This window comes from Rhodanobacter caeni, assembly GCF_039523575.1.
GTDB lineage: Bacteria > Pseudomonadota > Gammaproteobacteria > Xanthomonadales > Rhodanobacteraceae > Rhodanobacter > Rhodanobacter caeni.
The window spans coordinates 790,849-848,158 of sequence record NZ_BAAAFO010000003.1 but is presented as its reverse complement, the minus strand read 5'-3'; the positions used below and the strand labels follow the sequence as shown (position 1 = coordinate 848,158).

At 67.4% G+C, this 57,310-nt stretch carries 46 protein-coding genes and 1 pseudogene (2 of these 47 running past the window's edge); 30 read left to right on the top strand and 17 right to left on the bottom strand.

From position 1 onward, the window contains the following. Positions 1-2,029, top strand: the 3' portion of a protein-coding gene (gene prsT / locus ABD017_RS12465) for an XrtA/PEP-CTERM system TPR-repeat protein PrsT (RefSeq protein WP_343883071.1). It extends 785 nt beyond the left edge of the window; 2,029 of the gene's 2,814 nt are visible here — the last part of the coding sequence; its start codon lies beyond the left edge, outside the window; it ends in the stop codon at positions 2,027-2,029. Between the two features lie 135 nt (positions 2,030-2,164). Here the strand turns inward: prsT and ABD017_RS12460 are convergent, their stop codons facing one another. Further along, a complete protein-coding gene (locus tag ABD017_RS12460; protein WP_343883070.1) occupies positions 2,165-2,968 on the bottom strand; it encodes an N-acyl amino acid synthase FeeM domain-containing protein in 804 nt (267 codons plus the stop codon). A gap of 449 nt (positions 2,969-3,417) precedes the next feature. On the opposite strand from ABD017_RS12460, the gene ABD017_RS12455 reads away from it, so the two are divergent. The 4 genes from ABD017_RS12455 to ABD017_RS12440 all read left to right on the top strand — a co-directional run bounded on the left by ABD017_RS12455 (position 3,418) and on the right by ABD017_RS12440 (position 8,618). Next, positions 3,418-4,476 carry a nitroreductase family protein gene (locus ABD017_RS12455; protein WP_343883069.1) on the top strand — a complete coding sequence of 353 codons (1,059 nt, stop codon included), beginning with the start codon at positions 3,418-3,420 and terminating at the stop codon, positions 4,474-4,476. A gap of 616 nt (positions 4,477-5,092) precedes the next feature. Then, positions 5,093-5,845 carry a PEP-CTERM sorting domain-containing protein gene (locus tag ABD017_RS12450; protein WP_343883068.1) on the top strand — a complete coding sequence of 251 codons (753 nt, stop codon included), beginning with the start codon at positions 5,093-5,095 and terminating at the stop codon, positions 5,843-5,845. 171 nt (positions 5,846-6,016) lie between these two features. Beyond that, positions 6,017-6,898: a ThiF family adenylyltransferase gene (locus tag ABD017_RS12445; RefSeq protein WP_343883067.1), complete on the top strand. Its 882-nt coding sequence runs from the start codon at positions 6,017-6,019 to the stop codon at positions 6,896-6,898. A gap of 220 nt (positions 6,899-7,118) precedes the next feature. Beyond that, positions 7,119-8,618 carry a peptide MFS transporter gene (locus ABD017_RS12440; RefSeq protein ID WP_343883066.1) on the top strand — a complete coding sequence of 500 codons (1,500 nt, stop codon included), beginning with the start codon at positions 7,119-7,121 and terminating at the stop codon, positions 8,616-8,618. A 202-nt stretch (positions 8,619-8,820) separates the two neighbouring features. Here the strand turns inward: ABD017_RS12440 and ABD017_RS12435 are convergent, their stop codons facing one another. Beyond that, on the bottom strand, positions 8,821-9,282 hold the full coding sequence (locus ABD017_RS12435) for a MarR family winged helix-turn-helix transcriptional regulator (RefSeq protein ID WP_343883065.1): 462 nt from the start codon (positions 9,280-9,282) through the stop codon (positions 8,821-8,823). A gap of 151 nt (positions 9,283-9,433) precedes the next feature. Here ABD017_RS12435 and hppD point away from each other — a divergent pair, with 151 nt between their 5' ends. From hppD to ABD017_RS12405, 6 genes are all read left to right on the top strand, one after another. Then, positions 9,434-10,504 carry a 4-hydroxyphenylpyruvate dioxygenase gene (hppD, locus tag ABD017_RS12430; protein ID WP_343883112.1) on the top strand — a complete coding sequence of 357 codons (1,071 nt, stop codon included), beginning with the start codon at positions 9,434-9,436 and terminating at the stop codon, positions 10,502-10,504. 52 nt (positions 10,505-10,556) lie between these two features. After that, complete coding sequence (hmgA, locus tag ABD017_RS12425; protein WP_343883064.1) at positions 10,557-11,861, top strand: homogentisate 1,2-dioxygenase; 1,305 nt, start codon at positions 10,557-10,559, stop codon at positions 11,859-11,861. Continuing rightward, complete coding sequence (locus ABD017_RS12420) at positions 11,861-12,424, top strand: lectin (RefSeq protein WP_343883063.1); 564 nt, start codon at positions 11,861-11,863, stop codon at positions 12,422-12,424. The genes hmgA and ABD017_RS12420 overlap by 1 nt, the downstream gene beginning before the upstream one ends. 9 nt (positions 12,425-12,433) lie before the next feature. Then, positions 12,434-13,420 carry a fumarylacetoacetate hydrolase family protein gene (locus tag ABD017_RS12415; RefSeq protein WP_343883062.1) on the top strand — a complete coding sequence of 329 codons (987 nt, stop codon included), beginning with the start codon at positions 12,434-12,436 and terminating at the stop codon, positions 13,418-13,420. Between the two features lie 168 nt (positions 13,421-13,588). Further along, a complete protein-coding gene (hemN, locus tag ABD017_RS12410) occupies positions 13,589-14,989 on the top strand; it encodes an oxygen-independent coproporphyrinogen III oxidase (RefSeq protein ID WP_343883061.1) in 1,401 nt (466 codons plus the stop codon). A 30-nt stretch (positions 14,990-15,019) separates the two neighbouring features. After that, complete coding sequence (locus tag ABD017_RS12405; RefSeq protein WP_343883060.1) at positions 15,020-15,781, top strand: helix-turn-helix domain-containing protein; 762 nt, start codon at positions 15,020-15,022, stop codon at positions 15,779-15,781. 9 nt (positions 15,782-15,790) lie between these two features. On the opposite strand, the gene ABD017_RS12400 is transcribed toward ABD017_RS12405, so the two are convergent. Further along, positions 15,791-16,549 (bottom strand): cyclic nucleotide-binding domain-containing protein, encoded by a 759-nt coding sequence (locus ABD017_RS12400; protein ID WP_343883059.1) that lies wholly within the window; start codon positions 16,547-16,549, stop codon positions 15,791-15,793. A gap of 200 nt (positions 16,550-16,749) precedes the next feature. Between ABD017_RS12400 and ABD017_RS12395 the strand changes: the two genes are divergently transcribed. Further along, positions 16,750-17,316 (top strand): cytochrome b, encoded by a 567-nt coding sequence (locus tag ABD017_RS12395; protein WP_343883058.1) that lies wholly within the window; start codon positions 16,750-16,752, stop codon positions 17,314-17,316. An 8-nt stretch (positions 17,317-17,324) separates the two neighbouring features. Here the strand turns inward: ABD017_RS12395 and ABD017_RS12390 are convergent, their stop codons facing one another. Further along, entirely contained in the window at positions 17,325-18,716 is a 1,392-nt protein-coding gene (locus tag ABD017_RS12390) for an MBL fold metallo-hydrolase (protein ID WP_343883057.1), read from the bottom strand. A gap of 185 nt (positions 18,717-18,901) precedes the next feature. Here ABD017_RS12390 and ABD017_RS12385 point away from each other — a divergent pair, with 185 nt between their 5' ends. The 6 genes from ABD017_RS12385 to ABD017_RS12360 all read left to right on the top strand — a co-directional run bounded on the left by ABD017_RS12385 (position 18,902) and on the right by ABD017_RS12360 (position 25,066). Further along, positions 18,902-20,293 (top strand): GGDEF domain-containing protein, encoded by a 1,392-nt coding sequence (locus tag ABD017_RS12385; RefSeq protein ID WP_343883056.1) that lies wholly within the window; start codon positions 18,902-18,904, stop codon positions 20,291-20,293. Between the two features lie 66 nt (positions 20,294-20,359). Then, a complete protein-coding gene (locus tag ABD017_RS12380; RefSeq protein ID WP_343883055.1) occupies positions 20,360-20,632 on the top strand; it encodes a PepSY domain-containing protein in 273 nt (90 codons plus the stop codon). Between the two features lie 31 nt (positions 20,633-20,663). Beyond that, entirely contained in the window at positions 20,664-21,260 is a 597-nt protein-coding gene (locus ABD017_RS12375) for a cytochrome b/b6 domain-containing protein (RefSeq protein WP_343883054.1), read from the top strand. Between the two features lie 4 nt (positions 21,261-21,264). Further along, on the top strand, positions 21,265-21,939 hold the full coding sequence (locus ABD017_RS12370; RefSeq protein WP_343883053.1) for a winged helix-turn-helix domain-containing protein: 675 nt from the start codon (positions 21,265-21,267) through the stop codon (positions 21,937-21,939). Continuing rightward, on the top strand, positions 21,936-23,306 hold the full coding sequence (locus ABD017_RS12365; RefSeq protein WP_343883052.1) for an ATP-binding protein: 1,371 nt from the start codon (positions 21,936-21,938) through the stop codon (positions 23,304-23,306). The genes ABD017_RS12370 and ABD017_RS12365 overlap by 4 nt, the downstream gene beginning before the upstream one ends. A gap of 131 nt (positions 23,307-23,437) precedes the next feature. After that, on the top strand, positions 23,438-25,066 hold the full coding sequence (locus ABD017_RS12360; protein ID WP_343883051.1) for a L,D-transpeptidase family protein: 1,629 nt from the start codon (positions 23,438-23,440) through the stop codon (positions 25,064-25,066). 71 nt (positions 25,067-25,137) lie between these two features. Here ABD017_RS12360 and ABD017_RS12355 read toward each other — a convergent pair whose 3' ends face one another. Continuing rightward, positions 25,138-25,881 (bottom strand): SpoIIAA family protein, encoded by a 744-nt coding sequence (locus tag ABD017_RS12355; RefSeq protein ID WP_343883050.1) that lies wholly within the window; start codon positions 25,879-25,881, stop codon positions 25,138-25,140. A 110-nt stretch (positions 25,882-25,991) separates the two neighbouring features. Continuing rightward, positions 25,992-27,278 (bottom strand): NRAMP family divalent metal transporter, encoded by a 1,287-nt coding sequence (locus ABD017_RS12350; RefSeq protein WP_343883049.1) that lies wholly within the window; start codon positions 27,276-27,278, stop codon positions 25,992-25,994. A 124-nt stretch (positions 27,279-27,402) separates the two neighbouring features. On the opposite strand from ABD017_RS12350, the gene ABD017_RS12345 reads away from it, so the two are divergent. Further along, positions 27,403-29,802 (top strand): phosphoketolase family protein, encoded by a 2,400-nt coding sequence (locus ABD017_RS12345; RefSeq protein ID WP_343883048.1) that lies wholly within the window; start codon positions 27,403-27,405, stop codon positions 29,800-29,802. Here the strand turns inward: ABD017_RS12345 and ABD017_RS12340 are convergent. The 5 genes and pseudogenes from ABD017_RS12340 to ABD017_RS12320 form a co-directional block, all read right to left on the bottom strand. Then, positions 29,799-30,992 carry an acetate/propionate family kinase gene (locus tag ABD017_RS12340; RefSeq protein WP_343883047.1) on the bottom strand — a complete coding sequence of 398 codons (1,194 nt, stop codon included), beginning with the start codon at positions 30,990-30,992 and terminating at the stop codon, positions 29,799-29,801. The genes ABD017_RS12345 and ABD017_RS12340 overlap by 4 nt on opposite strands. Continuing rightward, positions 30,989-32,002 (bottom strand): bifunctional enoyl-CoA hydratase/phosphate acetyltransferase, encoded by a 1,014-nt coding sequence (locus tag ABD017_RS12335; protein ID WP_425543725.1) that lies wholly within the window; start codon positions 32,000-32,002, stop codon positions 30,989-30,991. The genes ABD017_RS12340 and ABD017_RS12335 overlap by 4 nt, the downstream gene beginning before the upstream one ends. A gap of 82 nt (positions 32,003-32,084) precedes the next feature. After that, positions 32,085-34,522 (bottom strand): annotated as a pseudogene (locus ABD017_RS12330) (cation-translocating P-type ATPase); the annotation flags it as partial. Between the two features lie 110 nt (positions 34,523-34,632). Further along, entirely contained in the window at positions 34,633-35,067 is a 435-nt protein-coding gene (locus ABD017_RS12325) for a universal stress protein (RefSeq protein ID WP_343883046.1), read from the bottom strand. A gap of 26 nt (positions 35,068-35,093) precedes the next feature. Beyond that, positions 35,094-35,855 (bottom strand): glucose 1-dehydrogenase, encoded by a 762-nt coding sequence (locus tag ABD017_RS12320; RefSeq protein ID WP_343883045.1) that lies wholly within the window; start codon positions 35,853-35,855, stop codon positions 35,094-35,096. Positions 35,856-36,039: 184 nt separating this feature from the next. On the opposite strand from ABD017_RS12320, the gene ABD017_RS12315 reads away from it, so the two are divergent. The 8 genes from ABD017_RS12315 (at position 36,040) to ABD017_RS12280 (ending at position 45,164) form a co-directional block, all read left to right on the top strand. Continuing rightward, on the top strand, positions 36,040-37,287 hold the full coding sequence (locus ABD017_RS12315) for an NnrS family protein (RefSeq protein ID WP_343883044.1): 1,248 nt from the start codon (positions 36,040-36,042) through the stop codon (positions 37,285-37,287). Positions 37,288-37,396: 109 nt separating this feature from the next. Further along, entirely contained in the window at positions 37,397-38,920 is a 1,524-nt protein-coding gene (gene nirK / locus ABD017_RS12310) for a copper-containing nitrite reductase (protein ID WP_343883043.1), read from the top strand. Between the two features lie 2 nt (positions 38,921-38,922). After that, positions 38,923-39,687, top strand: coding sequence for a formylglycine-generating enzyme family protein (locus tag ABD017_RS12305; RefSeq protein WP_343883042.1), 765 nt, complete (start codon positions 38,923-38,925; stop codon positions 39,685-39,687). Between the two features lie 9 nt (positions 39,688-39,696). After that, positions 39,697-40,266, top strand: coding sequence for an SCO family protein (locus tag ABD017_RS12300; RefSeq protein WP_343883041.1), 570 nt, complete (start codon positions 39,697-39,699; stop codon positions 40,264-40,266). 342 nt (positions 40,267-40,608) lie between these two features. Then, a complete protein-coding gene (locus ABD017_RS12295; RefSeq protein WP_343883040.1) occupies positions 40,609-42,822 on the top strand; it encodes a TonB-dependent siderophore receptor in 2,214 nt (737 codons plus the stop codon). A 34-nt stretch (positions 42,823-42,856) separates the two neighbouring features. Next, positions 42,857-43,171, top strand: coding sequence for an iron uptake protein (locus ABD017_RS12290; RefSeq protein ID WP_343883039.1), 315 nt, complete (start codon positions 42,857-42,859; stop codon positions 43,169-43,171). Positions 43,172-43,183: 12 nt separating this feature from the next. Beyond that, the gene (locus ABD017_RS12285; protein WP_343883038.1) at positions 43,184-44,851 is read left to right on the top strand and encodes a PepSY-associated TM helix domain-containing protein; all 1,668 of its coding nucleotides are present in this window, start codon (positions 43,184-43,186) and stop codon (positions 44,849-44,851) included. After that, positions 44,844-45,164, top strand: coding sequence for a DUF3325 domain-containing protein (locus ABD017_RS12280; protein ID WP_343883037.1), 321 nt, complete (start codon positions 44,844-44,846; stop codon positions 45,162-45,164). The genes ABD017_RS12285 and ABD017_RS12280 overlap by 8 nt, the downstream gene beginning before the upstream one ends. Before the next feature lie 107 nt (positions 45,165-45,271). Here ABD017_RS12280 and ABD017_RS12275 read toward each other — a convergent pair whose 3' ends face one another. The 6 genes from ABD017_RS12275 to ABD017_RS12250 all read right to left on the bottom strand — a co-directional run bounded on the left by ABD017_RS12275 (position 45,272) and on the right by ABD017_RS12250 (position 53,363). After that, positions 45,272-46,462 carry a restriction endonuclease subunit S gene (locus ABD017_RS12275; RefSeq protein WP_343883036.1) on the bottom strand — a complete coding sequence of 397 codons (1,191 nt, stop codon included), beginning with the start codon at positions 46,460-46,462 and terminating at the stop codon, positions 45,272-45,274. Further along, entirely contained in the window at positions 46,455-48,095 is a 1,641-nt protein-coding gene (locus ABD017_RS12270) for an HsdM family class I SAM-dependent methyltransferase (RefSeq protein ID WP_343883035.1), read from the bottom strand. Before ABD017_RS12270 ends, ABD017_RS12275 begins: the two co-directional genes overlap by 8 nt. Before the next feature lie 28 nt (positions 48,096-48,123). Then, positions 48,124-48,423, bottom strand: a complete 300-nt coding sequence (locus ABD017_RS12265) for a type II toxin-antitoxin system RelE/ParE family toxin (RefSeq protein WP_343883034.1) — start codon at positions 48,421-48,423, stop codon at positions 48,124-48,126. Beyond that, positions 48,420-48,692: a YlcI/YnfO family protein gene (locus ABD017_RS12260; protein ID WP_343883033.1), complete on the bottom strand. Its 273-nt coding sequence runs from the start codon at positions 48,690-48,692 to the stop codon at positions 48,420-48,422. Before ABD017_RS12260 ends, ABD017_RS12265 begins: the two co-directional genes overlap by 4 nt. A gap of 80 nt (positions 48,693-48,772) precedes the next feature. After that, positions 48,773-51,862 (bottom strand): type I restriction endonuclease subunit R, encoded by a 3,090-nt coding sequence (locus tag ABD017_RS12255; protein WP_343883032.1) that lies wholly within the window; start codon positions 51,860-51,862, stop codon positions 48,773-48,775. A gap of 118 nt (positions 51,863-51,980) precedes the next feature. Continuing rightward, positions 51,981-53,363, bottom strand: coding sequence for an L-serine ammonia-lyase (locus ABD017_RS12250; protein ID WP_343883031.1), 1,383 nt, complete (start codon positions 53,361-53,363; stop codon positions 51,981-51,983). A gap of 252 nt (positions 53,364-53,615) precedes the next feature. Here ABD017_RS12250 and ABD017_RS12245 point away from each other — a divergent pair, with 252 nt between their 5' ends. The 3 genes from ABD017_RS12245 to ABD017_RS12235 form a co-directional block, all read left to right on the top strand. Then, positions 53,616-53,852: a glutaredoxin family protein gene (locus ABD017_RS12245; protein WP_343883030.1), complete on the top strand. Its 237-nt coding sequence runs from the start codon at positions 53,616-53,618 to the stop codon at positions 53,850-53,852. Between the two features lie 241 nt (positions 53,853-54,093). Next, on the top strand, positions 54,094-56,238 hold the full coding sequence (locus ABD017_RS12240) for a bifunctional (p)ppGpp synthetase/guanosine-3',5'-bis(diphosphate) 3'-pyrophosphohydrolase (RefSeq protein ID WP_343883029.1): 2,145 nt from the start codon (positions 54,094-54,096) through the stop codon (positions 56,236-56,238). An 87-nt stretch (positions 56,239-56,325) separates the two neighbouring features. After that, positions 56,326-57,310, top strand: partial view of a tetratricopeptide repeat protein gene (locus ABD017_RS12235; RefSeq protein WP_343883027.1) — the 5' portion only. Its footprint extends 731 nt past the window's final position; 985 of the gene's 1,716 nt are visible here — the first part of the coding sequence; the start codon lies at positions 56,326-56,328; its stop codon lies off the right edge, out of view.

Sequence of the window (57,310 nt, the reverse complement as noted above, 5' to 3'; positions counted from 1 at the left end):
CGCGAACATCCAGACGCTGGAAAAAATGGCGCCCGACCAGGCCTATCCGCACTACCTGCACGCCGTGGTCCTGTACAAGCAGGGCCACCTGGATGATGCCGTTTCGCAGCTCCAGCTGGTGCTCAAGGATGTGCCCAGCAACGAGCAGGCGCAGACGCTGATGGGCGCGGTGAACTACGCGCAGGGCAACTACGCGCAGGCGGAGATGTACCTCAGCAACGCCATGGGCATCAATTCGAACAACAGGGAGGCGAGGCGACTGCTGGCCCTGACGTTCTATCGCGAGGGGCGCACGAGCCAGGCGCTGAACACCTTGCGTCCCGCGGTGGACGGTTCGCCCTCCGATACCCAATTGCTGGCCCTGTTGCAGGGCGCGGCGGCGGCCGGCGTCCGCACGCCGGGGGCCGATGCGCTGGCCGGCGGCAAGACGCCGGCGAACGATCCGTTCGCGCCGGCCGAAAAGGCGCTTGCCGCCGGGCAGGATTCCGAGGCCTTGCGGCTGTTGCAGGCCATGGCGGTCGAGGATGCCGCCGCCGAAGCGCGGCGCAACCGCCTGCTGGTGATGACCTATGTGCGTGACGGGCGGGTCGCCGACGCGGTCAAGACGGCCGCGGCCCATGCCTCGAAACATCCCCAGGACAGCGCAGCGCACCTGGTCTACGGCACCGCCCTTATTGCGGCAGGGAAGCGACCCGAGGCACGTGCGCAATACGAACAGGCCGCGCGACTGGAGCCCGGCAGCCTCGCCGCGCTCATGAGCCTGGGCAGCCTCGATTCGCTGGAGGGTCGCTACAAGGACGCCGCCGGCCGCTACGACACCGTGTTGAAGCATGACCCGCACAACGAGGCGGCCATGATGGCCCAGAGCCGGCTGGCGCTGCTGCAGGGCGACAAGGCGGGCGCGATCAAATGGGCCAAGCAGGCCATCGATGCGGCGCCCAAATCGCCGGCGCCCTACCTCGGCCTGGTGTTGCTCTACAGCGAGAGCGGCCAGTTCGACGAGGCCGTGGGCACCGCCAAGCGCCTGGTGGCGATGGAACCGGGGAACCCGGCCGCGCTCAATGCCCTGGGCGCCGCGCAGATGAATGCGGGGGACACGGCCGAGGCATTGAAGACCTTGCAGAAGGCCGTGGATCTGGCGCCGCAGGCGGCCCTCTACCGTACCAACCTGGCGCGTGCCCAGCTCATCGGCAAGGACACGAAAGGCGCCGAAAGCAACCTTGAGCAGGTGATCAAGGGCGATCCGGACCAGGTGCAGGCCGTGGTCCTGCTCGCTACCGTGAAGCTGCAGGCAAACGACCTCCCCGGCGCACTGGCGCTGGCCCGTGCGCTGCAGACCAAGCCCGCCACCAGGGCGGCCGGCTTCGCGCTGGAGGGCGACCTGTACATGGCGAACAAGTCGCCGGGCGATGCCGCGGCGGCCTACCAGAAAGGCCTGAAGGCCAATCCCGACCGGCCATTGGTGATCAAGACTTTCCTGGCGCTGAGCGAGACCGGCGCCGCGAAACCCGAAACGGTGCTGACGGACTGGCTGGCCAGTCACCCCAATGACGAGGCCACGCGTACCCTGCTGGCCCAGCACTACATGGGCCACAAGCAGAACGTCCTGGCCGCAGCCCAGTATGAGCAACTGCTGAAAGCCAATCCCTCCAACGTCGGCGCGCTCAACAATCTCGCCTGGATCCTCACCGAACAACGTGATCCCAAGGCGCTTGCGCTGGCCGAGCGTGCCTACAAGCTGGCGCCGACATCGCCCAGCGTGCAGGACACGTATGCCTGGGCATTGCTGGCGGGCGACCAGGCGAAAACAGCGTTGCCGATCCTCGCCAAGGCCGCCAAGGCCGCGCCCAAGGTTCCATCGATCCAGTATCACCTGGCGGTTGCGCAGGCTCGCACCGGCGACAAGGCGGCGGCCCTCCGCACGCTTGAGTTGCTGCGGAAATCAGTGGCCGATTTCGATGACAAACAGGCCGCCGAGGCGCTTTATCGCGAGCTCGGTGGCACGAAGGTCGGCGGCTCGGGCAGCTAGCGCTGCCGGTACCGCGGCTCCGCCGGGGAGGCGAAGCCGCGGACGCCACAGCCGTGGCACATCAGGCGCGTGGGTGAGGAGGGTGCTCGCGATGGGAAGAGCGGACAGCGTCCGCCCGGTGAGCCGACGGTGCCCTCAGCCCAACTGCGCGAGGCGGGCGACCTCGCAGGCGGCCTCGCTGGGGGCGACGACCCGGCCCGAGTCGATGCTGTAGCGGTCCTTCAGGAAACCGGCGATGAGCGAGCCGCGCATCTGCGCCGGCTCGAACGCGAAGCGATCACGGAATGCGCTGGCCGGTATGGGATTGTCGCGGGCATCGGTCAGGCCCCGGGGCAGCACGTCATTGGCCAGCATCTCGCGCAGGCGCAACCGCAAGCCCACCACCGGGTTGTTGCGCACCAGCGGATAGTCGGTGGGGGCGGCGAACTCCTCGAAGCCGTAGCAGCGCACGTAGAACGCGGCATGCCGCGGGTGTACGCCGATGACGATATCGGTGAGTTCGGTGTGCAAACCGTAATGGATGGCCCAGCGCATCATGCTGAACAGCGCGCCGATGCCGCGTGCCGCCGATTCGCGGCGGTCCGCCAGCATGCCCACCTCGAGCAGGCGACGGCCGGCCTGGCGCAACGCGTCCAGTTCCTGCGCATAGACGCTGTCCAGCGCCAGGCCCATCGGATTGTCGCGAAACAGTGTCATCGTATGGCCGACACCGCTGCCGTCCGGTCCCCAGATCACGCAGGCGTGTTTTCCCACGGCGCCGGGAACGGCATGGATGCCGAACGGATTGGGGTTGATGAGCCCCATTTCCGCATAGCGCTCGTAGACCAGTTGCCAGGCTGCCTGGACCTGCTCGAGGGAAGTGGCGCACGAGCAAGTTGCTTCGCGGCTGTCGGAGGAACGCACGGCGCGCGCCGTGAAATCGATCGCTGTATTGGGCATTTGCGGCTCTTGTCAGTAATGTTGCAGTCGCCGGTAAACGGCACGTTGTCTCGAGGGACGCCACATGCCGCGGCGGGATACCACTTCGACCGCAAGTTCCGTCTGGCCGCTATGTCGCAGCGTTGGTTGAGCTGCGCGTGCTTGGCAAACCTTGAAGTGCAGGTTCGCGAGTTGTGGGTGTTCGTGGCTGGAACAGCGAACCTGATCGCGTCAACGCGGGTTGCATCCATGCCAGGGCCGTTGAAGCCGGCTGTGACCGTCGTCCGCGTGTATGGGTTGCGACGGTTATGTGAATTGTACGCGACGGACATACTAGGTTTTTGCGTCCTACGTATCAATATGCGCAATCCGCGATTGCATACCGAATGTGAACGGGGCCAGCGATACAGTCAGCGTGATCGCCAGAACGCCCGCAGCGCGGGTTCGTTGATATCCCCGGTAATGGATGGATGTGGACCGTGAACCAGGACATGAAGGTGGACATCCTGCGCGCAGGCATCGCGGCGCCCTCGGCAGACAATTCGCAGCCGTGGCGCTTCACCTGGGGCGACGATCATCTGGACGTCCGAATCGATGCCACGCGCAGCGGCAACGTGTCGGACACGCGTTACGTACTCAGTGACCTGGCGGCCGGCGCGTGCGTGGAGAACATGGTCATTCAGGGCCGCTCGCTGGGCTACGCCGCGCAGGTGGACGTTTTTCCCGAAGCCGGTGACGAGCTCTGGATTGCACGCATCCGTTGGCGCCGCGATCCCGACGGCCAGCGCGACCCCCTGGCAGCCGCCATCGACAGCCGTCATACCGATCGCAGCTTCCCCTGGCGGGGCGCCATTGCCCCATCGGCGCAGGCGCGACTGGATGCCCAGGCCGAACGGATCGAGGGCGCACGCCTGTGCTGGCCGCGTGCGGGCCGTGAAAAGAGCATGGCGCTGAAGCTTGTTCGGCTCGCCGAAAGCCTGCGTTTCCGCAGTCCAGCCCTGCACGCCGAGCTGTTTTCCAGCATCCGGTTCGCGGCTGGCTGGGATGCCGTCTGCGAAGAGGGACTGGCTCCCGCCACGTTGGCGGTGGAGCGGCCCATGCGTCCCGCTTTCGAGGCCATGCGCCGTCCCGCGGTGATGCGTGTGCTCAACCGTTTCGGTGCGGCGGCCATGCTGGGGTGGCGCTCTGCCTGGCTACCCATCCGGTTGTCGCCGGGCCTGTGCCTGCTGGTGGTGCCGTCGGCCGCCCGCACCGACGTGTTCGCGGGCGGCCGCGCCCTGCAGCGCGTGTGGCTGGAGGCCACATTGGCCGGATTATCGGTACAGCCCTACGCGGCGGCAGGCGTGCTGAGCCTGGGCTTCGTACCGGTCGAACCGCACCTGCGGCAAGCCTTGTCGCGGCTGGATGCCGGGCTCGCGCCGCTGTGTGGCAACGGCCGCGGACTGGTGTTCCTGCGTCTGGGCCAATCGCGATCGGCGCCGCCTCGTCGCAGCGGTCGACGCGCCATGGACAGCTTCGGTCCAGGCTAGCGCTTCGGTCCAGGCCAGTGCCACGTGCGCCTGGCAAGCTTGAGCTGGCGCATCTCGCGACGAGCCCGGGTGCCGCCTGTCCCGGTCTGTAGCTGGCCTCGAACAGCCGCCGCCGGAGGGGCCGCGGCAAGCGTTTTTTCGCCCCCTCTCACAGCGGTTTGGTTGACACTTTTCCTGGCGTGCCGTCACGCTGCCAGATCGACGATAAGCGGTTAATTTCACGCCAAATTCACGCAATTTCGTGAAGGTGGCGTGAAGGTATTTTGCGTCGGGATACTTTACATTCCGCCGGTTGATGATGGCTGGAAAACTAATCAATAAAAACAGCAGCTTGCATGTATGCGCGAGGCATGTGGCGGTCCGCACGGGAATCAGGTTGTAGGAATACCTTACAAATAGGCATCCGCTTGCCTGAAATATGCTCCTTTAGTCAATAGAAACAATGACTTGCAAACGTGGCACGTGATTTGCCTCATCAGGCCCAGGGCAGGGGCAAATCGCGGGCAACTACTGGTCGCGGCTATTCGCATTGAAGGAGAAGAACATGATGAAGAAGAAAGTGATTGGAGTCGCGCTCGCCGGCGCCCTTGCCTTGGGCGCATGGAGCGGGGCCGCGATGGCATCGCCGATTACCGTGGGTGGCATCACCTGGGACCCGGCCAATGGTGCGGACCTCACCGTACAGGCGATCGATTTCCGTGAGTCCTCCGTTTCTGCCGTCGGCGACGTGCTGACCGGCTACGGGCGTATCGGCTCGATCAATGGCGCCGATCAATCCGTGTTTTGTTCGGGTTGCAGCCTCAACTTCACCTTCCAGTACACGGTGTCCGCCATTGAAGGCGACGCGCTGAACCCGAAAGTGGTGTTCGACGGTGGCCTGATCAATTTCTACGTTGATCCGAGCGGCGGCTTCGATGTGGCCGATCCCTCGTCGGCCGGCTCGGCCACCGGCCCGCTGTGGCTCAGCCTCACTGGCCATGCCGCGCCATTCACCGGCTTCTCGGCGGTGGGTGATCTCTATTCCAACATCAACGGACCCATCGCTGCGCCGGGTTCGCTGTCGGGTGGTTTCGGTCTGCTGGACGTGGCCGGCGGTGCCGCGGGCTACTGGATGGATACCAACAGCCGGGCCGATGGCGCGGATTTCGACCTGAGCTCCTCGTTCTCGTTCAAGCCTTACGACCAATGCACCGGGCCGTCCTCTGACCCGACCAACATCTGCTACTACCCGATCGTGGGCACCGGCACCCTGACCGGCCAGACGCTGGCGGTACCGGAACCTGGCCCGATCGGCATGCTGGGCGTGGGCCTGGGCCTCATGGGCCTGCTGCTGCGTCGTCGCAGCAAGGAATCCGAACTGGGCGCCTGAGGCGTATCCGGATGCAGGCGGTTTGATCGATGGCGCCGCTTCCCCGAGCGGCGCCATTTTTCCATGGGCTTTCTCCGGCCTCGGTCCGCTGCCGCAGTGCGGAGCGTTGACGGTGCGTGGACGCCGGCGGCATACGATCCATGTTCTTCGCCCGAACGCAGGTACCTAACGATGTCTGACAGACCGTTGTCGGCGGAGCCGTTCGATTACGCCAGGGCCTTCAGCCGCACGATCGGCTGGATAACCACCGCGGAGCAGCCCATCCTGCGGTCCAAGCGGGTGGCGATCGCAGGTCTGGGTGGCGTTGGTGGCGCGCATCTGCTGACCCTGACGCGACTGGGCATCCAGTCGTTCAACCTGGCGGATTTCGACCGTTTCGGCACAGAGAACTTCAACCGGCAGGCGGGAGCCTTCCAGTCGACCGTCGGCCAGCCCAAGATCGAGGTGGTGTCGCGCATGGCGCGGGACATCAACCCCGACCTGGACATCAACGCGTTTCCCGAAGGGGTTACGCCCGGGAACATGGACGCGTTCCTCTCGGGGGTGGATCTGTACATCGATGGGCTGGACTTTTTCGTGCTGGACATCCGCGCCAGGCTGTTCGCGTTGTGCGCCGAACGCGGCATTCCGGCCATCACCGCCGCGCCGCTGGGCATGGGGGCGGCGGTACTGGCGTTCCTTCCCGGCCAGATGACGTTCGAACAGTATTTCCAGCTGGAGGGCCAGCCGCGAAACGAGCAGCTGCTGCGATTCATGGTGGGCCTGGCGCCGGCCGTGCTGCATCAGGCGTACCTGGTGCAGCCCTCGGCCGTGGACCTGGTGAACCAGCGCGGTCCCTCGACGCCGATGGCCTGTGAAATCTGCGCCGGGATCGCCGGCACGCAGGCGCTGAAAATCCTGCTCAAGCGCGGCGAGGTGATTGCGGCGCCGCGCGGCCTGCATTTCGACGCGTACCGCAACAAGCTGGTGCGCACATGGCGGCCCGGTGGCAACAGCAATCCGCTGCAGCGCCTGATCCTGTGGCTGGCGCGCCGTCGCTTCATGGGCAAGTAGCCAACGGGTCCTGCAGCAAGCGTCGAACCGCGCCGCAAACCTCGCAACCCAGAGCGACGGTTCGTCGCACGGCAGGGCCAGCCTTGCGGCTCCAGTGCCCGTTCGCTGGCGTCGCGCGTTGTTGCAGCGCATTTGACGGCAACGAGCGGGGTGGGTACATGTCGTGCACGATTTCCTGCGCCTGCACTGAAGTGCGGCCGACGACATGACGGGGACCCCCATGATCCAGAGCGACAGTACGCCGCGTGATTTCAGCTATCCGCAACTGCTCGGCCACCCGCGGCCGTTGTGGATGCTGTTCATGTCCGAATTCTGGGAGCGCTTTGCGTTCTACGGCATGCGCTGGGCGCTCACGCTGTACATCGTGGCGCAGTTCTATGGCGGCGATGACGCGGGCCAGGCGTCCGCCAGCCGCACGTATGGCGCCTACCTGGCGCTGGTGTACGCCACCGCGGTGTTCGGCGGTTACGTGGCCGACAAGATCATCGGCTACCAGCGCTCGATCCTGCTGGGCGCGGTGGTGATGTCGGCCGGCCTGTTCATGGTGATGGTGCCGAACCACGCGGTGTTCATGCTGGGGCTGGCCACGGTGATCGTGGGCAACGGGCTGTTCAAGCCCAATATTTCCTCGATGGTGGGCCAGCTGTATGCGCCGGGCGATTCGCGCCGCGACCGCGGCTTCACGCTGTTCTACATGGGTATCAACGCCGGCGCGCTGATTGCGCCGGTGCTGACCAGCGTGCTGGCCACGCGCGTGTTCGGCACGCCGGGTCACCAGAACTACCACGTGGTGTTCGCCGCCTCGGGCGTGGGCATGCTGATCAGCCTGGTGTGGTTCTGGTTTGGCCGCCGCCAGCTCGGCGAGGTGGGGCGGCCGGCACCGGAAATCGCCAGCCTCGCGCGCGTGGCGTGGGTGGCGCTGGGCGTGCTGGTCGCCATTCCGCTGGTGTATCTGCTGATGGATCGCGCCGGCGCAGTGGTGCTGCAATGGTTGCTGACCGTGCTGTTCTTGGGCGTGGCGGTAATGCTGGTGATCGAGGCGATCCGCACCGGCCGCGTGCAGATCCAGCGGGTGATCGCGATGCTGATCATCTTCACCTTCAACGTGCTGTTCTGGATGTTCTTCGAGCAGGCCGGCAGCTCGTTCAACTTCCTGGCGCAGCACATCGTCGATCGCGACCTGGGCGGCTGGAATTTCCCCATCGGCTGGTTCCAGTCGGTGAACCCGGTGGCGATCGTGGTGCTGGCGCCATTGGTGACGATGGTGTGGGCGGCGCTGGACAAGCGTCGCGCCGAGCCGTCGATCCCGCGCAAGTTCGGGCTGGGGCTGATCGGCAATGCACTGGGTTTCGCGGTGCTGATGTATGCCTTGTCCAACCTGGTCGGCAGCGACGGCCTGATTCCGCTGTGGACGCTGGTGCTGTGCTACGTGCTGCAGACCGCTGGCGAGCTGTGTCTGTCGCCGATCGGCCTGTCGATGGTGACCAAGCTGGCGCCGTTGCGGCTGGTGGGGCTGGGCATGGGCGGGTGGTTTCTCTCCACCGCCATCGGCAACAACCTGGCCGGCCTGTTTGCCGGCCACGTCAGCGGCGAAACCGGCATGACGGTGGAGTCGGCACTGTCCGGCTACACCACCGGTTTCTGGATATTGCTGGGTGGCGGCGTGCTGTTGTTCCTGGTGGCGCCGTTGATCAACCGGTTGATGCACGGGGTGCGGTAGCGGGCGGAACGCGGGAAACGGGAGGGTTTCATTACCGTTCTCCCTGAGCGTAGCCGCGTAGCGGCAGAGTCGAAGGGGCAAGCTGAGGGGAGGCTTCGACTTCGCCGCTGCGCGGCTACGCTCAGCCCGAACGGTTGGGGGAATGCGCCGCTTTTGCTTGAACCATTCCGCACTCCCCATTCCCTATTCCCCATTCCCCGCTCTACGCCATCAACCGGTCCAGTATCCGCGTCAGCCAACGCTGCTCCTCGCCGTCCAGCTTCGCCAGCACCTCGCGCTCGCGCGCGCGCGCCATCGGCGCCACCTCGTCGTGCAGGGCCCAGCCGGCGTCCGACAGGCCCAGCACGGAGCGGCGCTTGTCGCCCGCGTGGATGCCGCGGGTGACCCGGCCCGCTTCCACCAGCCGTGCCAGCGCGCGGCTCACCGCCACCTTGTCCATCAAGGTGCGCTCGGCCACTTCGCGGGCGGACAAACCGTCGAAACGGGCCAGCACCGCCATCACCCGCCACTCCGTCACGCTGAGGTCGTAGCGGCGCTGATAGTCGTCGGCGATCGACTGGCTGATGGCGTTGGACAGGATCGACAACCGGTACGGCAGGAAATGTTCCAGCTCCAGCGGCGCATGCTCGGCGCTGGCGGGGATGCGTTTGCGGTCGGTCGACACTGCGGCGGTGCTCCTTGCAACTGGTTTCAATTGAAACTATAACACTGGCATGCAAATCCTTTCGCGGGCAGCAGCGCATCCTTGCGGCGCTTCGAATCCTCTGGCCCGTGCTGAACCGGAGAGTGCCATGAACACCAAGCCCGATCCCGGCATGAAAGTCGCCACGTTCGAGAACCCGATGGGCATCGACGGCTTCGAATTCGTCGAATTCGCCGCGCCGCCAGGGCGCGCGGCCGAATTGCACACCCTGTTTCAGCGCATGGGTTTTGTCGCCGTGCTCCGGCACAGGCATCGCCCGATTATCGTCTATCGCCAGAACGACGTGAACTTTCTCGTCAACGAGGAGCCCGAGTCCTTCGCCGCCGCCTTCGCGCAGCAGCACGGCCCCAGCGCCTGCGGTTTCGCCATCCGCTTCCGCAAGCCGGCCGATCAGGTGTTGCAGGCGGTGCTGGACAACGGTGGCGAGGTGTTCACCAAAAACGCCGACACCCGGGCGGTGAACGCGCCGGTGGTGAAAGGCATCGGCGACTGCATGCTGTACCTGGTGGACCGCTACGGCAGCACGGGCAGCATCTACGACGGCGATTACGAGCCGATCGAAGGGGCCACGCAGAACCCGTCGGGCTTCGGCCTCACCTTCATCGACCACCTCACCCACAACCTGTACTTCGGCAACATGCAGAAGTGGTCGGATTACTACGAGCGCCTGTTCAACTTCCGCGAGATCCGCTACTTCGACATCAAGGGCGCCAAGACCGGCCTGGTGTCCAAGGCGATGACCGCGCCCGACGGCATCGTGCGCATCCCGCTGAACGAGTCGGACGACCCGAAGAGCCAGATCAACGAATACCTCGACGCGTACAAGGGCGAGGGCATCCAGCACATCGCCTGCTTCACCGATGACATCTACGCCACGGTGGAAAAAATGCGCGCCGCCGGCGTGGCTTTCCTCGATACGCCCGATACCTACTACGAAGTGATCGACCAGCGCGTGCCCAACCATGGCGAGGATGTGCCACGGCTGGCGCGCAACAGGATCCTCATCGACGCCGACCCCGAAACCCACCAGCGCAAGCTGCTGCAGATCTTCACCCAGAACTGCATCGGCCCGATCTTCTTCGAGATCATCCAGCGCAAGGGCAACGAGGGTTTCGGCGAGGGCAATTTCCAGGCGCTGTTCGAGAGCATCGAGCGCGATCAGATGAAGCGGGGGGTGCTGTAGGCTTTGAAGCCCCTCTCCCGACGGGCGAGGGGCTTCAAGCGTAGGCGCACGTATGTCTGAGGTCAGTACCAGCTACCAAACCGGCTTCGCCAACGAATTCGCCAGCGAGGCGATCGAGGGCGCGCTGCCCGTGGGTCAGAACTCGCCGCAGCGGGTGGCGCACGGCCTGTACGCCGAACAGCTCTCCGGTACCGCGTTCACCGCGCCGCGGCACGCCAACCGGCGCAGCTGGCTGTACCGGATTCGTCCTGCCGCGGTGCACGAGCCGTTCCGACCGCTGGCGCACGCCACTTTCCACAACCGTTTCGATGAGGCGCCGGCCACGCCCAACCAGTTGCGCTGGGATCCGCTGCCGCTGCCCGACGCGCCCACGGATTTCGTCGATGGCCTTGCCACCCTGGCCGGCAACGGTGGGCCGGCGGAGCAGGCGGGCGTGGGCATCCACCTTTACGTCGCGAACCGCTCGATGCAGGGGCGCTATTTCTACGATGCCGATGGCGAGCTGCTGATCGTGCCGCAGCAGGGTCGGTTGCGGCTGGCCACCGAGCTGGGCGTGATCGGGATCGAGCCGCAGGAAATCGCGGTGATCCCGCGCGGCGTGCGTTTTCGCGTGGATGTGATCGACGGCGAGGCGCGCGGCTATGTATGCGAGAACTTCGGCGCGCTGCTGCGCCTGCCGGAGCTGGGTCCGATCGGTTCGAACTGCCTGGCCAACGCGCGCGATTTCCTGACGCCCACGGCGACGTACGAGGATCTCGACGGCGCATTCTCGCTGGTGGCGAAATTCCAGGGCGCGCTGTGGGAGGCGAAAATCGACCACTCGCCGCTGGATGTGGTGGCCTGGCACGGCAACTACGCGCCGTACAAATACGACCTGCGCCGCTTCAACACGATCGGCTCGATCAGCCATGACCACCCCGATCCATCCATCTTCACCGTGCTGACCTCGCCCAGCGATACGGCGGGCACGGCCAACGTGGATTTCGCGATCTTCCCGCCGCGCTGGCTGGTGGCGCAGCACACTTTCCGGCCGCCGTGGTTCCACCGCAATGTCGCCAGCGAGTTCATGGGGCTGATCACGGGCGTGTACGACGCCAAGGCCGAGGGCTTCGTGCCCGGCGGCGCGTCGCTGCACAACTGCATGAGCGGGCACGGCCCGGACGCGGCCACGTTCGAGAAGGCCTCGAACGCCGACCTGTCGAAGCCGGACGTGATCGGCGGCACCATGGCCTTCATGTTCGAGACGCGCAAGGTGATCCGTCCCACCCGGCAGGCGCTGGAATCGCCGCAACTGCAAGGCAACTATTACGCTTGCTGGCAAGGCATCGCGAAACATTTCGACGGTGGCGCGCGTTGATGCGCAGCGTGTTTCTCGCCGCTGCGTTGCTGCTGGCTGGCTGTGGCCAGGCCGATCGCACCGCAGAACCTGCACCGGCCAGCGCGGCGACCACGGCCGCGGTGCCGGACACGGCGGCAACGGTGGCGCGCTACGACGGCTACGGCGACATGCGGTTCGGCATGGACGAGGCGGCTTTTGCCGCCGCCTGGGGCGGTGCGTTGCGTGGCGCCGCCCAGCCCGGTTCCAGTTGTTTCTACAAGACGCCCACGTGGGTGAAGCACCCGGCGGAGTTTGCCTTCATGTTCGAGGGTGGCCGCTTCGTGCGCTACGACGTCGGCACGCCGAAGGAAATCGCGCCCGGCGGTGGCCGCGTCGGCATGGACGCGGCGCAGATCCGCGCGCTGTACGGCGAACGCGTGACGTCGCAGCCGCACAAGTACGTTGCCGGCGCCAGCTATCTGCGTGTCATCGCGCCGCAGGGCGAGAGCGCGCTGGTGTTCGAAACCGATGCGCAGGGCAGGGTGACGCGCTGGCGCATGGGCGTGCCGCCGCAGGTCGATTACGTGGAAGGTTGTGGCTGAGGAATCCTGATGAAACTTGCAAGTCTCAAAGAGGGCGGTCGCGACGGCACGCTGGTCGTGGTCAGCCGCGATCTCACCCGCGCGGTTCGCGCCGACGGCATCGCCGCCACGCTGCAAGGCGCGCTGGACGATTGGTCGAATACCGCGCCGCGGCTCAACGCATTGTCGGAGGCCCTGAATGCGGGCGCCGCCGTCGAGGCGTTCGCGCTGGACATGCACGCCCTGGCCGCGCCCCTGCCGCGGGCCTACGAATTCGTGGACGGCAGCGCCTACCTGCCGCACGTCGAGCGCGTGCGCCGCGCTCGTGGCGCCGAGGTGCCGGCATCGTTCTACACCGACCCGCTGATGTACCAGGCCACCAGTGCGGGCTTCCTGGGGCCGCGCGATCCGGTGGTGGTGCCCGGCGAGGATTTCGGCATCGACCTGGAGGCCGAGGTCATCGTGGTCACCGACGACGTGCCGATGGCGGTGACCGCCGCGCAGGCGTCGGAGCATATCCAGCTGGTCGGCCTGGTCAACGACGTGAGCCTGCGCGGCCTGATTCCCGGCGAGTTGGCCAAGGGTTTCGGTTTCCTGCAGAGCAAGCCGCGCTCGGCGCTGTCGCCGGTGCTGGTGACGCCCGATGAACTGGGCGACGCGTGGCAAGGCGACAAGCTGCACCTGCCGATGCGCACCTGGCTCAACGGCCAGTGGTTCGGCGAGGCCGAGTGCGGCGTGGACATGCAGTTCAGCTTTGCCGAGCTGGTGGCGCACGTGGCGCGCACGCGCCCGCTGACCGCCGGCACTTTGGTCGGCTCTGGCACCATCGCCAACCAGGACACCGGCAAGGGCGCCTCCTGCCTTGCCGAGCAGCGCACGGTGGAAACCCTGCGCGATGGCCAGCCCAGCACGCCGTTCCTGAAGTTTGGCGACCGGTTGAAGATCGACGTCACCGATGCCGGCGGCCACTCGATCTTTGGATCGATCGAGCAGCGGATCGAGGCGCTCAAGCGCTAGAACCCCCGACTCTTCATTGTAGGAGCGCACCCTGTGCGCGATGCCCTTGATGAAAGGCTTCGCGCACAGGGTGCGCTCCTACAAAAAGGCCTGCGGCGGCTTGTCGCGATGGTCGCGCAGTTGATCCGGATCAAGGTGTGGGCGCGGGTGCATCGACAGACTTGCGCCATGGCCACTCCCATCATTCCGCCCGTTTTCGATCCGGACCTCGTCGCCCGCTATGACGTGGCCGGTCCGCGCTACACCAGCTATCCCACCGCGCCGCAATTCAATGCGTCGTTCGACGAGACCGCGTTGCGGCAGGTGATCCGCGCCTCCAACGAGGAGCCTATCCCGCGGCCGCTGTCGCTGTACGTGCATGTGCCGTTCTGCATGAGTCCGTGTTTCTACTGCGGCTGCAACCGGGTGATCACCCGCGACATCGGCCAGGCCGATCGTTACCTGGAGCGCCTGTACCGCGAGATCGAACTGGCGGCGCCGCTGTTCGACCGCGATCGGCCCGTGCGCCAGCTGCATTTCGGCGGCGGCACGCCCAACTTTCTCGACGTGCCGCGCATGCGCGAGTTGATGGAGTCGCTGGCGCGCCACTTCAGTTTCAGCCAGGCCGCCGAGCGCGAGTACGGTATCGAGCTGGACCCGCGTTTTGCCGATGGCGACTACGTGCATGCGCTGGCCGAGCTGGGCTTCAACCGCTTGTCGGTCGGTATCCAGGATTTCGACCCGGCGGTGCAGGAGGCGGTCAACCGCATCCAGAGTTTCGAGCAGACGCGCGAAGCCATCGTGGCCGCGCGCGAGTCGCGCTTCCGCTCGGTCAGCGTGGATCTGATCTACGGGCTGCCCAAGCAAAGCGTGGACGGCTTCAGCCGCACGCTGGACCAGATCGTCGAGCTGGGGCCGGATAGGGTGGCGGTCTACGGTTACGCGCACCTGCCGGAGATGTTCAAGGCGCAGCGGCAAATCGTCGCGGAGGAGTTGCCGGATGCGGGCACCCGGCTGGCCTTGTTCGGTCGCGCGCTGGCGCAGTTGTCCGCCGCCGGTTACGTCTACATCGGCATGGATCATTTCGCCCGCGCCGACGACGAGCTGGCCGTGGCGCAGCGCGCCGGTACGCTGCAGCGCAATTTCCAGGGTTACTCGACCCACGGCGACTGCGACATCATCGGGCTTGGCGTCAGCGCCATCAGCCGCATCGGCGACAGCTACAGCCAGAGCGCGCGCGACCTCACCGGCTATTACGCCACCCTGGATGCCGGCCGCCTGCCGGTGGCCCGCGGCCTGCTGCTGGACGAGGACGACGTGATCCGGCGCGAGCTGATCGGCGAGCTGATGTGCCACGGCCGCGTGGACAAACAGCGTTTCGGCGAGCGTCACCGGTTGATCTTCGACGAATACTTCGCTGCCGCACGCGAGCGCCTGCAGCCGTTGATCGCCGACGGCCTGCTGCTCGAAGACGCCGCGTCGCTGCAGGTGACCTCGCCGGGGCGCCTGCTGTTGCGTATCATCGCCATGTGCTTCGACGCCTATCTCGATGGGCAGGCGCACACACCGCGTTATTCACGCGCGATCTGATCCGCGCTCCAGAACCGGCGTTCCGACAACATGTCATCCAAGTACCCGGCAGGCCGCCTGCCCGAGCCGCCCAGCCCGATCGCCGACGATGGTGACGAGACGCATTTCTGCGGCACCTGCGCGTTTTCCAGCGCCTGCATCGCCGCCGGCTACGACAAGCCCGAGCTGGCCGCCCTGCAGTGCCTGGTGGAGCACGTGGGGCCGTTCCGCGCCGGCGAGCACATCTTCCGCACCGGCGATCCGTTCCGCGCGATCTTCGCCGTGCGCGGCGGCACCGTGAAGACGCGCATGGTGGACAAGGAGGGGCGCGAGCAGGTGCTGGGCTTCTACCTGCCCGGCGAGGTGATCGGCCTCAATGCGATCTACCCCGAGCATTTCCCCTGCGACGCGGTGGCGCTGGACACGGCGTTTTTCTGCCGCTTCTCGTTTCCCGCCATGAGCGCGCTGGCCTCGCGCGTGCCGGCGGTGCAGCAGCACCTGTTCCGCATGCTGAGCAAGGAGCTGGGCACCGCCTCGCTGCTGGCCGGCGACCACAGCGCCGACGAGCGCGTGGCCGCGTTCCTGATGGACCTGGCCAGCCGTTACGCGGCGCGCGGTTTTTCCGCCACGCGCTTCCACCTCAGCATGTCGCGCGGCGATATCGCCAACTATCTGCGCCTCGCGGCGGAAACCGTCAGCCGTGTGCTGAGCCGCTTCCGCAACCAGAAGCTGATCCAGATCGAAGGGCGCGAACTGCAGCTGCTGGACCCGGCCGGCCTGCGCAGGATCGGCCAGGCGCTGTTGCCCGACTGAGCCCGTCGGTCAGCCGGCATCCTTGCGCCGCGGCGCGGCATCGCTGCGGCAGAGGGCAGCCAGCAGTTCCGGCCGCAGGATGCGCACCGATTTGCGGTTGACCTGCAGCACGCCCATCTCCTCCATGCGCGAAAACAGCCGGCTCACCGTCTCGACCACCAGGCCGAGGTAGTTGGCGATGTCGTAGCGCGACATCGGCAGGTTGAGCGCGGAGCCGTCGCGGTGCAGGCGCTGGTAGCGGTCGGCCAGGCTGCGCAGGAAGCTGGCCAGCTGCTCCTGCGCCTGCTGCCGGCCCATCATCACCAGGTGGCGGTGCTCCTCGACCACCTCGCGGCTGATCACCCGCATCAATTGGCGGTGCAGGGCAGGCACCTCGCTGGTGACCTGCTGCAGCTTGGCGTAGGGCAGTTCGCAGATGCTGGAGCGTTCCAGCGCCTCGGCCTGGCTGACGTGCAGGTTGGTGGCCAGCGCGTCGAAGCCCAGGATCTCGCCCGGCAGGTGGAAGCCGAGGATCTGCACATCGCCCGCCTCGTTCTGCACGAAGGTCTTCAGCGCGCCGGATCGCACCACATACAGCGCCTCGAACGGATCGCCCTCGCGGTACAGCATGTCGCCGCGATCGAGCGCGCGCTTGTCCTTCACCGTGGCGTCGAGGCGGTCCAGGTCGTCGACGCCGATGCCTGCCGGCAGGCATAATTCGTACAGCGCGCAGGAGCTGCAACTGCGCCGCAACTGATTGAGGTCGAGCACGTTGGCGGCAGGTTCCATCGGGGCCTCGCGCGGCCGCAGCGGCCGGTGGACGGGGAGCCCCTAGGATACGGCGGTTTGCGCAGCAAAAGCTCGCCGCGCGCGTGGCGTAACGACGCAAGCGGCGGCGCGGCCATCGGCGGCGGACTTGACCACGCTCAAGTTGCGCGGCTGGCGGCGGGGGCATGCTGATACCCGATACCGTTACCTGGATGATTTCGATGGCCAAGCATTGGAAAAACACCGCCGACCGCTACGGCTCGCTGTCGATCGCCATGCACTGGCTGATGCTGCTGTTGCTGATCGGCGTCTATGCCTGCATCAATCTGCGCGAGCTGTTTCCGCGCGGCAGCGATCTGCGCGATGGCCTGAAAACCTGGCATTTCATGCTGGGGCTGGCGGTGCTGGCGCTGGTGGTCGTAAGGCTGGCGCTGCGCTGGGCCGCCGGTGCCCAGCCGGGCATCCAGCCGCCGCCGCCGCATTGGCAGCAACGGCTTGCGGGGCTCATGCACCTGGCGTTGTACCTCTTCATGATCGCGATGCCGCTGCTGGGCTGGCTCACGCTGAGCGCCGCGGGCAAGCCGATCCCGTTCTTCGGCCTGTCGCTGCCGGCGCTGGTGGGCGCGGACGAGGCCCTGGCCGGTACGTTCAAGGAGATCCACGAAACCATCGGCACGATCGGCTACTACCTGATCGGCCTGCACGCGGCCGCCGCGTTGTTCCATCACTACGTGGCGCGCGACAACACCTTGCGCCGCATGCTGCCGCGCAGGAAGGCGCCTGCCTGAGCCGGCGCTCAGTCGATCTTGATCGGCTCGTGCATACCGGGCAGCTGGCAGCTGAAGCCGCGCGCTTCGAGCACCTCGCGCATCACCTGCATGCCGCGGCCGTATTCGCCATGCACCAGGAACACCGTGCGCCGCGGCGCATCGCCCAGCCAGGCCAGCAGCGAGGGCCGGTCGGCGTGGGCGGAGAAGCCGTTGATGGTCCACACCTGCGCGCGCACCGGGATCTCCTCGTTGAACACGCGCACACTGGGCGCGCCGTCGATGATCCGGCGCGCCAGCGTGCCCTCCGCCGCGTAGCCGACGAACACCACGCTGCAGCGCTCGCGCCACAGGTTGTGCTTGAGATGGTGACGCACGCGGCCGCCGTTGCACATGCCCGAGCCGGCCAGGATGATCGCGCCGCCGTCGACGTTGTTGATCGCCATCGACTCGGCGGTCTCGCGGGTGAAATGCAGGCCGGGCATGGCGAAGGGGTCGCCATGCTCCAGTTCATCCAGGAAGCGCTGGTCGAAGCATTCCGGGTGGCGGCGGAAGATCTCCGTGGCGGAAATCGCCATCGGCGAATCCAGGAAAACGCGCACATGCGCCGGGATCGCGCCCTCGCGCAGTCCGCGATGCAGGTAGTAGAGCAGCTCCTGCGTGCGCTCCAGCGCAAAGGTGGGAATCACCACGTTGCCGCGCCGGTTCACGGTGTCGCGGATCGCCCGGTACATCTCGTCGACCGAATCGGGCACCGAGCGGTGCGGGCGGTCGCCATAGGTGCACTCCATCACCACGTAGTCGGCCGGCGGCGCGCCCGTCGGGTCGCGCAGCAGCGGGCGGCCGGGGTTGCCCAGGTCGCCGGAGAACAGCATGCGCCGTTGCTGCTTGCCGTCGTCCAGCTCCAGCAGGATCGAGGCCGAGCCGAGGATGTGGCCCGCGTCCAGGAAGCGCGCGCTGATTCCCTCCACCACGGGCACGGCGACGTCGTAGCCGGCATCCGGGCCGAAGAAATCCTGGGCGTGCAGCGCGTCGTCCAGCGTGTACAGCGGCGGCGCCACCGCCTCGTCGCGACGGTTGTTGCGCTGTGCGCGGCGCGCGTCCTCCTCCTGCAGGCCGGCGGCGTCCAGCATCACCACCCGCGCCAGCTCGCGGGTGGCCGCCGTGGTGAGGATGCGGCCGCGGAAACCGCGGCGCACCAGCAGCGGGATGCGCCCGCAATGGTCCAGGTGCGCGTGGGTGAGCAGCAGCACGTCGATGCTGGCCGGGTCGAAGCCGAACGGTTCGGCATTGGCCCGTTCCACCTCCTCGCTGCCCTGGAACATGCCGCAGTCGATCAGCACGCGGCGGTCGTTGCAGGTGACCAGGTGGCAGGAACCGGTAACCTGCTTGGCCGCGCCGTGGCAGCTGTAGATGATCATGTTGTAGGCGCTCCGGGTGCGGTCGATTTCGACGTTGGCAGCGGCACTGTGGCAGGGAAAGGCACAGGCCGGCCTGACTGGCGTCAACTTGCACGGTTCCCGGCCGATATTTCCCTCTGGCGCGCCGCTGGCGGAACGTGGCGCGCCCCGCGGCGACCAGGCATCTCTCCAGGACAGCGAGTCACATGATTGCAGTGCCGTTCCACCAGAATGCCGGCGCGGTCCGCGGCTTCGTGCTGTTCTCGCGCTTCGCCGCCGTGGTGGTGGGCGCCAGCGCCCTCGTGGTGCTGGCCGGCTGGTGCTGGCAACTGCCGCTGCTGACCACGCTGGCGCACGGGCCGCACGCGATGACGCCGAATGCGGCGCTGGCCTTCGTGCTGTCCGGCGCGGCGCTGCTGGCGCAGGGCCTGGCGCCAGTGCGGTGGCATGCCGGCACGTGGTTGTCGCTGGCCGTCATGGGTATCGGCCTGGCCACGCTGGGCGAGCACCTGTGGTCGGTGGATGCAGGTATCGATCACCTGTTCGATGACCCGGCCTCCCGCGCGCCGCGCGCGCGCATGGCCGTGCCCGTGGCCATCGCGCTGGCGCTGCTTGGCGCTTTGGGCTTGCTGGTGTCGCTGCAGCGCTGCCTGTACCTGCGCGAGATCATCGCGTTGGTGCTGCTGGCCATCGTGGTGACCGGCCTGGCCTCCTACGCCGTGGCCCTGGCCGGCAGCATCAGCGGGCCGTTCGAGCAGGTGCCGCTGCAGACCTTGCTGATGCTGTTGCTGATGGTGCTGGGCTGGCTTTCGTCCACGCCGGCCACCGGACTCACGCGCGTCGCCACCGCCGATACGTTCGGTGGCGCCCTGGCACGGCGTTTGTTGTTGCCCTCGTTGCTGCTGCCGGTGCTTTTCCTGTTCGTGTTCGAGGTGTCGCAGTCGCTGTTGGGCCTGCCCGAAACGCTGGCGCTTGCCCTGGTGGCGCTGAGCAGTGGCGGCGCCGTGGCCGGGCTGGTGTGGTGGGTGGCAAGCCTGCTGGACAAGCTGGAGCGCCAGCGCATGGAGTCGGCGCTGCTGCGCAATGACGCCGGCACCGATGCCCTCACCGGCCTGGCCAACCGGCGCGCTTTCGACGACGCACTGGCCAGCCTGCTGCGCGGGCAGCGCGAGCGCGATGCGGTTTTCTCGCTGCTGATGCTCGACCTGGACCGGTTCAAGACCTTCAACGACGACTTCGGCCATCTCGCCGGCGACCAGGTGCTGCGCGTCACCGGCAAGTTGTTGCGCACGGCGGTGCGGCCGTCGGACGTGGCCGCGCGCTATGGCGGGGAGGAGTTTGCCCTGCTCCTGCCGGATACGGACGCCGCCGCCGCCGGCGAGGCGGCCGCGCGCATCCTGCGTGCGTTTCGCGCGTTCGCGTGGCCGCAGCGCGCCGTCACCGTCAGCATCGGCGTGGCCCAGGCCACGGTGGGCGACAGCGCCACCGACCTGATCGAGCGTGCCGACGCGGCCTTGTACGAGGCCAAGCGCGCGGGGCGTGACCGGGCGGCGATGGCCACGTCGGTATCGGCAGCCAGCGCCGTGGTTGCGCCTTAAGACCCGCATAAGCCTTCGCGGTTGCAATGTTTCCCAAGGCCATCCTGCCGATACCGGAGACACACCATGAAGCGCATCGTCATCGTCCCGTTGTTCCTCGCCGCCGGCGTTCTGTCGGCGTCCGCCCTGGCCGCACCGCAATGCACCAGCGCGCCGCGTGCGCAGTGGCTGACCGAAGCGGCGATGAAGCAGAAGGTGCTCGACCAGGGTTACACCATCAAGGTGTTCCAGGTCTCGGGCAACTGCTACGAGATCTACGGCAAGGACAAGGCGGGCAGGAACGTGGAGATCTACTTCGACCCCACCGACGGCCGCATCGTCAAGAAGAAGGGCGGCTGACCATCCCCTGACCCCGAGCGAGGACAAGCCCATGAAGGCCATGGTCAAGGTGTGGGACCCGCTGGTTCGCGTATTCCACTGGTCGCTGGCGGGTTTGTTCCTCGCCAACTTTTTCACCGAGGAGGGCGAGCTGGTCCACCGCGGTTTCGGCTACGCCATCCTGGTCCTGCTTGCCGTGCGTTTCGTGTGGGGCTGGATCGGCACGCGGCATGCGCGCTTCAGCGACTGGGTGCCCGGCCCGCGCCGGGTGCGCGTCTACCTGCGCGAGCGCCTGGCCGGGCGCTCGCACCGGCAGCTGGGGCACAACCCGGCCGCGGCGGTGATGATCCTGGCACTGATGGTCGGCGTGTTGCTGGTGGCCGTCAGCGGCTGGCTGCAAACCACCGACGCGTTCTTCGGCACGCCGTGGCTGGAGGACCTGCACGAGGCGCTGGCCTACGGTGTGCTGGGTCTGGTGGTGCTGCACGTGCTGGCCGCGGTGGGCGAGAGCGTGCATTACGGCGAGAACCTGGTTGCGGCAATGATCCACGGCCGCAAGCGCGCGCTGGGGCAGGATGCCGCAGGCGGCGAAAAGCCCGCGCCACTTGCTGCAGGTCAAGTGGGCCGCACGAGCGCGCGACAAGAATGAAGCCATGCGCATCCTGCTAGCCGAGGACGACCGGGCACTGGGGCAGGCGCTGGCCGACGGCCTGCGCCAGCACGGCCATGCGGTGGACTGGATCACCGACGGCAACCAGGCCGCCGCTGCACTGGCCGACACGACGTATGCCGCGGCGATCCTGGACTGGAACCTGCCGCGCAGCAGCGGCCCGGCGATCATCGCCGGCATGCGCCGACGCCATGACGCCACCCCGGTACTGCTGCTGACTGCGCGCGACGAGCTGGCCGATCGCGTGGCCGGGCTGGATGCCGGTGCGGACGACTACGTGGTCAAGCCGGTGCACCTGGACGAACTGGCGGCGCGGTTGCGCGCCCTGCTGCGCCGCGCCGACGGCCAGGTGGAACCGGCAATCCGCCTGGGTGCGCTGGAAGTCACTCCCGCCGCGCGCAGCGCCACGCTGGCCGATACGCCATTGGAGCTGACCGCGCGCGAATACGCGCTGCTGGAAACCCTGGTGCGGCATCCCGGCCGCGCCTATTCGCGCGACCAGCTTGAGGAAGCGCTGTACGGCTGGGATCAGGAAGTGGCCAGCAATGCAGTGGAAGTGCACGTCCATCACCTGCGCCACAAGCTCGGGCCGGGCTGGATCCGCACCTTGCGCGGCATCGGTTACGCGATCAATCACCCCGACGGCCCACCCCCGTGATCCGCCCCTCGCTCAACCGGCGGCTGGTGCTGCGGCTGGTGGTCGGCATCGTGCTGGTCTGGTCGATCGCCGCCGGTTCGGTTGCCTGGCGCAGCCTGCACGAGGTGGACGAGATCTTCGACCAGATGCTGGTGCGCACCGCCGCCAGCGTGTTCGCGGTGATGCCCGACGACGCCGCCTCGGGCGCGGTGCGTCTGCCGGACAAGAAGCTGGTGGGTTCGGACGACACCGCCCAGCGGCCGGCCATCGTGCTGCGCGACGCCCGCGGCGAACGGCGGGTGGACAGCACCGAGTTGCCCGCGTTGCGCTTCGATCCGGGCGACGCGCATTTCCATGCGGTCACCCACGATGGCCGCCGCTGGCGGGTGTTTCAGCGCTGGGATGCGCGGCATCGCTACTGGATCCAGGTGGGCGCGCCGCTGGACGAGCGCGACGAGCTGATGCGCAAGCTGCTGGCACCGGCCCTGCTGGGTCTGCTCGGCCTGCTGGTGCTGGTGCCGCCGATCGTGTTTGCCGGCCTGCGCAGCGGCCTGAAACCTTTGCGTCGGCTGAGCCGCCAACTGCCCGCCCGCGCCACCGCCGCACCACTCACCGACGCGCAGGTGCCGGTCGAACTGGCGCCATTCACCGAGGCGATCGACCGGCTGGTCGAGCGGCTCCAGCGCAGCCTGGAGCACGAACGCCGCTTCACCGCCGACGCCGCCCACGAACTGCGCCACCCGCTGGCGGCACTGCGGCTGGAGCTGGACCTGGCCGGCGGCAGCGACGACGCTGCCGGTCGCGGCCTGCACCTGCGCCGTGCGCAGCAGGCACTGGACCGGATGCAGCGGCTGGTGGCGCAATTGCTGATGCTGGCGCGGGTGGAGAAGCTGGCCGAACTGGACGATGCCGGCCCGCTGCGCCTGGCCGGCGTGGTCGAGCCCGCATTGCGCGGGGCCAGCGAACAGGCGGCGGCGCGCTCGATCGAGCTGTCGCTGGACCATGACGGCAACGACTTCGTGCTGGGCAGCCCCGGCCTGCTCGGCATTCTGGTGCAGAACCTGCTGGACAACGCGCTGCGCCATACGCCCGACCATGGCCAGGTCAACGTGCGTGTCGGCGGCCACGCCGGGCGCGTCGTGCTGCAGGTGAACGACAGCGGTGCCGGTTTCGCCGACGACGACATCGCGCGGCTGGGCGAGCGCTTCCATCGCGCCGAAGGCCGCGTGGGCGAAGGCAGCGGGCTGGGCTTGTCCATCGCCCGCGCGATCGCCAGCTTGCACCATGGCGAGCTGGCGTTCGGCCGCTCCGCGCTGGGTGGCGCCCAGGTCAGCGTGAGCCTTCCCCACGTGGCCGGCACCGCGCCGCACATGCCCGGTTATGCCTGACGCATTGCCTCTTCGCCCCTCCGGGGCGGCGTGAACGGCATCCCGGCCTTGCCGCGGAATCCGGGCGTTTGCCGCTTTCACCGCCCAACGTGATGATGGCGGCACGCGATTGAACCTCGAAGGGAGACACCATGCCCTCACGCCTGCGATTGATCGTCATGCTGCTGCTCGTGTTCACCGGCCTGCACGGGCGACCGGCGGCGGCACAGCCGGCCGATCCCGTGGCGGCGTCGATACGCCAGCAACTGCAACCGGTGACCGGCGCGCCCGCCACCGGCCTGGACAAGGCGCGGGCGCAGTTCTACGCGCTGGGGGATTTTGCGCCGGCTTGGACGCGCGCCGCCGACGTCGATGACTTGCTGGCGGCGTTGCGCGGCATGGGCGCCGACGGCCTCGATCCGGCCGATTACGCCCTGCACGAGCTGCTGCGCCAGCGTGCGGCGCTGGCCGATCCGCAGGCCACGCCGATGCAGCGCGCGAGCTTCGACCTGCTGGCCACCCAGGCCTGCCTCACCGCGCTGGTCGATCTTTATCGCGGCAAGGTGGACCCCGCCTCGCTGGACACGCACTGGAATTTCGAGCCGCGCCAGCCGGCGCCGGGGCAGGGCGTGCAGGCCGTGCGCGACGCGCTGGCGAACGGGCAGCTGGCGTCCTTGTTCGCGCAGGCGCGGCCGCAAAACCCGTTGTATGACGAGCTGCGCAGCGCGCTGGCGCGCTGGCGTGAGGTGCCCACGCAAGCTGACTGGGCGCCGATCCCGGACGGGCCCACGCTGAAACCGGGCATGCGCGACGCACGCGTCCCCGCCCTGCGCCGTCGGCTGCGGGTGGCGGGCTACCTGCCGTCGCCCGTCGATGGCGCTGCCGATGCAGGCCCGTCCGACGACTACGACGCGACAACCGAACAGGCGCTGCGGCAGTTCCAGTCCGAGCAGTACCTCACCGTCGACGGCCAGCTCGACCCGGCCACGCGCGCGGCGCTGAACGTGCCGGCGGCTGCGCGCATCGACCAGCTGCGGGTGAACCTGGAGCGCGCACGCTGGCTGCTGCACCAGTTGCACGGTGATTTCGTGATGGTGGATATCGCCGGCTACCGCATCGCCTATTACCGCGACGGCAAGCCGGTCTGGCGCTCGCGCGTGCAGGTGGGCAAGCCGTATCGCAGCACGCCGGCGTTCAAGTCGAAGATCACCTACCTCACGCTCAACCCCACCTGGACCGTGCCGCCCACCATCCTGAAGAACGACGTGTTGCCGAAGGTGCGGCGGAACCGCGGCTACCTTGCCGCCAACCATCTGCGCGTGCTGGATGGCCAGGGCCGCGAACTGGCGCCAGCCAGCGTGGACTGGGCCAACCCGCGCGGCATCGTGCTGCGCCAGGACGCCGGGCCGCACAATTCGCTGGGCCGTCTGGCCATCCGCTTTCCCAACGACTATGCCGTCTACCTGCACGACACGCCGCATCAGGAGTTGTTCGCCCATCCGCAGCGCGCCAACAGCTCCGGCTGCATCCGGGTGGAGCGCCCGCGCGAGCTGGCCGAGCTGCTGCTGGACGATCCGGCGCGCTGGAGCCGCGACGCCATCGACCGCGCCATCGACACCGGCAAGACGCAGAACGTGACCCTGGCCCGTCCGGTGACGCTGTTGCTGGCGTACTGGACGGTGGACCTGCACGACAACGGCCGCATCGGTTTCCGCCCGGACATCTACCGGCGCGACGCGCCCTTGCTTGCGGCGCTGGAGCGGCCGAGGGCGTTGCCCTGACGTTGTGGATGCCCCTCTGGTACGCGCGGTCAGCGAGGTCGGCCAGCGCCTGCGGCCTGCCGTGATCGACCCTATCCGTCCTTCAGCCAGGCCATGGCCTGTTCGCGCTCGTCGTAGTCGAACTTGCGCACCTTGGCCAGCATCAGCGGGTCGAGCACGCGGTCGGCGAACGATCCCAGCGGGCTGCTGGTGACCACGGCCAGGCGGTCGATCTTGTCGTGCACGCGGCTGACGAACTGCAGGTGCGCAAACAGCGCGCCGATACCCTGCCAGCCGGGAAATCGCCGGCTGTGGATCATGATGCCGCGCAACCGGTCGTGGCTTTCGAGGTAGCTGTCGATCGTCTTGCCAACGGCCTCGAAATCGTCTTCGCTCAGCGCCTTGTCGGTGGCCGGTTCCAGCACCAGGATGCCGCTGTCCGCATCGAGCGCGATGCCGATGCGGGCGCGAGCGCTTTCGCAGACCCAGTCCCTGGCCTTGGCGTAGTCATCGCTGTCGAAGTGGCGCAGTTCGCCGGGCGAGAACACGCTGAACAGCTTGACCGCGTTCTCCATCCAGCCGATGTCGCTGACGATCGCCAGGCGCGCCCAGTGCCCGATCCGACCCAGGCCCAGCCGCAGGTCCTGCCACACCGCGCCGGCCTCCATGCCCTTCCATTCGCCCTCGAAGCAGCACAGCAAGTCGAGTTTGCGATGCTTTGCCAGCTTCTCGTTGATCAGCGGGATGAGCTGCGTTTCGTAATCCTCCGCGCGCAGCTTGTCGGTGATGCGGATGCCGATGACGTGGTCCGGAAGTCCATCGATCAGGGTCAACATGGCGTTTGCTCCCGTGGATGTGAGTGGGTTTGCGAATCGCCCGCGCAGTGTACTGCCGGGTCCGACGGGCGGATGTGACGTTGAAGTGGTGTGGCAAGGCGCGAGTGCCGTCATTGCCCCCAGGTGACGAACATGGTCAGCGCCGCCGCAGCCATCGCCGCGGTAGCCAGCCAGCCGAAAATCTTCAGCGGCCACGGCATCGTGAACTTGCCCATGACCTTGCGCCGCGAACCCATCAGCATCATCACGGTCATCAGCGGCACGGCAGTCACGCCGTTGACCACCGCACTCCAGTACAGCGCCTTGACCGGATCGAGTGGCGTCAGGTTCAACGCGATGCCGGCGAGGCTGGCGACGACCAGCACGCCATAGAAGAATCGGGCATTGCCCGGCTTGTACTCCAGCCCGCTGCGCTGGCCGAAGGCGCCGGCGGCGGCGTACGCCGTGGCGCCGGCCAGCACCGGCACGGCCAGCAGACCGGTGCCGATGATGCCGGCGGCAAACAGCGCGAAGGCCAGCTCGCCCGCCAGTGGCCGCAATGCTGCGGCGGCTTCGGCGGAGGTCTGGATGTCGACCTTGCCGTTGGCGTGCAGCACGACCGCGGCGGCAAGAATGATGAAAAAGGAAATCAGGTTGGAGAAGATCATGCCGACCGTGGTGTCGATGCCGATGCGGCGCAAGGCGCTGGGCGCCTGGCGCGGGGCCCGGCGCAACGGCTTGCGGCGTTTGCTCGAATCCATTTCCTCGACCTCCTGCGCCGCCTGCCAGCAGAACAGGTAGGGGCTGATGGTGGTGCCGAGCAAGGCGACCAGGCCAACGGCATACGACGCGTTCCACGTGATGGGCGGCAGCACCAGGCTCTTGAGCACGGCCAGCCACGGCACGTCGATGACCAGCACGGTGGCCACGTAGGCGAACAGGCTGAGGGTGAGCAGCTTCAGGATCGGCGCGTAGCGGGTGAACGGAATGAACACCTGCAGCACCAGCGACAACAGGGCGAACCCCGCGGCATAGATCAGCGCCGGCCCGCCAATGAGCAGTGCCAGCGAGGCGCCCATCGCGCCGATGTCCGCCGCCAGGTTGATGACGTTGGCGATCACCAGAAGCGCCGTCAACGCGTAGACCAGCGGGTGCGGGTAGTGCTTGCGCATGCCGTCCATCAGGCCGTGGCCGGTGACGCGGCCGATGCCGGCGCTCACCGCCTGGATCGCGATCATCAGCGGCATGGTCACCGCGATGCACCACAGCATGCCGTAGCCGAACGCGGCGCCCACCTGCGAGTACGTGGCGATGCCACTGGGGTCGTCGTCCGCCGCGCCGGTCACCAGTCCGGCGCTCAGGTTGGCCCAGAGCGGCTTTTCGGCGCCGCCGTCCTCGGTGTTCCTGCGGTGGGTCATGGACGTTTCCGGTCGGGCGGTTCGGGGGCGTGGCATGCGACAACGTGCTGCATCAAATTTCACCCGCCATCGTGTACATACTGCCTCCAGGCAGCCTCGCGCATGTCGGGACGGAGCGACGATGATGATCGACCTTCCACATCAGCAGCCCATTGACGCCAGTCAGTTGCGGGCGATCGACGCCTGGTGGCGCGCGGCAAATTATCTTTCGGTCGGACAGATCTACCTGCGGGCGAATCCGCTGCTGCGCGAACCGTTGGCGCTGGCGCACATCAAGCGCATGCTGCTCGGCCACTGGGGCACCACGCCGGGCCAGAACTTCATCTACGCACACCTGAACCGTGCGATCCGGCAGTACGACCTGGACATGATCTACCTCTCCGGCCCCGGCCACGGCGGCCCCGCGGTGGTGGCGAACGCGTACCTCGACGGGACGTACAGCGAGGTCTATCCGCAGGTCAGCCAGGACGAAGCCGGCTTGCAGCGGCTGTTCAAGCAGTTTTCCTTTCCCGGCGGGATTCCCAGCCACGCCTCGCCGGAATGCCCCGGCTCGCTGCACGAGGGCGGCGAACTGGGCTACTCGCTCAGCCATGCGTTCGGCGCGGTGTTCGACAACCCCGGCCTGATCGCCGCCTGTGTCATCGGCGACGGCGAGGCGGAAACCGGCCCGCTGGCCACGGCCTGGCATTCGAACAAGTTCCTGGACCCGGTCGGCGACGGCGCGGTGCTGCCGATCCTGCACTTGAACGGCTACAAGATTGCCAACCCCACGGTGCTGGCCCGTATCCCGCGCGAGGAACTGGAACAACTGCTGCGCGGCTACGGCTGGACGCCTCATGTGGTGTCCGGCAGCGAGAGCGAACCCATGCATCGGGCGATGGCGGCGGCGCTGGATGCGGTGGTGGCGCAGATCCGGCAGATCCAGCGCGACGCGCGCGAGGGCGGCGTTCGCACGCGGCCGCGCTGGCCGATGATCGTGCTCGATTCGCCCAAGGGCTGGACCGGTCCGGCGATGGTGGATGGACGGCCAAACGAAGGCAGCTTCCGTGCGCACCAGGTGCCGCTGTCGATATCGGCGAGCAGCCCGCCGGAACACCTGCAGCAGCTGGAGGCGTGGCTGCGCAGCTACCGGCCGGAGGAGCTGTTTGATGAGCGCGGCCGCTTCCGCCCGGAATGGGCCGCGCTGGCGCCAGGCGGCACGCGCCGCATGAGCGCTAACCCGCACAGCAATGGCGGCCTCTTGCTGCGCGACCTGCTGCTGCCGGATTTCCGCGACTACGCGGTCGCGGTGCCGCAGCCTGGCGTGCGCGGCAGCGGTGATACGCGCGCGCTGGGACCGTTCCTGCGTGACGTGATCCGCCTGAACGAGCCCTCGCGCAACTTCCGCGTGTTCGGGCCGGACGAGACGATATCGAACGGCCTGGCCGCGGTGTTCGAGGCCACCACCCGCCAGTGGCAGGCCGCGCTGGAGCCGCACGACGAGTTCCTCGCGCCCCAGGGCCGGGTGGTCGAGATGCTCAGCGAGCACCAGTGCGAAGGCTGGCTGGAAGGTTATCTGCTGACCGGGCGACACGGCCTGTTCAATTGCTACGAGGCGTTCATCCACATCGTCGACTCGATGTTCAACCAGCACGCCAAGTGGCTGAAGATGACCGCCGCGATCCCGTGGCGGCGCCCGCTCGCCTCGCTGAACTACCTGCTGGCCTCGCACGTGTGGCGGCAGGACCACAATGGCTTCACCCATCAGGACCCCGGCTTCATCGACCACGTGGTCAACAAGAAGGCGGAGATCGTGCGGGTGTACCTGCCGCCGGACGCGAACTGCCTGCTGTCGGTGGTCGACCACTGCCTGCGCAGCCGGCACTACGTCAACGTGGTAGTGGCCGGCAAGCATCCGGCGCCGCAATGGCTGGCGATGGAGGCCGCGCAGCGGCATTGCAGCCGCGGCATCGGCGTCTGGCCCTGGGCCAGCAACGACCAGCACGGCGAACCGGACGTGGTGATGGCGTGCGCGGGCGACGTGCCCACGCTGGAGACGCTGGCGGCAGTGTCGATCCTGCGCCGCTACCTGCCGCAGCTGAAGCTGCGCGTGGTCAACGTGGTCGACCTGATGAAGCTGCAGTCGCCCAGCGAGCATCCGCACGGGCTGGACGACGACGATTTCGACCAGTTGTTCACCCGCGACAAGCCGGTGATCTTCGCCTTCCACGGCTACCCGAGCCTGGTGCACCGGCTGACCTACCGGCGCAGCAACCACGCCAACCTGCATGTGCACGGCTACAAGGAGGAGGGCACCATCACCACCGCGTTCGACATGACGGTGCTGAACGCGCTGGACCGCTTCCATCTGGTCATCAACGTGATCAACCGCGTGCCGCAGGCGGGCGAGCGTGGCGTGTACCTGAAGCAGAAGCTGCTGGACAAGCTGATCGAGCACAAGCAGTACATCGACCAGAACGGCGAGGACCTGCCGGAGATCCGCCACTGGACCTGGGGCGCGCCGGAGGCCGGCATGCTGGCCTAGGAGCGGGTCAGTGTGGCCGCCGCGGTCGCGGCCACCCATTCCTCGTTGGTGGCTTCCACCACCACCCGCACCCGGCTCGCGGCGCTGGAGATGACCGCGGCGTGGGTGGCATTCGCGTCCGGGTCGATCGCCACGCCGAGAAAATCCAGCCCGGCGCAGACGCGTTCGCGGATCAGCGGCTGGTGCTCGCCGATGCCGGCGGTGAACACCAGCATGTCCAGTCCACCCAGCGTCGCCACCAGCGCGCCCACCTCACGCACGATGCTGCGCACGTACAAGGCCAGTGCCTCGCGCACCGGTTCTTCGCTTTCGCGCGGCAGCAGCTCGCGCAGGTCGGACGACACGCCGGAAACACCGAGCAAGCCGGACTCGTGGTACAGCATGTGGCCCACCCGTTCGAGCGAGAGCTTGCGAATCTCCATCAGGTAGATCAGCGCACCGGGGTCCAGCGCGCCGCAGCGCGTGCCCATCATCAGCCCGTCCAGCGCCGAGAAGCCCATCGTGGTGGCGACGCTGTGCAGGTTGCGCATCGCGCACAGGCTGGCGCCGTTGCCCAGGTGGGCCACGATGGTGCGGCCGCGTGCGGCGTCGCCGTGGCGCTCGCCCAGCACCTGCGCCTGGTAGGCGTAGGACAGGCCGTGGAAACCGTAGCGGCGCAGGCCCTGATCCCACGCCGAGCGCGGCAGCGGCAGCATCTTCTCGACCGTCGGCATGCACTGGTGGAAGGCGGTGTCGAAGCAGGCCACCTGCGGCAACGATGGTCGTTCGGCCAGCAGCGCGTCGATCGCCTCCAGCGCGAACGGCTGATGCAGCGGCGCCAGCGGGATGTAGCTTTTCAGGTCGGCCAGCACGGCCGCGTCGACGCGCACCGGCTCGAAGTATTTGCTGCCGCCGTGCACCACGCGGTGCGCGATGGCCACGATGCGCCGGCCATCCAGCCGCGCCTCGATGCGCTTGCGCAGATAGGCCAGCGCCGCCGGGTAGGGGCGCTCGCGGTCCAGCGCCAGCGTCGCGGTGGCGCCGCCGCTTTCGCTGAACTGCGGGGCATCGCCGGTGATGCCTTCGACCTTGCCGCTCCACGCCGGTGTGCGTGGCAGCGGCGTCGCGCCCGCGTCGAACAGCGCGAACTTGATGCTGGACGAACCGCAGTTCAACACCAGGATCAGCGGATCATCGTCGCGGTCGTTCATGGCGGGCTGAGCCGGTAGCGGTGGGCGACCAGCACGGCGAGCGCGCACGAGGCGATGCGCGACTGGCGCGAGTCGGCGCGGCTGGTCAGCACGATCGGCACGCGCGCGCCCATCACCACCGCGGCGCTGGTGGCGCCGCCGAGGTATTCCAGCTGCTTGGCCAGCATGTTGCCGCTCTCCAGGTCGGGCACCAGCAGGATGTCGGCGCGGCCGGCCACCGGCGAGGCGATGCCCTTGATCTTCGCGGCGGCGGCGGATATCGCGTTGTCGAAGGCCAGCGGGCCATCCAGCACGGCGCCGGTGATCTGGCCACGGTCGGCCATCTTGCACAGGGCGGCTGCATCCAGCGTGGCCTGCATGCGCGGGTTGACCGTCTCCACCGCGGCCAGGATGGCCACGTGCGGCAGCGTCACGCCCAGGATGTGCGCCAGGTCGACGGCATTGCGCACGATGTCGGCCTTGTCCTCCAGCGTCGGCGCAATGTTGACCGCGCCATCGGTGATGATGAACGGGCGCGGGTAAGCCGGCGCATGCATCAGGTAGCCATGCGAGATGCGCCGCGCCGTGCGCAGGCCGGAGCTGGCCGCCACCACCGCGGCCATCAATTCGTCGGTGTGCAGGCTGCCTTTCATCAGGGCATCGATGTGGCCGGCGGCGGCCAGTGCCACCGCCATGGCCGCCGCCGCGTGGCTGTGGGGTACGTCGTCGATGGGGATGCCGGCAAGGTCGAGCGCGGCCTCCCGCGCCACGCGCTCGAGTTTTGCGCGCGGCGCAACCAGCAGCGGCTCGATCAGGCCGTCGCGGCTTGCGTCCAGGGCCGCCGCCAGGCTGGTGGCATCGCAGGGGTGAACCACCGCCATGCGGATCGGGCCAAGCCGGCGCGCACGCTGCAGCAGCGACTGCCCGCTACCGTCGGGCATCGGCATGTCTGGCGGCGTGCGGGCACCCACCGCACGGTCGTCCGGCGTGGCGTCGCGCGCGGCGGCGGTGTCGGCAGGCGGGCTGGTCATGGCGTGGCCTCCGTTGCGCCGGTATGAGGTGGGTGAGGGCGGGCCGGCATGATGAAGATATCGCCTGTGGCGCGGCGGCGCGTCAATGCGCCGGCAACGCGCTTGCGCGCGGACGCGTCACCCGGCCCAGCAGCTCCAGCCAGGCGAGGGCGGCCAGCAGCATGCCGCCGCTGGCCAGCAGCAGGGAGGCGTTCGGCAGGGACAGTCCCATGACGTGCCGGAAGAAGGGCAGGCCGATCACCACCGCCAGCATCGCGGCGACGCCGCCGAACATCCGCGGCAGCCACGGGTTGCGCGCCCGCTGGCGGGCCAGCGCGGGATGCGCCAGGTCGCGGTTGGCCAGTGTCAGCAGGAACAGCCCCACGATCAGCGCGATGAACACCGCGCTGCGACTGTGCGCGGCCTCCACGCCCCAGCCGGTCAGCAAGCCGAAGCCAAGCAGCAGGATGCCGGCAAAGCCCAGCCCCTGGATCACCGCGTAGCGCAGGTTGGCCGCGGCGAACGGGGAGTCCGACGGCGCGCGCGGCGGTCGCCGCATGATGCCCTCGTCGGCGGGCTCAGCCTCGAACACCACCGAACACGCCGGGTCGATCACGAGCTCCAGCAGCACGATGTGCACCGGCATCAGCAGCACCGGCCAGTGCAGCAGGGTCGGCACCAGCGCCAGCGCGATGATCGGCATGTGCACGGCGAACACGAAGCGGGTGGCCTTGGTGATGTTGTCATAGATGCGCCGGCCCTGGCGGATCGCGCCGACGATACTGGCGAAGCTGTCGTCCAGCAGCACCAGCGCGGCCGCCTCGCGCGCCACGTCGGTGCCGCGCTCGCCCATCGCGATGCCGACGTCGGCGGCCTTCAGCGCGGGAGCGTCGTTGACGCCGTCGCCGGTCATCGCCACCACCTCGCCGCCTTCGCGCAGCAGCTGCACCAGGCGCAGTTTCTGCTCCGGCTTGAGCCGCGCGCACAGGTCGACGCGATGCAGGCGTTCGCGCAACGCGGCGTCGTCCAGTGCAGCCATTTCCACGCCGGTGATCACCTCGGCGCGCTCGCTCAAGCCCACCTCGCGCGCGATCGCCCGCGCGGTGGCCGGGTGGTCGCCGGTCATCATGACGATGCGGATGCCGGCGCTGCGGCATTCGGCGATCGCCGCCGGCACTTCGGGGCGCGGCGGGTCGACGAAGCCGAGCAGGCCGAGGAAGCGGAAGTCGAAGTCGTGCTGGCTTTGCGGCCACGCTTCGCCGTGCCACTCGCCGCGGGCCACGCCGAGCACGCGCAGGCCGCGCTCGGCCATCCCCTCGACCTGGCGCAGGATGGCCGCCGCGTCAGTGGCGGCCAGGTGGCACAGGTCGATCACCGCCTCCGGCGCGCCCTTGGTGGCCAGCAGGTGGGTGTCGCGCGCGTCGCCGCGGAACACGTGGGTCATCGCCAGGATCTCCGGCGACAGCGCGTACTCGATCTCCGGCGCCCACTCGGCATGCACGTGCTCGGTGCCGGTGAGCCAGTGCAGGCCGAACTGCTGGATCGCCTTCTCCATCGGGTCGAACGGATCGGCCGGCGTGGCCAGCATGGCGAACTCGACCAGCGCGTGGAACGGCTCGGGCAGTTCGCGTGCATCCCGGTCGTGCGCGCTGCCGTCGGGCAGGCGCAACTCGGCCACCCGCATGCGGTTCTGGGTCAGCGTGCCGGTCTTGTCCACCGCCAGTACCGAGATCGCGCCCAGCGCTTCCACCGCGGGCACGCGGCGCGTCAGCACCTTGTGCCTGGAGATCCGCCACGCGCCCAGCGCCAGGAACACGGTGAGGATCACCGGGATCTCTTCCGGCAGGATCGCCATGGTCAGCGCGATGCCGGCGAGCACGCTCTCGAGCAGGCCGTGGCCGTCCCACAGCCAGCCGAGCAGCGTGTATGCCGCGGCCAGCAGCAGGCCGCCGACGGTGAGGTTGCGGATCAGCCGGCGCGAGGCGCGCTGCAGGCCCGACACCGGCTCGACCGTCGTGGCCAGCGCCTCCCCGATGCGGCCCACCGCGGTGGCGCTGGCGATGGCGCGGACCTCGGCGACGCCGACGCCCTTGGTCGCCACGGTGCTGGCGAACAGCTGGCCCGTGTCTTCACCGGGGAGCTTGGTGACGGGCACGGCCTCGCCGGTGAGCAGCGTTCGTCGACGTCGAGATGGCCGTCCAGCAGCAGCGCGTCGGCGGCGATGCGGTCGCCTTCGTGCAATACCAGCAGGTCGCCGACCACCACCTCGCGGCCGGACACGCGGGTTTCCTCGCCGCCGCGGATCACCAGCGCGCGCGGCGCCGACAGCTCGCGCAGCGATTCCAGCGCGCGCTGGGTCTTGCGCTCCTGCGCCAGCGTGATGCCGATCACCACGAACACGAACGACAGCAGGAACGCCGCCTCGGCGCGGTCGCCCAATGCCAGGTACAGGCCGCCGGCGACCAGCAGCATCAGGAACATCGGCTCGGTGAGCACCCCGCCGATGATCGCCAGCATGCCGCGCGGCGCGTTGCCCGGCAGCAGGTTGGGGCCGTGGGCGGCCAACCGGCGCGCCGCCTCGGCCGGGTCGAGGCCGCGGTGGGCGGGCGGCGCGGCCTTCGCGTCCATGTCGCCTGGCCGCTGGCTGTTGCTCAGCGGCAAACCAGTACCGGCACGTCGCCGTTGAGGATCACCTTGTGCGTCTCGCTGCCCAGCAGCAGGCGGTCGAAGCCGCGCCAGCCGTGCGAGGCCATCACGATCAGGTCGCACTCGTGCTTGCGGGCCACTTCCACGATGGCGGCGTAGGGGCGTGCGTCGGTCTGGTAGCTGCTGTGGCAGGCGACGCCGGCCGCCTTGGCCCGCTCGTGCACCTCGGCCAGGTAGCGTTCGGCGGCGGCGCTGGCTTCGATGGTGTATTCGGGATCGACCTGGATGAATTGGGCCGCATAGGCGGATGCAGGCAAGGGGGCGATCACGTGGAAGGCGTAGACGCTGGCGCCCACCTTGGCGGCCAGTTCCACGCCGACGTCGACGGCGCGCAGCGACAGTTCGGAACCGTCGATGGGCAGCAGGATGCGCTTGAACATGGCGAACTCCTCACGGGTTGGAGTAATCAGCGGCAGGTGTAGCCGCCATCGATGACCAGCTCGCTGCCAGTCACGAATTTCGATTCGTCGGAAGCCAGATAGACGACGGCCCAGGCGATGTCGTCCGGCTCGCCCATGTGGCCCAGCGGGTGCAGCGCGCCGGTCTCGCGCCGGTGCTGTACCGGGTCGCCGCCCATCGAGGCAATGTGCTGCTCGACCAGCGGGGTCCAGATGAAACCGGGGTGGATCGAGTTGACCCGGATGCGGTCGGCGGCATACAGCAGCGCGTCGGTCTTGCTCATCAGCCGCACCGCGCCCTTGGAGGCGTGATACGGCGGCAGGTCCGGCGCGCCGACCAGGCCGTAGATCGAGGACAGGTTGATGATGCTGCCGCCACCGGCCGCCCGCAGCGGCGCGATGGCGTGCTTGGTGCCGAAGAACACGCCCTTCACGTTGATCGCCTGCACCCGGTCCCATTCGGCCTCGGTGAGCTCGTGCGTGGGCTTGTTCGGCCCGGCGATGCCGGCGTTGTTGACCAGGACGTCCAGACGTCCAAACGCTTCCACCGTGGCGGCGATCGCCGCGGCCACTTCGGGCTCCACCGACACGTCGGCGTGGACATAGCGGGCGCTGTCGCCGTGCTGCGCGGCCAGCGCCCGGCCGGCGTCGTCGTGCAGGTCCACGATGGCCACTTTCGCGCCGGCCTCGATCATCCGTGTCACGCACGCCGCCCCGATACCCAACGCGCCACCGGTTACCAGTGCCACCTTGCCGCTCAGTCTGCCCATGGTCGTGTCTCCATGTGGATGTGAGTGGCAGGCTGCGCCGCATCACGGGGGCCGGTGTTGATCGTGGTCAATGCCGGTCCATGGGCGGGTGCGGCACAAGCGCACAGGCGCGCTGATGCAGGTCAATGCCCCGCGGCGTGCCGATCTGTCACCATGTGCAAATCATTCTCATTCGAGATGCCCCATGGCCCGATCGCGCACCCCCGATGCCAAGCCGGCGACCTTCGCCGAACTGCCCGCCCTGCTCAGCTCGGCGCCGCACCGGCTGCTGTTCCTGGCCGGCGCCATCGCGGTCCTGCTGAGCATGGCGTGGTGGGCGGTGGAGCTGACCTGGATGCGCTTCGGCCTGGGCAACTGGCCGCAGCCGTCGATCCCGCCGGGCTGGGGGCATGCGATGGTGATCCAGTACGGGCTGTTTCCGCTGTTCATGTTCGGCTTCCTGCTGACCGTGTTTCCGCGCTGGATGAACCTGCCGGGCTTGTCGCGCCGCCATTACGTGCCGGTGGCGGCGGGGGTGTTTGGCGGCTACGTGCTGGCCAACGTGGGTTTGCTCGGCCTGCCGGCGCTGCTCAAGGCCGGCTTCGTGGTGATGCTGGCCGGCTACCTCGTCGGCACCACCATCCTGGCCCGCGTGCTGCGCGCGGCCAGCAACCGCATCGACCACGCAAAGTCCTGCCTGCTGGCGCTCATGCTGGGTTGCGTGGGGCTGGTGGCGTTCCTGGTGTACCTGTTCGGCGGTCCGGAAACCTGCGCCTGGCTGGCGATACACATCGGCACGTTCGGCCTGCTGCTGCCGATCTTTTTCACCGTGACGCATCGCATGCTGCCGTTCTTCAGCGGCAACGTGGTGAAGGATTACCACGTGGTGCGCCCGCGCTGGAGCCTGCCGGTGGTGTGGGTGCTGCTGCTGGCGCACCTGCTGATGGAGTGGCGCGAGCTGCTGGCCTGGCGCTGGGTGGTGGACGTGCCGCTGGCGCTGGTGTTCGCCTGGCACGCGGTGGCCTGGCAGCCGTGGAAGGCGATGCGCCCGGGCATTCTTGCAGTGCTGCATCTGTCGTTCGCGTGGCTGCCGATCGCGTTCGTGCTGTACGCGGTGCAGGACGTGATCTACGCCTCGCGGGGCGAGCTGCTGTTCATGCGCGCGCCGTTGCACGCGCTGGGCGTCGGCTATTTTGGCTCGATGCTGGTGGCGATGGTGACCCGCGTGACCCAAGGCCACTCCGGCCGGCCGCTGCAGATGGGCGCCATCGCGTGGCTGTGTTTCGCCTTGCTGCAGGTGGTGACGCTGCTGCGCCTGCGCGCCGAGCTGGGTGGCGACGTCTACCTGTGGCTGGTGATCGCCGCCTATGGCTGGCTGGTGGCGTTCCTGCCCTGGGTGCTGCGTTCGGCGTGGATCTACCTGACGCCGCGACGGGACGGCAAGCCGGGCTGATGTGGCAGGGTGACGCAGTCGGCAAAAGCCGTCCCGGAAACTGACGCACGTCAAATTTGCAATCCGGTTATCGCCTACGCTGGCGCCGAACTCCACAGAGCGAAGCGCCATGACACGAAAGCTGTCACTCATCCTCGCCGCCGCCGGCCTGATGGCCCTTGCGGCCTGCTCCGAAAAGCCCGCGGCCAACGGCGCCAGCCAGGCCCCGTTCGGCACGGCCGCGGCGGCCGCCGTCACCCCGCCGGAAAGCTTCGGGCCGCCGCAGGGCGAGCCGATCCACGCCGTACTCACCAGCCCGCCGCACGTGCCGCCGCCGGTCAACCGCAACTATCCGGCCAAGGTCATCGTGGAGCTGGAGGTGATCGAGAAGGAGATGCCCATTTCCGAGGGCGTCAGCTACACCTACTGGACCTTCGGCGGCACCGTGCCGGGCAGCTTCATCCGCGTGCGCCAGGGCGACACGGTGGAGTTCCACCTGAAGAACGCGCCCGACAGCAAGATGCCGCACAACATCGACCTGCACGGCGTCACCGGCCCCGGTGGCGGCGCGGCGTCGAGCTTCACCGCGCCGGGGCATGCCTCGCAGTTCACCTTCAAGGCGCTCAACGCCGGCATCTACGTCTACCACTGCGCCACCGCGCCGGTGGGCATGCACATCGCCAACGGCATGTACGGCCTGATCCTGGTCGAGCCGCCGGAGGGGCTGCCCAAGGTCGATCACGAGTACTACGTGATGCAGGGCGACTTCTACACCACCGGCAAGTACCGCGAGAAGGGCCACCAGCCGTTCGACATGGACAAGGCCATCGACGAGCACCCCACCTACGTGCTGTTCAACGGCCACGAGGGCGCGCTCACCGGTGACAACGCGCTCACCGCCAAGACCAACGAAACCGTGCGCCTGTTCGTGGGCAACGGCGGCCCCAACCTGATCTCCAGCTTCCACGTGATCGGCGAGATTTTCGACCGCGTGCAGCAGGAAGGCGGCACCCACCCGCAGTCGAACGTGCAGACCACGCTGATCCCCGCCGGCGGCGCGGCCATCGTCGAATTCCACACCGACGTGCCGGGCAGCTACGTGCTGGTCGACCACTCGATCTTCCGCGCCTTCAACAAGGGTGCGCTGGGCATCCTCAAGGTGGACGGGCCGGAGAACAAGCTGGTCTATTCGGGCAAGGAGGTGGACTCGGTCTACCTGGGCGACCGCGCCGAACCCAACCTCCAGGCGGTGAGTGTGGCGGCCAAGGCGCACGCCGCCGGCACGCTGACCAAGGAGGAGCAGGTCAAGGCCGGCCAGCAGCTGTTCACCGGTACCTGCTCGGTCTGCCACGGCGCCGACGGCAAGGGCATGACCAACGTGTTCCCGCCGCTGGCCAAGTCCGATTACCTCGCCAAGCAGGATCGCGAGCACCTGATCTCGATCCCGCTGCACGGCCTGCACGGCAAGATCACCGTCAACGGCGTGGATTACGACTCGGTGATGCCGCCGATGAGCCAGCTCAACGACGACGAGGTGGCCAACATCCTCACCTACGTGCTGAACAGCTGGGACAACGCCGGCGGCCAGATCACCAAGGAAGAGGTGGCCAAGGTCCGCGCCCAGCCGGCCCCCGCACCGGCGCCGGAGCACTGAGGATGCGCGTCTGGCCGCTGCCGCTGCTGATGCTGGGCGCGCTGCTGGCCGGCCCGGTGGCGGCGGCCGACTACGCCCCGCTGCCGGGCGGCACGTTCACCAGCGTGCTGCCCGCCGACGGCAAGGCGGCACCGGCGAAGATCGCGCCGTTCCGCCTGCGCACCGAGCCGGTGACCAACGCCGAGTTCCTGGCCTTCGTGAAAACCCACCCGCAGTGGCGGCGCGACCAGGTGGCCCCGGTCTTCGCCGACCGCCGCTACCTCAGCCACTGGGCCGCGCCCGACGCGCTGGGCGACGCCTTGCCGCAACAGCCGGTGACGCGGGTGAGCTGGTTCGCCGCCCAGGCCTTCTGCGAAAGCGAGCACGCCCGCCTGCCCAGCTGGTACGAATGGGAATACGCCGCCGCGGCCGATGCCCGCCGCGCCGACGCCCGCCGCGATCCGGCCTGGCGCGAGCGCGTGCTGCAGTGGTACAGCCGCCCGTCCAGCCAGCCGCTGCCGGTCGTGGGCGGTGCCCCCGACGTGCACGGCGTGCGTGATCTCAACGGCGTGGTGTGGGAGTGGGTGGACGACTTCAACGCCTTGCTGGTGGGCAGCGACAGCCGCGACCAGGACGGCGCCGACAAGATGAAATTCTGCGGCGCCGGCGCCGTCAGCATGCAGGAAAAAGAGAACTACGCCACCTTGATGCGCATCGCCATGCTGAGCGCGCTGAAGGCGGTGGACACCACCAACAACATGGGCTTTCGCTGTGCGAAACCCGACTGAGGTCTTTCCATGAAACGCCTTGCTCCGTGGCTATTCATCGCGTCGCTGCTGACCGGCCAGGCCTTCGCCGCCACGCCGCTGCCGGCCGATTCGGTGTACCAGCTCCACGTCACCCTCACCGACCAGGACGGCCACGCGCAACCGTTCGCCGCCCGCCGTGGCCAGGTGCAGCTGGTCAGCATGATCTACACCTCCTGCACCATGGTCTGCCCGATGATCGTGGACACCATGAAGCTCACCCGCAAGGCCGTGGCCGAGCCCGGCCGCGACAAGCTGGCCCTGCTGGCGGTGAGCTTCGACCCCGAGCGCGACAGCGTGGATGCGCTGCGCCACTACGCCGCCGCGCGCAAGCTCGACATGCGCTACTGGACGCTCGCCCGCCCGCAACCGAAAGATGCCCGCCCGCTGGCGGCCCTGCTCGGCCTGCAATACCGCCAGCTCCCCGATGGCGATTTCAACCACAGCAGCGAACTGATCCTGCTCGACACCGACGGCCGCATCGCCGCCCGCACCAGCACCATCGGCCGCGTCGATCCGGAGTTCGTCAGCGCAGTCAACAAGGCGCTTGAGCCCCATTGAAAGCTTGATCGCATGATTTTTATGGACGTCTAAACGTCCGTAAACCCGTTCCTTCCAGCCGTCCGTCATGGGCGGATTTTTTTTGGCGCTTCTGCGGGATCTTGCGTGGTGGCGCGCGCGAGCCAAGGTACCGCGCCACTCGGCCAGCGCCCGTGTCCCGCGATACGGTGCCTGCACAACCGCGATCGTCGGCCGGCCTGATCCAAGCGGGCAAGATCGCCCGCCAGCTTGCATAATGAGAAGCATTCGCATTTAATGATGCGCCAATTCGTCGATGCCAGCCGCGCGGAGCAAGCCACCGCGTTGCCTGGAACAACGCCCGTCCCCTTGACCAGGATAACCATGCGCGCCATCAACTCCATTCGCCCGCCGTTCGCGCACGTGCCATCAACACGTTCGACTGCACCCATCTATGGCGGCATGCGCCTGGCCATCTGCCTGGCACTGGCCGGTGCGACGGGTGCCGTGCTGGCCGCGCCGCAGGAGGCTTCGAGCGGCGGATCGACAGGCAGCAGCGCGGCCACCGACCTGGGCGCGGTGATGGTCGTCGCCCAGCGCGACGACCGCGTCAGCAACGGCGCGACCAATCTCGATCTGAGCATCAAGGACACGCCGCAGTCGATCAGCGTGGTGAGCGACGAAGAGATGCAGCAGTTCGGCGCCACCAGCGTCAACGACGCGCTGCGCCTGGCCACCGGCATCCAGGTCGACGAGTGGGAAACCAACCGCACCACCTACACTTCGCGCGGCTTCGACATCCTCAACACCCAGATCGACGGCGTCGGCCTGCCCAACAACTGGGGCATCTCCACCGGCGCGTTCGACAGCTTCGGCTACGAGAAGGTGGAAGTGATCCGCGGCGCCAACGGCCTGCTCACCGGCGTCGGCAATGCCGCCGGCACCATCAACTACGTGCGCAAGCGCCCCACCAACGAGCGGCAGGGTTCGCTGGGCGTGAGCTACGGCTCGTGGGGCACCAAGCGCGCCGAGGTCGATTATTCGACCCCGTTCACCACCGACGGCAGCTGGGCCGGGCGCGTGGTGGCCGCGCACGAGGACGGCGACTCCTACCTGCGCGGCAACGACAACGCGCGCAATTACCTGTACGGCGTGGTCGATGGCCAGGTCGGCGACAATGGCACACTGACCGTGGGCTACTCGTACCAGCGGGCCAAATCCAACGGCATCATGTGGGGCGCGCTGACCTTCATGGACAGCGACGGCGCCCAGGCCGAGTGGCCCACCAGCGCCTCCACCACGCAGGACTGGACCTACTGGAACACCACCAACCAGACCGCCTTCGCCGAATACACCCACCAGCTCGGCGACAACTGGCAACTGAAGGCGTCGTACAACTACCGCCGCTCCGTCGGCGACGAAAAGATGTTCTACGCCTACCTGCCGGACCCGGACAACGACGGCATCTCCGATGCGCTCGACCCGGGCACCGGCCTGGGCCTGGTCGGCTACCCGTGGGCCGGCAGCGACAAGGCCACCGCCCACCTGGGATCGGTGACGCTGAACGGCCATTTCGAATGGCTGGGCCGCGACCAGGAAGTGATGCTGGGCACCAGCCTCGCCCGCAGCACGTCGGACAGTTGGGAACGCAGCGCGGATGCCGACTCGCCCGCCTGGGGCGCGCTGCCGGCATTCCCGTATCCCACCGATGCGATCGCCGAGCCGGCGTGGAGCGACAGCTCGCTCTACTCGGTATTGGACCAGCGGCTGAAGCGTGCCTTCGGCGCCACCCGGATCGCGCTGACCGACCGCCTCAAGGCCCTCGTCGGCGTCAATTACGCGCAGTACCGCCGCAACGGCAATTCGTACGATCTCGTCTTCGACCAGACCACCAGCCACACCAGCCCCTACGGCGGCCTTACCTTCGATTTCAACGAGCACGTGCTGGGCTACGTCAGCTACTCGGACATCTACCAGCCGCAGGACCAGGTCGACGCAGACAACCGCTACCTCGACGCCAGCAAGGGCGTGAACTACGAGGCCGGCATCAAGGCCGACTGGCTGGACAAGCGCCTGCTGACCACGCTGGCCGTGTTCAAGGCCGACCAGGACGGGTTGGCCACGCCCACCGGGCAATACAACGAATACGCCCAGTCCATCTACGCGCCGGTGGACGTCGAGTCCAAGGGCATCGAGCTGGAGGCCACAGGCAAACTCGGCGACAACCTCGACCTGGTGGTGGGCTATACCTCGCTGAGGCTGACCGGTGCCGACGGCAACAACACCTACCGCTGGGTGCCGCGACGCACCGCCAACGTGCTGCTCAGCGCGCACCTGCCCAGCTACACGCCGCTGTCCTTCGGCGTCGGCGGTCGCTGGCAGAGCGCCATTTCCAACGTGGAGAGCAGCGGCTTCACGGTGCGCCAGGACAGCTATGCCGTACTCAACGGCTTCGTCGGCTGGGACTTCCGCCCCGATGCCACGCTGCGCTTCAACGCCAGCAACATCACCAACGAGAAGTACATCAGCACGCTGCGCTACAGCGGCTTCTACGGCGCGCCACGCAATTACATGCTGAGCCTCGACTGGCGCCTCTGATCGACTTCACTGCGGAGAGGCAGCAGCCAACGCCATGTCCAACACATCCGCTATCCACGATTCGCCCGCCGCCCGCCTTCGTGTCGCATCGCGCGTAGGCGCCGCCGTGCTCGGCGGCTACGCCTTCGCGTGGGGCACGGTCGCCGCCGTCACCAGCTTGCTGTTTGCGGCGGGGATGGCATTCCACGATGCCGAATTCCTGGGCGCCGTGGCGGGGCTGCTGGCTTACCTCGCGGCCTTCCTGTGCACCGTCGCCACGCGCCGGCTGGCCATGGCCTGGCTGGTGCTGCCGGGCGCGGGCGCGCTGATGACGGCCGCCGCTTCGTTCGTGCAATCGCTGCTGACCTGAGGAGGCGCCGTGATGTTTTCCAATTTCCGGCAGGCCATGGCATGGCTGCACACCTGGTTCGGCCTGGTGCTGGGCTTCGTGCTGATGGCGGCGTTCTTCTTCGGCGCGCTGTCGGTGTTCGATCGCGAGATCGACCGCTGGACGGTCCCCGCCACCCGCATCGCGCCGCAACCGATGCCTTCGTTCGAGCGGGTGCTGCGACCGGCGTTCGAGCGCATGCACCCCACGTCCGAGGCGGTCGACGCCATGCGTCTGCGGGTCGACGGCGCGATGCCGCAACGCTTCGACACCGTGGTCAACTGGAGCGCCTACACCACCCACCGCGATCCGGTGCTGGCGTTGTACGCGGGCTACGAGGTGCCCAACGCGAAAGACCCGGAGGAGGCGATCTGGGCCTATGCCACCATCGATCCGCGCAGCGGCAAGGCACTGCCCGACGACCAGCTGAAGATCGGCAGCGGCTTCTTCTACCCGATGCATTACAGCCTCACGCTGGACTGGAAAAACCTGGGCTTCTGGATCGTGGGTTTCTCCGCGCTGATGATGCTGGCCGCCCTGGTCAGCGGCGTGATCATGCACCGCAAGCTGCTGCGCGAGTTCTTCACCTTCCGCCCGGGCAGGGCGCGCCTGCGCAGCGTGCTGGACCTGCACAACCTCACCGGCGTGGTGGCGCTGCCGTTCCATTTCTTCTTTGCCTTCACCGGCCTGGTGATCTTCGCCAGCGCCTACTACTTCCCGGTGGGGCACACGCAATTGCACGGCCTGCACGATCTGCATGAACAGGTGGAAGCGCGGGAAACCGGCTTGCCGCACGACCGTGCCGGCGTGCCGGCGGGGCTGGCCTCGGTGGATGCGATGGTGGCCGAGGCGCAACGCCGCTGGGCCGCGGACGACAAGGCCGGCGACGTCGGGCTGCTGATGCTGCAGCACGTGGGCGACGCCAACGGCTACGTCAGCGTCTACCGCGCCGGCACGGATCGCATCGCGCTGGTGGGCGACGGCATCCACTTCAAGGCATCGACGGGCGAACTGATTCGCGTTGATCCGCCGGCCACGTCCACGGGCCGCGTCAGCGAATTTCTCACCGGGCTGCACCTGCAGCACTTCCGCCACTGGCTGTTGCGCTGGTTCTACCTGCTGGGCGGACTGGCCGGCGCGGTTTGCATCGCGACCGGCTTCGTGTTCTTCGTCGAGAAGCGCAAGCGCCAGCATGCGCAGCGGGGCAGCCAGGGCGCACGCATCGTCGATGCGCTGGCGGTCACCACGGTGACCGGCATGCTGCTGGCTACGCTGGGCATCCTGGTGGCCAATCGCCTGCTGCCGGAAAACCTGCCGGCGCGCGACGACTGGGAGCGCTACGCATTCTGGGGCACCTGGGCGCTGGCGCTGCTGCATGCCGGTTGGCGCAGCGCACCGGTTGCGCAGGGATTGGCCAATCCGGCCTGGCGCGAGCAGTGCATCGCGATCGCGACGCTGGCGCTGTCAGCCATGGTGTTGAACGGAATCACCACCGGCGATTACCTGTGGCGCACGATCGCGACCGGCTACTGGCCGGTGGCGGGCATCGACTTGTTCCTGTTGTGCAGCGCCGCCGTGGCCTGTCTGACGGCTCGCGCGTTGAAGCGCCGCGCCCACGCCGCGCCGTCACGCATGGCCGGCATGGAGATGGCACGTGCCTGACGCCGTACTCGCGACCTGCCTGTTGCTGGCGGCGTGGCTAGCCAGCGTGGCCGGCATGGGCTGGCTGGCCGTGTCGATGCCGGTGCATGCGCAACGGGTGTGGGAGCGCGCTCCCTCATCGGTCATGGCACGCCTTCTGCGATGGCTGGGTGTGGCGGGCATCGTCGCTGCGCTGGGCCTGTGCCTGGCTGTGGATCACGCCTCGATGGCGGCCCTGGTCTGGGTAATGTCCTCGACGGCCGCCTCCCTGCTGGTCGCCTTCACCCTGGCCTGGCGCCCGCGCTGGTTGCGCATGCTGGCGCCGTGGGTGTGAGGCGCGGGGTGCGAGTGCATCGCACATCACGTCGTCGTGGAAGCTCTGGAACGCCGGAGCTCGACTGCTTCAGGCGCTTGAGCAGCATGGCGGTGCAGCGCGCACAGTCATGCCACGCGCACTTGGCCGTTCATCAGCAGGGGGAGGAGCCAGTCGCGGAGGTGGGTGAGTTCGCGGTTCTGTCGCCTGTTGCCTTCAACTGAAGTGAAGAGTGGCCTCACGACTTCATCATATCCATTGGCTAAGCAAATCTCTGGCACGACTATGTGTGCACTTTTGAGAAACTTAAAATGGCGCGCGTATCCATAGTTCGACAGGTCAACCCTGGCTATGGATTGAAAAAATGCGAATGGTGCCACTAATTCCGTGTTCGGAACCAACACTTGGGTTCCGTCTGCACCTCGCGCGTAGTCAAAGCAGACGAGTTTGACTATCCGCGTATGATCACCGAATACGACATGTGGCGTTTCAATTTCTATCTTGGCGTCGGCTTCATCGGTGTATCCACAAATGAAATCTGTACTTTGATCGATAACTGGCGTTGAGCCATTTGTTTGTACGGAACTGGTCGGTACCTTAAGAGCTTTCGGCTGTTTCAGGATCACATCGCCAATCGTCAGCACGCACCACCCCGCCGGAATTTCGCGCTTGAGGGTGTCGTTCCAGACCACCGCGCCGCCGCTGGATTTGTAGGGACGGCCGTGGGCGTCGGGGAAGTCGAACTGCACGAACCAGTAGTCGTAGATCGTCTTCGCCAGCGCCTCCAGCTCGGCGTTGATGCGCTGGTTGAGGTCGATCTTGGCGTCGAGGGCGGAGAGGACGGCGGCGATTTTTTGCTGCTCGGCAAGCTCCGGAATTCGTATCTTGAACTTTCCGATTTCGGAAACGGGGATTCGATCAACGGTTGCGCCCGTGATCGTGTTCGCGACGATTTCTTGTTGAAAGTGCGGGCCAAGATAGGAGTACAGCAGGAACTCCGGATCGACCTTGCCGAGTTTTGGACGCAACAAGCCCATGCGGCGTCCGAGACACGCCCTGATACCCGCAGGCATGAGCGCAGCCTCACCCAAGCGCGTCTCGTATGAGAACAACAGGTCGTTCTCGCTGGGAGTGACGCGCCTCGTCCAGCGGACGAAATCTTCGTCGCTGAGATGTGCAGAGTCAGCAAGCACCAGGCGCCCGTTTTGCAGGCTGGCGATGTTCAGGAAAAACGGGCCGTCGTCGGTTTTGTTCGGGGTCGCATGAGGGCCATCGAAGATGTCGGCGACCGCGCTAATCGTGGTGAAGTCATCACACATGCAGCGCGAGCCTCGCAAGTCCTTTGCCAATCTCGCCTTCCAGCTCCCGCGACTGCTCAAACATCCCCACCAGATTCGCCTGATACGCCGCCACCTTCGCCGAGAACTCCTCCGACGTCAGATCCACGTAATCGATCCTCACCTGGAAATACTGCCCCGCGCTCAGCGAATAATTCTTCGCCGCGATCGCCGCGTGATCGACCACCACCGAAAAATCCTCTTGCTGCTCGCGGGCGTTGAAGGTGTCCACGATGCGCTGCTCCTCGGCGCCGCTGAGCAGGGTTTTCTGGTTTTTGCCTTCCTTGACCTTCTCGCCCAGCGCGGAGGCATCAATCAGCACCACGCGGTCACGCTCGCTGCGATCAAGAAACAGGATCGACACGTTGGTGCCGGTGGTGGCGAAGATGTTGCTGGGCATGGAGACCACGCCGGCGATCATCTTCTCGTCCACCAGCTTCTGGCGGATGCGCAGCTCGATGCCGCTGGCGGCGGTGATGAAACCGGTGGGCACCACCACGGCCGCTTTGCCGCCGGGTTTGAGGCTGGCGATGATGTGCTGGATGAACAAGAGGTAGATCGCCATCTTGTCCTTGGCCTTGTTGGGCACCTTGGGGATGCCGGCGAAGAAGCGTGTGGCGTTGGCGTCGCTGTCCAGGTCGTCGCGGAAATCGGAAAAATCCATCTTGAACGGCGGATTGGAGACGATGTAGTCGAACTGGCGCAGCGACTTTCCGACCTTGTGCACCGGGTGCAGGATGGTGTTGCCCTGGGTGATGTGCGGGATGGAGTGCACCAGCTTGTTGAGCACCAGGTTCAGGCGCAGCAGGCTGGAGGATTTCTGCGAGATGTCCTGCGACCAGATGCTGCAATGGTCTTCGCCGATGGCATGGGCCAGCGCCATCAGCAAGGTGCCCGACCCCGAGGCCGGGTCGTAGCAGGCGGCGTTTTTCACCGTGCCGCGCTGGTCTTCGGGCACCAGGATGTCGGCCATGATGGTGGCCACCGCGTGCGGGGTGTAGTACTCGGCGTACTTGCCGCCGTTGTCCTTGTTGTAGTCCTTGATCAGGTATTCGAACAGGGCGGCGTAGAAGTCGTACTTCTGCTCGAACAGGCGCTCGAAGCTCACCCCCACCAGCTTGTTGAACAGCGCGCGCACGAAGCCGTCGCGCTTCTCCAGGCTGCCGGTGACGTATTCGCTCAAGCGGTCGAATAGCGGCACCTTCTCGCCGTCGTCGGTCTGCACCGCGAAGATGTCGTTGTTGGCCACGGCAATGGCGATCAGGGTGTCGTCCCACAGCCGGGCGAAGCCGGGTTCGCTCTGGCGGTTGAACAGGCTGGGGATCAGCTGGTCGGCGCTGAGGCGCGGGGTTTCCGCAGGCAGCATGTCCTGCAGGTCTTGCTGCGCCTCTTCGGGCAGTGCCTGCCAACCGACGATCCAGTCGTCCACGCCGGCCAGCGCCGGGCAGGCGCGCTTCATCTCGTAAGCGAACTTGTCGCACAGCAACTTGTACAGAAAGGTCTGCACGATGATCTTGTATTCATTGCCGTCGTTGCCGAGGCCGGCGCTGGCGCACACGGCCTTGAGGCCGTCGATCAGGTCGCGGGTTTGTTGCTGGTAGCTGGGCGGGTTCATCGGGTTCGGGAATGTCGAAGGTTCGGTTTCAGTGGTAGTCGTCTTCGCGCTGGTGGCGAACGGCCAGCACGGTGAGGGTGGCGCCATCGGTGATGTCGAACAGCACGACGTAGCCTGCGCCGCCGAAGGGGACGATCAGTTCGCGCAGGAGTGGGCTGGCGGGATCCGCCTTGCGCGCGGAAAAGGGAAAGTTGCCCAGCAGCTCCCACGCTTTTTCGAGAGCATGCAACGCGTCATCGGCGGCCTGGATGTCGCGGTCGGCGAGAAACTGATAGAGCCTTTCGATATCACGCAGGGCCGTTTCGGAAAACCGGACCCGGTGGCTCACTTGCGCTTTCTCGCCTTGGCCTCGGCCAGGATGTCGCGCAGGGAACCCATGACTTCGTCGACGGTGTAGTACACGCCGGTACGTTTGGCTTCTTCCCGCGCCGCCAGACCGCGGGCGATGAACTCGGCCTGCGTGCGGCGGCGATTGACCTCGTCGCGCAAGGATTGCTCCATCAGACTCGACAGGCTTTCGCCTTCGCGCAATGCAGCCTCGGCTGCCTGGCGCAACTCGGGAGAGACGCGAAGCGGCGGCAGGGTAGCGGTTTTCATGGCGGCATCCTCATGTATTGCATCTGCGATGCAAACCCTAGCATGCGATCGTGCGATTCGCCAGAACAAGGAATCCGCGTTCAACCGAAGGGCAACCGTCCCTGGGATTCGCCCAGGTATTCGCCCACCAGCAGCCGCTGGATCAGGCGGCGGGTGTCAGCGTCCGGCTCGGGCGGCTTGTCCTGGAAGTGCCGCATCACGATGGGCATCACGCTGCGCTCGAAGAACGCCGGGTTGCCCAGCAGTTCGCGGTTGCCCAGCACGGCGCCGTCCATGTCGCGCTTGATGCCGGCCAGCGCAGCGTGCAGGCGGGTCTGGTTGTCGCCGAGGCGGTGCGAGTCCAGCAGGCGCTTGTGCACGCGCATCAGCTTGCCATCGCCGCCGTAGCGGGCGGCCAGGTTGGCGTTGGCCTGCTCGAGTACGCGGGCGTGTTGTTCGATGTCGCGCAGCGCCGTGATGTTGGCCTGCATGTCCTGCTGGCTCACTTCGCTGAGTTTCTTGGCCTTGAACAGGCGCTCCAGTTCGTCCTTGAGGCTGATCCACGCCGGGTCTTGCGGGTCCTGGGTGGACGCCAGGGTTTCGCGGGTGCGGCGCAGGATGTCCTTCAGTTCGTCGGCCAGCTTTAGTTCGGCCTCGCCAACCTTCTCGAACTTGAAGATCACGTCCTCCAGCGCCTGGTTGAGCAGGCCGGAGGTGTCGCTGGCGTGTTCCAGCTGGTGCTTGAGGTTGAGCGCGGCCAGCGCGTTCTGGGCCTCGATGTGCAGCAGGCGCAGCTTGCGGAAATCGAGCAAGCCGGCGAGTTGCTCGTGGCCGCCGAGGCGGATCAGGTTGTACAGCTCGCGTGCCTGGGTGAGCGCCTTGACGATGGCGAGCAGTTGCTGGCGGTCATGGATCTGGCCGACCTGCTGCGAGAACAGCTCGGCGTCGTCCAGCGAAAAGGCGAACAGCGCCTCGCGGATGGCCTCGACGCTGGCGCGGATCTCGGCCTCGCTCATGAACAGCTGGCTGTAGTGCTCGATCTCGTCGCCCAGTTCGGCGGTGAGCTCGTCGTAGTAGTCGCGGTTGGCCTTGTCGAATTCGGCCTGGATGTCGGCGAAGTCCACCACGTAGCCGTAGCGGAACTTGCCGTAGCGGCGGTTGACCCGGGTCAGCGCCTGCAGCAGGTTGTGGTTCCTGATGACGCGCCCGAAGTACAGCTTCTTGAGCCGCGGCGCGTCGAAGCCGGTGAGCAGCATGTTGTAGACGAACAGCAGGTCGATCCGGCCTTTCTTGTAGGCCTTGACCTGGTCTTCGCGCGACTGCTTGTCGCCCTCGTCGTGCAGGATCAGCACGGCGCTGAGCGGCTGCTTGGCGTAACGGGCGGCATCCTCGGCCACGCGATCCTGCCGGTAGGCGGCATCGTTGGCCGGCTCGGCCACGATGGGCCGCGCCTCCCGTTGCATGAGCTGCTGGAACTGGCGGTGCAGCTCGCGTGCCTGCTCGGCGCTGTCGCAGATCACCATGCCGCCGATGCTGTCGTCGCCGAAGGTGATACGGGACTGCACGAAATCGCGCAGGATATAGTCGAGCATGGCGCCGACGAAGTGCTTGTGGGCGTACAGCGCCTTGCGCTCGATGCCGCCCTGTTGCACTTCGATCGCCGCCAGTGCCTGCTGCAGCTGCATCTTGTAGCGGGTGGCGATTTCCTCGCGGATCAGGCGCAGGGTGTAGCCATCGGCGATCGAAGCGTTGTAGTAGTACTTGTGGATGTAGTCGCCGAACAGCGCCTTGGACTGCAACTGCTCGCCGATCAGCGGCGTGCCGGTGAGGCCGATCTTGATCGCGCTGCGATCGGACTGTTCCAGGTTGGCGAGAAAGCTGCCTTTCGGGTTGTAGCTGCGGTGCACCTCGTCGAGGAAGTACACGCGCTGCACGGCAAGGTTGTAGTCCTGCGCGGCGGTCACCTCCGGGTCGTCCTTGAACTTCTGGATGTTGACCACGGTGATCTCGGCCGTTCCACGGTCGTTGCGGGCGGCTCCGCTCTGCTTGATGTCGCGGGCGAAGGCGTCGCGGCTGTCGATCACGTGCACGGTGAGGCCGCGCAGGCGGAATTCGTCCCTTGCCTGCTTGAGCAGATCCAGCCGGTCGACGATGAAGTAGAACCGCGGTACCTGCCCGGTCTGCCGGAACCAGTCGGTGAGGAAGCGCACGTTGTAATAGGCCAGCGCGGTCTTGCCACTGCCCTGGGTGTGCCAGACGATGCCCTTGCGCACGCCCGCCGCCAGACGATCGGCGATGGCCAAGGTGGCGAACAACTGCGGGTAGCGCATCACGTGTTTCTGGATGCCGTCTTCCTCATCCAGCCAGGCGAAGGCGTATCGCAGGATGAAGGCGAGCCGCTGGCGACTGAACAGCGAGGTGAGCAGGCGATGGGTCGGCGTGTCGGCGGCCTTGTTGCGCTCGAACTCCGGCGTGCCCTTGATGCTGACCAGGTTGGTGTCGGTGAGGATGGCGTCCTCGGTGTCTTCCCGCAGCGGACCGATGGCACCGGCAAGCTCCGCCGCGCGTTCCTCGCGGAAGTAGTTGAAGTGCGCGTCGCCATAGGTGGACGCGGCATAGAACGCGCCTTGCACGGGATCGATGGCCGCCTCGTCGTACTCCATGTTGTTGGAGAACGCCTGCAGCTGGATCAGGTTGAAGAAGTGGCGGAACTTGCGGTTGGCGTGGCGGCGATCCATGCGCCGGCGCTCTTCGAGCACGCCGCCGGGATTCATGCGCTTCTTCACCTCGATGATGGCCAGTGGCAGGCCGTTGACCAGCAGGGTGATGTCGGGGCGGAAGTTGTCCTCGCCGTTCTCGAACGGCAGTTCGGTGACGGCGTGCCAGCTGTTGTTGTCGAGGTTGTCGAAGTCGATCAGGCGTACGCCCGAGCGTGCGGTGAGGCGCTTGTGGAACGCCTTGCCCAAGTCTTCGTTCTGCAGGTCCAGGCGGATTTCATCGAGCAGGCTGGACAGGTCCTGGCGGTGCAGGTCGGGGTTGATGCGTAGCAGGGCTGTTTCGAGAATCTCCGGAAAAATATTGCTGCGCTCATCGCGACGCGCCTGCTTCAGCGACAGGTAGTCGTAGCCCAGCCGCGACAGATGCAGCAGGGCCGGGATCTTGACTCGCGAATCCTCATTGAACGTGGTCAAGACCGGTTCCTGCCCTGGGACGGATCGTTGCGATCATCGGTGGAGACGTCGCTGCGGCGTGCGTCCCGGACAGTTTATGCCCCAGGTGCTTCCACCGGCGCAAACCCTGCGACCCGCCTCAGCACTCGATCACGTTGACCGCCAGCCCGCCGCGGCTGGTTTCCTTGTACTTGTCCTTCATGTCGCGGCCGGTGTCGCGCATGGTCTTGATCACCTTGTCCAGACTGACGCGGTGCTTGCCATCGCTTTTCAGGGCCATGCGGCTGGCGTTGATGGCTTTCACCGAGCCCATCGCGTTGCGTTCGATGCAGGGGATCTGCACCAGGCCGCCGATCGGGTCGCAGGTGAGGCCGAGGTTGTGCTCCATGCCGATCTCGGCGGCGTTCTCGACCTGCCGGATGCTGCCGCCCAGCGCGGCGGTGAGGCCGCCGGCGGCCATCGAGCAGGCCACGCCGACTTCGCCCTGGCAACCGACTTCGGCGCCGGAGATGGAGGCGTTCTCCTTGTACAGGATGCCGATGGCGGCGGCGGTGAGCAGGTAGTCGACGATGCCGTCCTCGTCGGCCTTGGGGCAGAAACGCAGGTAGTAATGGCCAACCGCCGGCACGATGCCGGCCGCGCCGTTGGTCGGCGCGGTGACCACGCGGCCGCCGGCGGCGTTCTCCTCGTTCACCGCCAGCGCGTACAGGTTGACCCAGTCCAGGATGGTCAGCGGATCGCGCAGCGCCGCCTCGGGCTGGTTGCGCAGTTCCTCCGCCATCGCCGGTGCGCGGCGCGCCACGTGCAGGCCGCCGGGCAGGGTGCCGGGCGAGCGCAGGCCGCGGGCCACGCAATCCTGCATCGCCTGCCAGATCGTCAGCAGGCCGGCGCGTGTTTCCGCTTCGCTGCGCCACACCGATTCGTTGGCCATCATCAGCTGCGCGATGGTCATGCCGTGCTGTTCGCACAAGGCCAGCATCTGGTCGCCGCTGCTGAACGGGTAGGGTTGTTCGGTGGTGTCGGCCACGATGCGGTCTTCGGCGGCCTCGTCCTTGTTGACCACGAAGCCGCCGCCCACGGAGTAGTAGTCGCGCGTGGCCAGTTCGTTGCCTTCGGCGTCGTACGCGAAAAAGCGCATGCCGTTGGTGTGGAACGGCAGCTTCTGGCGCTTGTTGAATACCAGGTCGCTCTTCTCGTCGAACGCGATGTCGCGCTTGCCCAGCAACTGCAGCCGGCCGCTGGCGCGGATGCGCTGCAGCGTGGCGGGGATGCAATCCGGATCGACGGTGTCGGGATGCTGGCCTTCCAGCCCCAGCAGCACGGCCTTGTCGGTGCCATGGCCGCGGCCGGTAAGCGCCAACGAACCGAAGAGTTCGGCGCGCACGCGGGTGACCTGGTCCAGCACGCCCTTTTCCTCCAGCCAGCGTTCGGCGAAACGCGCCGCCGCGCGCATCGGCCCCACCGTGTGCGAGGAGGACGGCCCGATGCCGATCTTGAACAAGTCGAATACGCTGACGGCCATGCTGCGGCGGCGATGAAAGAGGTGCGGGTTATTCTACGCAGCGACCTTGAACCCAGCCCCTGCCGAAACGCATGCCCGACCCGAATGATGACTGCTCACGCCCGTTCATCCTGAGCGTAGGCCGAAGGCCGAAGTCGAAGGACACGGCAGCGATGTGCAACCCGCACCTTGGCGGCGCTTCGACTCCGCCCGCTCCGCGGACTACGCTCAGCGCGAACGGTTGGGGCTGGGCGATCTTGAGCAAGAGTATCCATGCCTGATCTGATCCTGTACCAGCGCGACTACTGCCATCTCTGCGACCTGGCCCTGGCGGTGCTGGCCGAGGCGCACGCGCCGGATTTCGACAGCCAGTGGGTGGATGACTCGCCCGAGCTGGAAGCGCGCTACGGCGTACGCGTGCCCGTGCTGCGCGATACGCGCACAGGCCGCGAACTGGATTGGCCATTCGACGCGGCCGCGGTGCGCACGTTTCTGGGCGTGCCGGGCTGATACCGGTCACGATCATGGCGTTCGCCGTGTCCTAAAATGAGGCCGGTCAGCGACCAGGCTCAGCTGAGCTTCTGTCCGTTCGCCCTGAGCGTAGGCCCGCAGGGCCGAAGTCGAAGGGTAGCCGCGAAGGGCCGCTTCGACTTCGCTTGCTATCGCAAGCTACGCTCAGCGCGAACGGAACTCATGGCTGAGCCTGATCGCCAGTCAAGAGCATGAAACGTCCCCCGGAACCCCGCCCATCATGGTTCGTGCCGCCCAACCTTCCAGCCTGAATCGCTGGCGTGATCGCGCCGCGGCGCTGTCGCCGCTGCTGGCCGACGCGCTGGACGCCTGCGCCGGCCAGCCGCTGGACGAGGCCGGCTGCGCCGACGTGCTGGATCTGCTGGACATGCTCGGCTGCGATGCGCAGACGCTGGCGGCGGCGTTGTGGTTCGAGCTGGCGCGGGTGGCGCCGGCGGTATGGAAGGCGCGCGGCGAATCGCTACCGGCCGACGTGCAGCGGCTGGTGGCCGGCCAGCAGGCGGCCGAGCAGGTGTGGGCGCTGCATGCGCAGAAGCGCGCCCCGGAAGGGGCGTCCGAGGGCCTGCGGCGGCTGTTGCTGGCGATCATCCGCGACCTGCGCGTGGTGTTCATCCTGCTGGCGCGGCAGCTGGCGCGGATGCGCGCCGCCGCGGCATGGCCGGCCGAAGAGGCCGCCGCGCTGGCCCGGCTCACCCGCGACATCCACGCGCCGCTGGCCAACCGGCTCGGCATCTGGCAACTGAAGTGGGAACTGGAGGACCTGGCGTTCCGCTACCTGCAGCCAGACACTTACCGCCGCATCGCCAAACTGCTGGACGAGCGCCGCGCCGACCGCGAGGCGTTCATCCGCCAATCGCTGGACGAGCTGCAGCGCGATCTGCAGGCCGCCGGCATCCATGCCGACCTGGCCGGGCGGCCCAAGCACATCTATTCCATCTGGAAAAAGATGCAGCGCAAGGCGCTGGAGTTTTCCGACCTGTACGACATCCGCGCGGTGCGCGTGCTGGTGGACAGCGTGTCCGACTGCTACGCCGCGCTGGGCGTGGTGCATGCGCGCTGGCCGCACCTGCCGGGCGAGTTCGACGACTACATCGCGCGGCCCAAGGGCAACGGCTACCAGTCGCTGCACACGGCCGTGGTGGGGCCGTCGGGCAAGACGCTGGAGGTGCAGATCCGCACCCACGAGATGCACCGCGCCAACGAGCTGGGCGTGGCCGCGCACTGGCGCTACAAGGAGGGCGGCAGCGCCGATGCCGAGTTCGAGGCCAAGATCGCCTGGATGCGCAAGCTGCTCGACACGCGCGGCGAGGATGACAGCAAGCTCGCCGCCGACCTGCAGACCGAGCTGCTGGAGGATCGCGTCTACCTGCTGACGCCCAAGGGCGAGGTGTTCGATCTGCCGCACGGCGCCACCGTGCTGGATTTCGCCTACCACGTGCACACCGAGGTGGGCCATCGCTGCCGCGGCGCCAAGGTCAATGGCCGCATCGTGCCGCTGACGTTCCAGCCGCAAAGTGGCGATCGGGTGGAGATCCTCACCACCAGGATTGCCGAACCCAGCCGCGACTGGCTGTCGGCGCATCACGGCTATCTCAACACGGCGCGGGCGCGCGACAAGGTGCGCGTGTGGTTCCGCAAGCTGGCGCACGACGCCAACGTGGCGGCCGGCCGCGCCATGTTCGAGCGCGAGCTCAAGCGCATGGCGCTGCCCGCCGTTGCCGCCACCGACGTGGCGAAACTGCCTGCCCATTTCAACCTGAAGACCACCGACGACCTGCTGGTGGCGGTGGCGCTGGGCGAGATCACGCCCGGTCAGCTCACCCGCGTCCTGCAGGAGGCAGCGCAGCCACCGGCACCGCTGGTCACCCAGTCGGCCACACCGGTGGCGTCGCGCCACGCCACGCTCGACCACAGCGCGCTCAGCATCCAGGGCATCGGCAACCTGCTGACCACATTGGCGCGCTGCTGCCAGCCGCTGCCGGGCGATCCGGTGCGCGGCTTCATCACCCGCGGCCGCGGCGTGTCGGTGCACCGGGCCGACTGCGCCAGCCTGGCGCGGCTGGCGCGGCGCGATCCGGATCGGGTGATCGAGGTGAACTGGGGCACGGCGTCGGCGCAGGCGTATGAAGTCGACATCGAAGTGCGCGGCTACGACCGCAAGGGCCTGCAGAAAGACATCACCAGCGTGATCAGCAACGCCAACACCCACATCATCGCCTCGTCCAGCCGGCTGTTCGTGCAGACGGGCGAGGTGGAGATGCGCTTCACCCTGCGCGTGCGCGATTACGAGCAGCTGTCGATCCTGCTGGCCAAGCTGCAGGCCCTGCCCAACGTGATCGACGCCCGCCGCGTGGGCGTCGGCTGAATCCACGCGCAATACCGGCGCCCGCGCCCGCGGGGCGTCGCCAGGCCGATGTTAAGCTGGGCCAGTTGCCCGGAAAGCCATGGATTTATGAGCGGAAACAGGGAAAACCACGAAAACGATCCGCGCCGTCGCACCGAGCCCACGCTCGGCGACATCGACCGGCTGGACGCGCCCGCCCCGGCGCCGGCATCCGACGGGTTGCCGCAGGTGACGGTGGAGCCGCGCGTGTCCCGCGGCCACGTCCGCGCCAGCGCGCCGCCATCGGCGCCGGGCCGGCGCGGCTGGCTGATGGCCGTGCTGTTGCTGATCGTCGTGGCGCTGGTCGTCGTCGTGTGGGTCAAGCAGAACGACCTGCGTGGCATGCTGCCGCGCACCGAGTTGAACGACGTGCTGAGCCGCGCGCAACAGGCCTTGCAGGATGGACGTCTGGACGGCCAGGACGGCACCAGTGCCCGCGAGCTCTACCAGGCCGCCATGGCACTGGAGCCGGACAACGATGCCGCCCGCAACGGCCTGCACCAGGTCGGCCGTGCCGAGCTGTCGCAGGGCGACACGGCGCTGCAGGCCGGCCAGCTCGACCAGGCCGCGCAGCATGCCGCCGTGGCGCGCGAACTGCTGGGCGGCGGCAGCGACATCGACCGGCTCGACCATGCCATCGAAAAGGCCCGCGCGGCGAAGTTGCCGACCGACGATCTCGTCGATCGCGCACGCCAGGCCTATGCGGCCGGCAAGCTGGATGGCGAGCAGGGCGCCGGCACGTTGTATCTGCAGGTGCTGCGTGCCAACCCGGGCAATGCGGTGGCCGCCCACGGCCTCAACCAGGTCGGCGACGCGCTGGCCGAGCAGGCGCGCAAGGCACTCGATGCAAAGCACGACAGCGAAGCGGCCGCGTTGATCGACCGGCTGGCCGCGCTGCTACCCAGCCACGGCGCGTTGCCCGCCTTGCGCGCGCAGCAGGCGCAGCAGCGCCAGCAGAACAGCGACGCGCTGGACGAGGCGATCAGGCAGGGGCGCGCCGCGCTTGGCGAAGGCCGCATCAGCGGTCCCGGCGACGACACCGCGCTGGCGCATT

What these genes read in the sequence shown, in the direction of transcription:
- ABD017_RS12305 (WP_343883042.1), top strand. Translation starts at nt 38,923, where the DNA reads ATGCGCGTCTGGCCGCTGCCGCTGCTGATGCTGGGCGCGCTGCTGGCC.
- ABD017_RS12285 (WP_343883038.1), top strand. Translation starts at nt 43,184, where the DNA reads ATGTTTTCCAATTTCCGGCAGGCCATGGCATGGCTGCACACCTGGTTC.
- ABD017_RS12400 (WP_343883059.1), bottom strand. Translation starts at nt 16,549, where the DNA reads ATGGAACCTGCCGCCAACGTGCTCGACCTCAATCAGTTGCGGCGCAGT.
- ABD017_RS12360 (WP_343883051.1), top strand. Translation starts at nt 23,438, where the DNA reads ATGCCCTCACGCCTGCGATTGATCGTCATGCTGCTGCTCGTGTTCACC.
- ABD017_RS12385 (WP_343883056.1), top strand. Translation starts at nt 18,902, where the DNA reads ATGATTGCAGTGCCGTTCCACCAGAATGCCGGCGCGGTCCGCGGCTTC.
- ABD017_RS12270 (WP_343883035.1), bottom strand. Translation starts at nt 48,095, where the DNA reads ATGAACCCGCCCAGCTACCAGCAACAAACCCGCGACCTGATCGACGGC.
- ABD017_RS12375 (WP_343883054.1), top strand. Translation starts at nt 20,664, where the DNA reads ATGAAGGCCATGGTCAAGGTGTGGGACCCGCTGGTTCGCGTATTCCAC.
- ABD017_RS12380 (WP_343883055.1), top strand. Translation starts at nt 20,360, where the DNA reads ATGAAGCGCATCGTCATCGTCCCGTTGTTCCTCGCCGCCGGCGTTCTG.
- ABD017_RS12350 (WP_343883049.1), bottom strand. Translation starts at nt 27,278, where the DNA reads ATGACCCACCGCAGGAACACCGAGGACGGCGGCGCCGAAAAGCCGCTC.
- hppD (WP_343883112.1), top strand. Translation starts at nt 9,434, where the DNA reads ATGAAAGTCGCCACGTTCGAGAACCCGATGGGCATCGACGGCTTCGAA.
- ABD017_RS12295 (WP_343883040.1), top strand. Translation starts at nt 40,609, where the DNA reads ATGCGCGCCATCAACTCCATTCGCCCGCCGTTCGCGCACGTGCCATCA.
- ABD017_RS12450 (WP_343883068.1), top strand. Translation starts at nt 5,093, where the DNA reads ATGGCATCGCCGATTACCGTGGGTGGCATCACCTGGGACCCGGCCAAT.
- ABD017_RS12390 (WP_343883057.1), bottom strand. Translation starts at nt 18,716, where the DNA reads ATGATCATCTACAGCTGCCACGGCGCGGCCAAGCAGGTTACCGGTTCC.
- ABD017_RS12415 (WP_343883062.1), top strand. Translation starts at nt 12,434, where the DNA reads ATGAAACTTGCAAGTCTCAAAGAGGGCGGTCGCGACGGCACGCTGGTC.
- ABD017_RS12240 (WP_343883029.1), top strand. Translation starts at nt 54,094, where the DNA reads ATGGTTCGTGCCGCCCAACCTTCCAGCCTGAATCGCTGGCGTGATCGC.
- ABD017_RS12370 (WP_343883053.1), top strand. Translation starts at nt 21,265, where the DNA reads ATGCGCATCCTGCTAGCCGAGGACGACCGGGCACTGGGGCAGGCGCTG.
- ABD017_RS12325 (WP_343883046.1), bottom strand. Translation starts at nt 35,067, where the DNA reads ATGTTCAAGCGCATCCTGCTGCCCATCGACGGTTCCGAACTGTCGCTG.
- ABD017_RS12355 (WP_343883050.1), bottom strand. Translation starts at nt 25,881, where the DNA reads ATGTTGACCCTGATCGATGGACTTCCGGACCACGTCATCGGCATCCGC.
- ABD017_RS12420 (WP_343883063.1), top strand. Translation starts at nt 11,861, where the DNA reads ATGCGCAGCGTGTTTCTCGCCGCTGCGTTGCTGCTGGCTGGCTGTGGC.
- ABD017_RS12395 (WP_343883058.1), top strand. Translation starts at nt 16,750, where the DNA reads ATGGCCAAGCATTGGAAAAACACCGCCGACCGCTACGGCTCGCTGTCG.
- ABD017_RS12335 (WP_425543725.1), bottom strand. Translation starts at nt 32,002, where the DNA reads ATGACCAGCCCGCCTGCCGACACCGCCGCCGCGCGCGACGCCACGCCG.
- ABD017_RS12290 (WP_343883039.1), top strand. Translation starts at nt 42,857, where the DNA reads ATGTCCAACACATCCGCTATCCACGATTCGCCCGCCGCCCGCCTTCGT.
- ABD017_RS12405 (WP_343883060.1), top strand. Translation starts at nt 15,020, where the DNA reads ATGTCATCCAAGTACCCGGCAGGCCGCCTGCCCGAGCCGCCCAGCCCG.
- ABD017_RS12300 (WP_343883041.1), top strand. Translation starts at nt 39,697, where the DNA reads ATGAAACGCCTTGCTCCGTGGCTATTCATCGCGTCGCTGCTGACCGGC.
- ABD017_RS12445 (WP_343883067.1), top strand. Translation starts at nt 6,017, where the DNA reads ATGTCTGACAGACCGTTGTCGGCGGAGCCGTTCGATTACGCCAGGGCC.
- ABD017_RS12320 (WP_343883045.1), bottom strand. Translation starts at nt 35,855, where the DNA reads ATGGGCAGACTGAGCGGCAAGGTGGCACTGGTAACCGGTGGCGCGTTG.
- ABD017_RS12455 (WP_343883069.1), top strand. Translation starts at nt 3,418, where the DNA reads ATGTGGACCGTGAACCAGGACATGAAGGTGGACATCCTGCGCGCAGGC.
- hemN (WP_343883061.1), top strand. Translation starts at nt 13,589, where the DNA reads ATGGCCACTCCCATCATTCCGCCCGTTTTCGATCCGGACCTCGTCGCC.
- hmgA (WP_343883064.1), top strand. Translation starts at nt 10,557, where the DNA reads ATGTCTGAGGTCAGTACCAGCTACCAAACCGGCTTCGCCAACGAATTC.
- ABD017_RS12275 (WP_343883036.1), bottom strand. Translation starts at nt 46,462, where the DNA reads ATGTGTGATGACTTCACCACGATTAGCGCGGTCGCCGACATCTTCGAT.
- ABD017_RS12440 (WP_343883066.1), top strand. Translation starts at nt 7,119, where the DNA reads ATGATCCAGAGCGACAGTACGCCGCGTGATTTCAGCTATCCGCAACTG.
- ABD017_RS12260 (WP_343883033.1), bottom strand. Translation starts at nt 48,692, where the DNA reads ATGAAAACCGCTACCCTGCCGCCGCTTCGCGTCTCTCCCGAGTTGCGC.
- ABD017_RS12460 (WP_343883070.1), bottom strand. Translation starts at nt 2,968, where the DNA reads ATGCCCAATACAGCGATCGATTTCACGGCGCGCGCCGTGCGTTCCTCC.
- ABD017_RS12245 (WP_343883030.1), top strand. Translation starts at nt 53,616, where the DNA reads ATGCCTGATCTGATCCTGTACCAGCGCGACTACTGCCATCTCTGCGAC.
- nirK (WP_343883043.1), top strand. Translation starts at nt 37,397, where the DNA reads ATGACACGAAAGCTGTCACTCATCCTCGCCGCCGCCGGCCTGATGGCC.
- ABD017_RS12345 (WP_343883048.1), top strand. Translation starts at nt 27,403, where the DNA reads ATGATCGACCTTCCACATCAGCAGCCCATTGACGCCAGTCAGTTGCGG.
- ABD017_RS12315 (WP_343883044.1), top strand. Translation starts at nt 36,040, where the DNA reads ATGGCCCGATCGCGCACCCCCGATGCCAAGCCGGCGACCTTCGCCGAA.
- ABD017_RS12340 (WP_343883047.1), bottom strand. Translation starts at nt 30,992, where the DNA reads ATGAACGACCGCGACGATGATCCGCTGATCCTGGTGTTGAACTGCGGT.
- ABD017_RS12250 (WP_343883031.1), bottom strand. Translation starts at nt 53,363, where the DNA reads ATGGCCGTCAGCGTATTCGACTTGTTCAAGATCGGCATCGGGCCGTCC.